The 56136-nt window shown below is 61.3% G+C and carries 55 protein-coding genes and 1 pseudogene (1 of these 56 only partly in view); 33 read left to right on the forward strand and 23 right to left on the reverse strand.

Features of this window, described 5'->3' with window-relative positions; genetic code table 11:
- Positions 1-178: pseudogene (locus NKI25_RS26960) on the reverse strand (alcohol dehydrogenase catalytic domain-containing protein); the annotation flags it as partial.
- 315 nt (positions 179-493) lie between these two features.
- Here NKI25_RS26960 and NKI25_RS26965 point away from each other — a divergent pair.
- The 5 genes from NKI25_RS26965 (at position 494) to NKI25_RS26985 (ending at position 5044) form a co-directional block, all read left to right on the forward strand.
- A complete protein-coding gene (locus tag NKI25_RS26965; protein ID WP_352999908.1) occupies positions 494-1669 on the forward strand; it encodes a lanthanide ABC transporter ABC transporter substrate-binding protein PedA1 in 1176 nt (391 codons plus the stop codon).
- Positions 1670-1729: 60 nt separating this feature from the next.
- Positions 1730-2656: a YVTN family beta-propeller repeat protein gene (locus tag NKI25_RS26970; RefSeq protein WP_352622940.1), complete on the forward strand. Its 927-nt coding sequence runs from the start codon at positions 1730-1732 to the stop codon at positions 2654-2656.
- Between the two features lie 98 nt (positions 2657-2754).
- The gene (locus NKI25_RS26975) at positions 2755-3543 is read left to right on the forward strand and encodes a lanthanide ABC transporter ATP-binding protein PedB/LutE (protein WP_031212311.1); all 789 of its coding nucleotides are present in this window, start codon (positions 2755-2757) and stop codon (positions 3541-3543) included.
- An 11-nt stretch (positions 3544-3554) separates the two neighbouring features.
- A complete protein-coding gene (locus tag NKI25_RS26980) occupies positions 3555-4415 on the forward strand; it encodes a lanthanide ABC transporter permease protein PedC (protein WP_352458846.1) in 861 nt (286 codons plus the stop codon).
- Complete coding sequence (locus NKI25_RS26985) at positions 4415-5044, forward strand: hypothetical protein (protein WP_352706515.1); 630 nt, start codon at positions 4415-4417, stop codon at positions 5042-5044. The genes NKI25_RS26980 and NKI25_RS26985 overlap by 1 nt, the downstream gene beginning before the upstream one ends.
- A gap of 27 nt (positions 5045-5071) precedes the next feature.
- Here the strand turns inward: NKI25_RS26985 and NKI25_RS26990 are convergent, their stop codons facing one another.
- The 4 genes from NKI25_RS26990 to NKI25_RS27005 form a co-directional block, all read right to left on the reverse strand.
- Positions 5072-5272, reverse strand: a complete 201-nt coding sequence (locus NKI25_RS26990) for a hypothetical protein (RefSeq protein WP_023678847.1) — start codon at positions 5270-5272, stop codon at positions 5072-5074.
- A 295-nt stretch (positions 5273-5567) separates the two neighbouring features.
- A complete protein-coding gene (locus NKI25_RS26995; RefSeq protein ID WP_352622896.1) occupies positions 5568-6383 on the reverse strand; it encodes an oxidoreductase in 816 nt (271 codons plus the stop codon).
- 66 nt (positions 6384-6449) lie between these two features.
- Entirely contained in the window at positions 6450-7754 is a 1305-nt protein-coding gene (fabF, locus tag NKI25_RS27000) for a beta-ketoacyl-ACP synthase II (protein WP_352783654.1), read from the reverse strand.
- A 37-nt stretch (positions 7755-7791) separates the two neighbouring features.
- Entirely contained in the window at positions 7792-8370 is a 579-nt protein-coding gene (locus NKI25_RS27005) for a TetR/AcrR family transcriptional regulator (protein WP_352622898.1), read from the reverse strand.
- A 79-nt stretch (positions 8371-8449) separates the two neighbouring features.
- Between NKI25_RS27005 and NKI25_RS27010 the strand changes: the two genes are divergently transcribed.
- Complete coding sequence (locus tag NKI25_RS27010) at positions 8450-8812, forward strand: hypothetical protein (protein WP_352622899.1); 363 nt, start codon at positions 8450-8452, stop codon at positions 8810-8812.
- Positions 8813-9000: 188 nt separating this feature from the next.
- Positions 9001-9381, forward strand: a complete 381-nt coding sequence (locus NKI25_RS27015) for a nuclear transport factor 2 family protein (RefSeq protein WP_352956986.1) — start codon at positions 9001-9003, stop codon at positions 9379-9381.
- Positions 9382-9616: 235 nt separating this feature from the next.
- On the opposite strand, the gene NKI25_RS27020 is transcribed toward NKI25_RS27015, so the two are convergent.
- Positions 9617-10552: a LysR family transcriptional regulator gene (locus NKI25_RS27020; protein ID WP_352956987.1), complete on the reverse strand. Its 936-nt coding sequence runs from the start codon at positions 10550-10552 to the stop codon at positions 9617-9619.
- Positions 10553-10675: 123 nt separating this feature from the next.
- Between NKI25_RS27020 and NKI25_RS27025 the strand changes: the two genes are divergently transcribed.
- The 10 genes from NKI25_RS27025 (at position 10676) to gph (ending at position 20664) form a co-directional block, all read left to right on the forward strand.
- Positions 10676-11722 carry a class 1 fructose-bisphosphatase gene (locus NKI25_RS27025; RefSeq protein WP_352622902.1) on the forward strand — a complete coding sequence of 349 codons (1047 nt, stop codon included), beginning with the start codon at positions 10676-10678 and terminating at the stop codon, positions 11720-11722.
- A 5-nt stretch (positions 11723-11727) separates the two neighbouring features.
- Positions 11728-12600, forward strand: coding sequence for a phosphoribulokinase (locus NKI25_RS27030; RefSeq protein ID WP_023678839.1), 873 nt, complete (start codon positions 11728-11730; stop codon positions 12598-12600).
- A 10-nt stretch (positions 12601-12610) separates the two neighbouring features.
- Positions 12611-14632, forward strand: a complete 2022-nt coding sequence (gene tkt / locus NKI25_RS27035; RefSeq protein ID WP_352786740.1) for a transketolase — start codon at positions 12611-12613, stop codon at positions 14630-14632.
- 10 nt (positions 14633-14642) lie between these two features.
- Entirely contained in the window at positions 14643-15722 is a 1080-nt protein-coding gene (gene fba, locus NKI25_RS27040) for a class II fructose-bisphosphate aldolase (RefSeq protein WP_352999893.1), read from the forward strand.
- Between the two features lie 22 nt (positions 15723-15744).
- Positions 15745-17238, forward strand: a complete 1494-nt coding sequence (locus NKI25_RS27045; protein ID WP_376705236.1) for a ribulose-bisphosphate carboxylase large subunit — start codon at positions 15745-15747, stop codon at positions 17236-17238.
- Positions 17239-17256: 18 nt separating this feature from the next.
- Positions 17257-17691 (forward strand): ribulose bisphosphate carboxylase small subunit, encoded by a 435-nt coding sequence (locus tag NKI25_RS27050; protein ID WP_023678835.1) that lies wholly within the window; start codon positions 17257-17259, stop codon positions 17689-17691.
- 7 nt (positions 17692-17698) lie between these two features.
- Positions 17699-18637, forward strand: coding sequence for a CbbX protein (cbbX, locus tag NKI25_RS27055; protein ID WP_352622904.1), 939 nt, complete (start codon positions 17699-17701; stop codon positions 18635-18637).
- A gap of 62 nt (positions 18638-18699) precedes the next feature.
- The gene (gene rpe / locus NKI25_RS27060; protein ID WP_352786741.1) at positions 18700-19386 is read left to right on the forward strand and encodes a ribulose-phosphate 3-epimerase; all 687 of its coding nucleotides are present in this window, start codon (positions 18700-18702) and stop codon (positions 19384-19386) included.
- A 22-nt stretch (positions 19387-19408) separates the two neighbouring features.
- Positions 19409-19966, forward strand: a complete 558-nt coding sequence (locus NKI25_RS27065; protein ID WP_352622906.1) for a thioredoxin family protein — start codon at positions 19409-19411, stop codon at positions 19964-19966.
- Complete coding sequence (gene gph, locus NKI25_RS27070) at positions 19963-20664, forward strand: phosphoglycolate phosphatase (protein ID WP_352786742.1); 702 nt, start codon at positions 19963-19965, stop codon at positions 20662-20664. The genes NKI25_RS27065 and gph overlap by 4 nt, the downstream gene beginning before the upstream one ends.
- A 60-nt stretch (positions 20665-20724) precedes the next feature.
- Here gph and NKI25_RS27075 read toward each other — a convergent pair whose 3' ends face one another.
- Entirely contained in the window at positions 20725-21105 is a 381-nt protein-coding gene (locus NKI25_RS27075) for a c-type cytochrome (protein ID WP_352450669.1), read from the reverse strand.
- Between the two features lie 364 nt (positions 21106-21469).
- On the opposite strand from NKI25_RS27075, the gene NKI25_RS27080 reads away from it, so the two are divergent.
- The 4 genes from NKI25_RS27080 to NKI25_RS27095 are packed head-to-tail and all read left to right on the forward strand — an operon-like array spanning position 21470 to position 24213.
- Complete coding sequence (locus tag NKI25_RS27080; RefSeq protein ID WP_502897015.1) at positions 21470-21727, forward strand: hypothetical protein; 258 nt, start codon at positions 21470-21472, stop codon at positions 21725-21727.
- A complete protein-coding gene (locus NKI25_RS27085) occupies positions 21724-22710 on the forward strand; it encodes an ABC transporter substrate-binding protein (RefSeq protein WP_352786743.1) in 987 nt (328 codons plus the stop codon). Before NKI25_RS27080 ends, NKI25_RS27085 begins: the two co-directional genes overlap by 4 nt.
- The gene (locus NKI25_RS27090; RefSeq protein WP_352593998.1) at positions 22707-23504 is read left to right on the forward strand and encodes an ABC transporter permease; all 798 of its coding nucleotides are present in this window, start codon (positions 22707-22709) and stop codon (positions 23502-23504) included. The genes NKI25_RS27085 and NKI25_RS27090 overlap by 4 nt, the downstream gene beginning before the upstream one ends.
- Complete coding sequence (locus NKI25_RS27095; RefSeq protein ID WP_352999910.1) at positions 23473-24213, forward strand: ABC transporter ATP-binding protein; 741 nt, start codon at positions 23473-23475, stop codon at positions 24211-24213. Before NKI25_RS27090 ends, NKI25_RS27095 begins: the two co-directional genes overlap by 32 nt.
- Before the next feature lie 101 nt (positions 24214-24314).
- On the opposite strand, the gene NKI25_RS27100 is transcribed toward NKI25_RS27095, so the two are convergent.
- Complete coding sequence (locus NKI25_RS27100) at positions 24315-24668, reverse strand: hypothetical protein (RefSeq protein WP_352593997.1); 354 nt, start codon at positions 24666-24668, stop codon at positions 24315-24317.
- A 671-nt stretch (positions 24669-25339) separates the two neighbouring features.
- On the opposite strand from NKI25_RS27100, the gene NKI25_RS27105 reads away from it, so the two are divergent.
- The 7 genes from NKI25_RS27105 to pqqE all read left to right on the forward strand — a co-directional run bounded on the left by NKI25_RS27105 (position 25340) and on the right by pqqE (position 32354).
- On the forward strand, positions 25340-27241 hold the full coding sequence (locus tag NKI25_RS27105) for a methanol/ethanol family PQQ-dependent dehydrogenase (RefSeq protein ID WP_352455603.1): 1902 nt from the start codon (positions 25340-25342) through the stop codon (positions 27239-27241).
- A 154-nt stretch (positions 27242-27395) separates the two neighbouring features.
- The gene (locus NKI25_RS27110) at positions 27396-27920 is read left to right on the forward strand and encodes a c-type cytochrome, methanol metabolism-related (protein ID WP_352455602.1); all 525 of its coding nucleotides are present in this window, start codon (positions 27396-27398) and stop codon (positions 27918-27920) included.
- A 1-nt stretch (position 27921) separates the two neighbouring features.
- Positions 27922-28785 (forward strand): substrate-binding domain-containing protein, encoded by an 864-nt coding sequence (locus tag NKI25_RS27115; RefSeq protein WP_352640989.1) that lies wholly within the window; start codon positions 27922-27924, stop codon positions 28783-28785.
- 464 nt (positions 28786-29249) lie between these two features.
- Positions 29250-30188, forward strand: a complete 939-nt coding sequence (gene pqqB, locus NKI25_RS27120) for a pyrroloquinoline quinone biosynthesis protein PqqB (protein WP_352786745.1) — start codon at positions 29250-29252, stop codon at positions 30186-30188.
- The gene (gene pqqC, locus NKI25_RS27125) at positions 30185-30943 is read left to right on the forward strand and encodes a pyrroloquinoline-quinone synthase PqqC (RefSeq protein ID WP_352786746.1); all 759 of its coding nucleotides are present in this window, start codon (positions 30185-30187) and stop codon (positions 30941-30943) included. The genes pqqB and pqqC overlap by 4 nt, the downstream gene beginning before the upstream one ends.
- Entirely contained in the window at positions 30940-31236 is a 297-nt protein-coding gene (gene pqqD / locus NKI25_RS27130; RefSeq protein ID WP_352593993.1) for a pyrroloquinoline quinone biosynthesis peptide chaperone PqqD, read from the forward strand. The genes pqqC and pqqD overlap by 4 nt, the downstream gene beginning before the upstream one ends.
- Entirely contained in the window at positions 31233-32354 is a 1122-nt protein-coding gene (gene pqqE, locus NKI25_RS27135) for a pyrroloquinoline quinone biosynthesis protein PqqE (protein ID WP_352825030.1), read from the forward strand. The genes pqqD and pqqE overlap by 4 nt, the downstream gene beginning before the upstream one ends.
- Positions 32355-32375: 21 nt before the next feature.
- On the opposite strand, the gene fghA is transcribed toward pqqE, so the two are convergent.
- The 5 genes from fghA to NKI25_RS27160 form a co-directional block, all read right to left on the reverse strand.
- A complete protein-coding gene (fghA, locus tag NKI25_RS27140) occupies positions 32376-33227 on the reverse strand; it encodes an S-formylglutathione hydrolase (RefSeq protein WP_352593991.1) in 852 nt (283 codons plus the stop codon).
- A 457-nt stretch (positions 33228-33684) separates the two neighbouring features.
- A complete protein-coding gene (locus NKI25_RS27145; RefSeq protein ID WP_352622916.1) occupies positions 33685-35139 on the reverse strand; it encodes an aldehyde dehydrogenase family protein in 1455 nt (484 codons plus the stop codon).
- Positions 35136-36410 carry an NAD(P)/FAD-dependent oxidoreductase gene (locus tag NKI25_RS27150; RefSeq protein WP_352593989.1) on the reverse strand — a complete coding sequence of 425 codons (1275 nt, stop codon included), beginning with the start codon at positions 36408-36410 and terminating at the stop codon, positions 35136-35138. Before NKI25_RS27150 ends, NKI25_RS27145 begins: the two co-directional genes overlap by 4 nt.
- 56 nt (positions 36411-36466) lie before the next feature.
- Positions 36467-37645 (reverse strand): alanine racemase, encoded by a 1179-nt coding sequence (locus NKI25_RS27155; protein WP_352622917.1) that lies wholly within the window; start codon positions 37643-37645, stop codon positions 36467-36469.
- An 11-nt stretch (positions 37646-37656) separates the two neighbouring features.
- Complete coding sequence (locus tag NKI25_RS27160) at positions 37657-38475, reverse strand: GNAT family N-acetyltransferase (RefSeq protein ID WP_352786748.1); 819 nt, start codon at positions 38473-38475, stop codon at positions 37657-37659.
- Positions 38476-38748: 273 nt separating this feature from the next.
- Between NKI25_RS27160 and NKI25_RS27165 the strand changes: the two genes are divergently transcribed.
- Entirely contained in the window at positions 38749-39687 is a 939-nt protein-coding gene (locus NKI25_RS27165; RefSeq protein WP_352786749.1) for an ornithine cyclodeaminase family protein, read from the forward strand.
- A gap of 146 nt (positions 39688-39833) precedes the next feature.
- Here the strand turns inward: NKI25_RS27165 and NKI25_RS27170 are convergent, their stop codons facing one another.
- From NKI25_RS27170 to NKI25_RS27195, 6 genes are all read right to left on the reverse strand, one after another.
- On the reverse strand, positions 39834-41165 hold the full coding sequence (locus NKI25_RS27170; RefSeq protein ID WP_502897447.1) for an NAD(P)/FAD-dependent oxidoreductase: 1332 nt from the start codon (positions 41163-41165) through the stop codon (positions 39834-39836).
- A 30-nt stretch (positions 41166-41195) separates the two neighbouring features.
- Positions 41196-42074: an ABC transporter permease gene (locus NKI25_RS27175; protein WP_352622921.1), complete on the reverse strand. Its 879-nt coding sequence runs from the start codon at positions 42072-42074 to the stop codon at positions 41196-41198.
- 32 nt (positions 42075-42106) lie between these two features.
- Positions 42107-43057 carry an ABC transporter permease gene (locus NKI25_RS27180; RefSeq protein ID WP_352786750.1) on the reverse strand — a complete coding sequence of 317 codons (951 nt, stop codon included), beginning with the start codon at positions 43055-43057 and terminating at the stop codon, positions 42107-42109.
- An 84-nt stretch (positions 43058-43141) separates the two neighbouring features.
- Complete coding sequence (locus tag NKI25_RS27185; protein WP_352956990.1) at positions 43142-44812, reverse strand: peptide ABC transporter substrate-binding protein; 1671 nt, start codon at positions 44810-44812, stop codon at positions 43142-43144.
- 23 nt (positions 44813-44835) lie between these two features.
- The gene (locus NKI25_RS27190; protein ID WP_352622922.1) at positions 44836-46500 is read right to left on the reverse strand and encodes an ABC transporter ATP-binding protein; all 1665 of its coding nucleotides are present in this window, start codon (positions 46498-46500) and stop codon (positions 44836-44838) included.
- Positions 46501-46916: 416 nt separating this feature from the next.
- Positions 46917-47120, reverse strand: a complete 204-nt coding sequence (locus NKI25_RS27195; protein WP_352622923.1) for a hypothetical protein — start codon at positions 47118-47120, stop codon at positions 46917-46919.
- 156 nt (positions 47121-47276) lie between these two features.
- Here NKI25_RS27195 and NKI25_RS27200 point away from each other — a divergent pair, with 156 nt between their 5' ends.
- The 3 genes from NKI25_RS27200 to NKI25_RS27210 all read left to right on the forward strand — a co-directional run bounded on the left by NKI25_RS27200 (position 47277) and on the right by NKI25_RS27210 (position 50247).
- A complete protein-coding gene (locus tag NKI25_RS27200; protein WP_352786751.1) occupies positions 47277-48602 on the forward strand; it encodes an NAD(P)/FAD-dependent oxidoreductase in 1326 nt (441 codons plus the stop codon).
- Between the two features lie 84 nt (positions 48603-48686).
- Positions 48687-49760, forward strand: coding sequence for a tartrate dehydrogenase (locus NKI25_RS27205; protein ID WP_352593981.1), 1074 nt, complete (start codon positions 48687-48689; stop codon positions 49758-49760).
- Positions 49761-49770: 10 nt separating this feature from the next.
- A complete protein-coding gene (locus tag NKI25_RS27210; RefSeq protein WP_023678802.1) occupies positions 49771-50247 on the forward strand; it encodes an Lrp/AsnC family transcriptional regulator in 477 nt (158 codons plus the stop codon).
- Positions 50248-50552: 305 nt separating this feature from the next.
- On the opposite strand, the gene NKI25_RS27215 is transcribed toward NKI25_RS27210, so the two are convergent.
- Positions 50553-51929: an aspartate aminotransferase family protein gene (locus NKI25_RS27215; RefSeq protein ID WP_352638017.1), complete on the reverse strand. Its 1377-nt coding sequence runs from the start codon at positions 51927-51929 to the stop codon at positions 50553-50555.
- A gap of 429 nt (positions 51930-52358) precedes the next feature.
- Between NKI25_RS27215 and NKI25_RS27220 the strand changes: the two genes are divergently transcribed.
- On the forward strand, positions 52359-53048 hold the full coding sequence (locus NKI25_RS27220; RefSeq protein WP_352593978.1) for a haloacid dehalogenase type II: 690 nt from the start codon (positions 52359-52361) through the stop codon (positions 53046-53048).
- 154 nt (positions 53049-53202) lie between these two features.
- Here the strand turns inward: NKI25_RS27220 and NKI25_RS27225 are convergent, their stop codons facing one another.
- From NKI25_RS27225 to NKI25_RS27235, 3 genes are all read right to left on the reverse strand, one after another.
- Positions 53203-54678, reverse strand: coding sequence for an NAD-dependent succinate-semialdehyde dehydrogenase (locus NKI25_RS27225; protein ID WP_352593977.1), 1476 nt, complete (start codon positions 54676-54678; stop codon positions 53203-53205).
- A gap of 18 nt (positions 54679-54696) precedes the next feature.
- On the reverse strand, positions 54697-55740 hold the full coding sequence (locus NKI25_RS27230) for a tartrate dehydrogenase (RefSeq protein ID WP_352841782.1): 1044 nt from the start codon (positions 55738-55740) through the stop codon (positions 54697-54699).
- Positions 55741-55911: 171 nt separating this feature from the next.
- Positions 55912-56136: the 3' portion of a cupin domain-containing protein gene (locus tag NKI25_RS27235; RefSeq protein WP_023678793.1), read on the reverse strand. The gene runs 132 nt beyond the window's last position; the window shows 225 of its 357 coding nt (coding positions 133-357); its start codon lies off the right edge, out of view — the gene reads right to left on this strand; the stop codon is at positions 55912-55914.

Raw genomic sequence — 56136 nt, forward strand, 5'->3', positions numbered from 1 at the left:
GGATCGCCGGAAACAGGCCTTCCGGGTCGGCGCCCGACAGCGTGAACTCGTCGGTGTGGCAGATGCCGGTTGCCTTGATCTCGACCAGCACCTCGCCATCACGCGGACCTTCGAGGTCGACCTCCATGATCTCCAGCGGCTTTCCGGCGGCAACGGCGACAGCGGCGCGCGTTTTCATCAGGCAATCCTCCCATGACGACCCATAGAGTTTCTCATTCCGCCATTGCTGCGGATGAGACCGCAACACGCTCATTCATCGCCGTATCCTCGAAAAGGCATAGGACTAAAGCAGACACGTAAGTCCACTTGCACGGCTTTGATAAATCTTGTGGCGTCCGCTAAGCTCATTGTGGGCACCTTGAATTCGCGCTGGTCCGGGAACAATCGGACTTTAGTGCAAGAATGGGCAGTTTTATCGATGACGAGCGCGGTGCCAGGCACTCTCGCGGCCTTTTTGTGCTTTTTTTTCCAGACCGCCAACGTTACAGGCGTGATGGCCCAAGAAGTGACGGGCAAGCAACCGGTCGCAGCCGACAGGCCGGAAAGAAAGATAACCGAAATCAGAATAGGTTATTTGCGGGCCTACGCGCCGCAACTGGCGCTTTCCCTGCTGGACCTGCCGCCACGCGACGAAGGTGTCGCCGGCGCCAATGTGGCGATCGGCGATAACAACACGACAGGAAAGTTCCTCAGCCAGAAATTCAGCCTCGACATAGCCGAGGTCAAGCCGGACGCCGACGCGGTTCAGGCGTTCAACGATCTGATTGCCAAAGGTGACCGCTATGTTGTCGCGGACCTCTCGGCCAGGCAATTGCTGTCGATCGCAGACATCGCCCGCGACAAGGGCGTTCTGGTCTTCAATGTCGGTGCTACCGACGACAGCCTGCGCGAGGAAGACTGCCGCATAAATATTTTCCATATCGCGCCGACGCGAAGCATGCTGGCTGACGCGCTGGCGCAGTATCTCGTGGTAAAGAAATGGCCGAATTGGGTGCTGCTCTATGGTTCGCATGAGCGGGATCATCTCTATGCGGCCGCGTTGCGCCGCGCGGCGGCCCGCTTCGGCGGTCAGATCGTCGCCGAGAAGGAGTTCAAAGACACCGGCACGGCGCGCCGCACCGACACCGGCGCCACGCAGATACAGCAGCAGATTTCCGTGTTCACGCAGGATCTGCCGGAGCATGACGTGGTGCTTGTCGCCGATGAGAGCGAGGTGTTCGGAACCTATGTGCCCTACCGCACCTGGACACCGCGGCTGGTCGCTGGCACGGCCGGTCTTGTCGCATCGTCCTGGCATCCCGCGAGCGAGCAATGGGGTGGCATTCAAATGCAAAGCCGTTTCCTGAGGACGACCGGCCGGCGAATGCTGTCCAAGGATATGTCGGCCTGGACGGCGGTGCGGGCGGTGGGCGAAGCCAGCACGCGGACCAATGGCGACGATCCGAACAAGATCAGCGACTACATCGGCTCGGACGATTTCTCGGTCGCCGCCTTCAAGGGACAGAAGCTGACCTTCCGCCAGTGGAACCATCAGCTTCGCCAGCCAATCCTGCTCGGCGACACCAAATCCGTGGTCTCGACATCGCCACAGGAGGGTTATCTCCACCAAATCTCCGAGCTCGATACGCTCGGCGTCGATCAGCCGGAAACGAAATGCGTCCTTAAGTAGAACCAATCGGGAGGAATTTTCGTGCAGAGACGAGCTTGCGCACTCGCCATTCTCGGCTTCATGGCCAATCCGGCGTGGGCTTACACCGTTTATGTCTCCAACGAGAAAGACAATACGATAACGGTCGTCGACACGGCGACGATGCAAGTGGTGAAGACCGTCGAAGTCGGCCAGAGGCCGCGCGGTATCACCATCTCGCATGACGGCAAGTTCATCTATTTGTGCGCCAGCGATGACGATACGATCGAAATCATCGATACCGCGAGGCTGCAGATCGTTGGCACGCTGCCATCAGGCCCCGATCCCGAACTGTTCGTGCTTTCGCCCGACGGCAAGACGCTCTACGTCGCCAACGAGGACGACAATCTCGTCACCGCGATCAACGTCGAGAGCAAGCAGGTCATGACCGAGATTCCCGTTGGGGTGGAGCCTGAAGGCATGGCCGTCAGTCCCGATGGCAAAACCATGGTCAACACCTCCGAAACCACCAGCATGGCGCATTTCATCGACACCGACAGCCATGAGGTGACCGACAACGTCCTGGTCGACACGCGTCCGCGCTTTGCGCAATTCAAGCCCGACGGATCACAGATCTGGGTCAGTGCCGAAATCGGCGGTACCGTCAGCGTCATCGACAGTCTCAAACGCGAGGTGGTGAAGAAGATCCAGTTCGCGATTGCGGGACTGCGGCCCGAAACCATCCAGCCGGTCGGCATCGCAATCAGCGCGGACGGCAAGAAAGCCTATGTCGCGCTCGGCCCAGCGAACCACGTCGCCGTCATCAACACCGAAACCTACGAGGTGGAAAAATACATCCTGGTCGGCCAGCGCGTCTGGCATCTCGACTTCACCCCCGATCAGAAGACGCTGATCACCACCAACGGCAATTCCAACGACATCACATTCATCGACACGGCGACGGACGAGCCGGTTCAATCGGTTACGGTGGGCCAGCAGCCTTGGGGCGTGGCCATATCGCCCCACTAGACCGCAGCAATGATCAGGGAGGCCGACGTGATGAATATTTGCCGCGGGGATGTTGCGAGTGCACTAGATAACCAGCGCGCCCCGAAGGAGCCAGCGGCATGCAGCATGTGAGGACAAGCGGAGCTGGAGAGGAGGTGGCAGCGCTCGATGTTGCCGGCATCAGCCATTCCTATGGTCCGAAGCGAGCGCTCCAGGACGTCTCATTCTCGATCGCGCCGGGAACTTTCACCGTTCTGCTCGGCCTCAATGGGGCCGGCAAGACAACTTTGTTCTCACTGATCAGCCATCTTTACGGCACCCGCCGCGGATCGATCCGCATCTTCGGCCATGACGTCAGCCGCGCTTCGGGCGAAGCGCTCAGGCGTGTCGGCATCGTATTCCAGGCACGCACGCTCGACCTCGACCTCAGCGTCCACCAGAACCTCTCCTACCACGCCTCGCTGCATGGCATTGGCGGACACCAAGCCCGGCAGCGCATTGCCGCGCTGCTCGATACAGTCAACATGCAGGGCCGTCAGCATGACAAGGCACGCAGTCTTTCCGGCGGCCAAATGCGGCGCATCGAGATCGCGCGGGCGCTGCTCCACCGCCCTTCCCTGCTGCTGCTCGACGAGGCGACGGTCGGTCTCGACATCCAGTCGCGTGCGGGCATTTTGGCCACCATCCGCAAACTCGTCGAAACCGAGGGCATCGGTGTGCTGTGGGCGACGCATCTGATCGATGAGGTCGAAGACGGCGACCACGTCGTCGTGCTGCGGCAGGGCGACCTGGTTGCCAAGGGTAAGGTGGCCGATGTCGTTGCGACGAGCGGTGCCAGTTCGATCCGCGACGCCTTTTCCAGGCTCAACCGCATCGAAACAAGCGGCATCGCGGAGATGTCACCATGAGCGCTCCCGCAATGCCCGCAAAAGTCGCCGCCCTCACGCCGGTGAAGTTCGAACAGTTTGGGCTCCACCACTACCTCGTTTGCCTCAAAGGGATCGTCGTGCGGGAGTGCCTGCGCTTCCTGCATCAGCGCGAGCGCTTTATATCCTCGCTGGTTCGGCCGCTCGTCTGGCTGTTCATTTTTGCCGCCGGATTCCGGCAGGTGCTCGGCGTATCGATCATCCCGCCCTACAAGACCTACGTGCTCTACGAGGTCTACATCACGCCGGGCCTGTGCGGCATGATTCTGCTGTTTTCGGGCATGCAGTCTTCGCTGTCGATGGTCTATGATCGCGAAATGGGCAACATGCGCACCCTGCTGGTCAGCCCCTTCCCGCGTTGGTTTTTACTGATCTCGAAGATGCTCGCCGGTGTCGCCGTGTCGATCGCGCAGGTTTACGCGTTCCTGATCGTTGCCTGGTTCTGGGGCGTCAAGGCGCCGCCGCTTGGCTATCTCACCGTGCTGCCGGCGCTGTTCCTGTCAGGCATGATGCTGTGCGCGCTCGGCATGCTTCTGTCCTCAATGATCAAGCAGCTCGAAAACTTCGCTGGCATCATGAACTTCGTCATCTTTCCCGGCTATTTCGCTTCTCCGGCACTCTATCCCTTGTGGCGTATCCAGGAGGCTAGCCCCCTGCTCTACAAAATCTGCCTCGCCAATCCATTTACTTACGCCGTCGAACTGATCCGCTTCGCCTTCTACGGCCAGGTTGACTGGCTGTCGCTGGGCGTCGTTGCCGGCTGCACGCTGCTGTTCCTTGCCGCCGCCATCATCGCCTACGACCCTTCGCGCGGCCTGATGACCCGCAAACAGGACACGGGAGGAAATGCCTGATGGCGCGAATGATCAATGTTCGCGGTCTGGCTCTGGTCGCCATGCTCGCGCCGGGCGTCAACGCCATGGCAGCCAACCCCGATCCAGACTGGCCTTGCATGCAGCGAAAGGTGCCGCAACTCTCGCTCGGCCAGATCTGGAGCGGACCGGACCTTCCTTCAGCCGCGAAGGACTGGTCGAAAGACCCCACCATCTCCGCCCTGATCGAGGAAGTGGCAGCTCGCCGGATGCCGATTGCGGAAGCTCAAAAGAAGATCAGGGATTTCGCGGCCTCCTTGCCGGCCGAGCAACTTGCACCCAAAATGGCGATGATGGTGCAAGGCATGTTCGACCACCTGGACGCCGAGCGCTCGCAGGTGATCTCCGGCATTTCCCGCTACGCCCACAAGCAGCTCGAAATGGCCGCCGCGTTGCGCAAGGAAGCGTCCGATGTCGATGCATTGCGGGCAAAGCCGGATGCAGATCCCGACGAGATCGATCGGCGAACCGAACAGCTGAAATTCGCAACGCGAATTTTCAATGAACGCGTCCAATCACTGACCTACGTCTGTGAAGTGCCGACGATAATCGAGCAGCGGCTTTATCAATTGTCCAAGGCCGTCTCGGAAACGCTCGCCGCGAAGAAATAGAACCTCATTCGATCTTCGCGGCGGATATCACGATCCACGGCCGGGCAGCACGCGCCAGCGCTGAACGAAATAACCGGGATGCGTCTCGATCCACTGGGCTACCAGCGATTGCGCCTGCATGAAGGCGGTCCCGGGATTCATCGCCAGGCCGTCCACCATCTGTTCGCGTTGTTCACAGGTCTGCGGCACATCCGTCAGGCAGACCATCATAACGAGCGTGTAGAGCATTACCCCTTGTCCCCATCGATTCCCGAACCCCATGCCCGGGAGTTTCCGTGATACCGACCAGTTTGCAGGGATCGCACATACGGATCACTTACGGGTGTGAAAGGAACGTGGCCCCCGCTCTTTCGCGCCGCAATATAACATGGCACTAATCTAACGCCAATGACCGCAGGGCTCGGTCGCGGACGCACGCGCATCGAAGATGCGCGTCCGGCTGTCCCAGTGCCAAAAAATGTGAACTCCTGGAACGCGCTCTCGCATGGGCTCGACCGAAACAGGAATATCATTGTTGTCGACCTCAGACCGGCAGTCCGTTCTGCTTTCGCAGGCTCTTGTCGAATGCGGATGCGGGGACGAAACGGCGCAGGAAACTGACCTGGCGCGCCATTTTTCCAGCCGCATAGCGCCCCTTCGGAGCGGGATCGGTCGCAGCCGCCAAAACGGTCCTGGCCACCACTTCCGGCGTATCGCCTTTTTCCATCGCTTTCCGCACAGCTGCATTCATGCCAGCGCGAGCAGAGTCATAGATGTCAAGCAACTGATCCGGCCTGGCGAGATTTTCTTCAAATGAGGTGCGGGTATAGGCGGGCTCCACCAACACGACGCGAATTCCGAAAGTACGCAGTTCGTGGTCGAGCGATTCGGAGTAGCCCTCAACGGCATGCTTGGTCGACGAATAAAGCGCGAAATAGGGAGCTGGAATAAACCCCTGCACCGAGCTCAAATTGACGATTCTGCCCTTGCCTTGGCGGCGCATTGTCGGCAACACCGCTTTGGTTACTCGCATAACGCCAAAGACGTTCACGTCAAACAACGACTTGGCCTGGGCCATCGAGGACTCCTCCGCGCCACCAAGCAGGCCAACGCCGGCATTATTGACAAGCAGGTCGATGCGCCCGGTCTCGGCCAGCACGTCCTGGACAAGTTTCGCCACGGACGTGTCATCGGTCACGTCACAGGCCAGCATGGTAACGCCATCGGATCGGTCGACGACCGCGCGACGGCTGGTTCCGAACACGCGAAAGCCCGCGTTCTGCAGGGCTTTGGCCGTTGTGTGCCCGATACCGCTTGATGCCCCCGTCACCAGGGCGACGCCTAGATTGGTCTTGTTCATGGAGGTCACTTCTTTCTTCGTTTTGGATTGGCGTGGGAGAAGCACGACAGGTCGGAGCGAAAGGCGTCAATCATGAGCGCCTCCGGTACACGCGCCGGCCAGATCATCCGTCCAGCGCCGGAACAGCGCGCTGGCATTAACGCCTCCGAAGCCGAAGCCATTGGAGATTGCATAGCCCATCGCCATCGGCCGGGCCCGGTTTGCGACGAAGTCGATCCCGTCGCCGGCCGGATCGGGAGCGCTCAGATTGAGGGTCGGCGGTGCCATCTGATCCCTGAGCGCCAGGATTGCGAAGATTGCTCCGAGCCCGCCGGCGGCTCCGAGCAGGTGTCCGGTCGCCGATTTCGTTGCACTGACAGCTATCGCGAAATCGCGCCCGAACACGCTCTTGATCGCTTCGATCTCACCCAGGTCGCCCACCGGCGTGGAGGTCGCATGGGCATTGAGATGACGAACCTCGTGGGGCGAAATCCCTGCTTGGGCGATTGCGATCTCCATGGCCCGGCGCGCACCGTCGCCGTCCTCGGGACCGGAGGTGACGTGATGAGCATCCGCCGTCGTGCCGTAGCCGACAAGCTCGGCCAGCGGTCTTGCGCCGCGCGCCAGCGCGTGGCTCAATTCCTCGATGACCAGCATGCCGGCTCCTTCGCCCATGACGAAGCCGTCCCGCGACTTGTCGAACGGTCGGGAGGCCTCATCAGGACGGTGATTAAAGGACGTCGAAAGAGAGCGTGCCGCCGCAAACCCACCGAGGCTGACAAGATTCATGCATGCTTCCGTCCCGCCGCACACGGCAATATCGGCCTCGTTGGCGCGGATTAGGCGAGCCGCATCGCCGATCGCCTGAATGCCGGCCGCGCACGCCGTTACGGGTGCACCGAGCGGACCTTTGAAGCCATAGCGGATCGAGACGTGGCCTGCCGCGAGGTTCACCAGGAAGGACGGCACCGTAAAAGGTGATAGACGGCGGACGCCGCGCCGGTCGACCGTGCGCACCGCCTCGGTTATGGCCGGGAACCCGCCGACGCCCGAGGCGATGATCGTGGCCGTGCGCAAGCGATCCGCTTCCGAGACGGGGGCCCATCTTGCTTGGGTGAGCGCCTCTTGTGCCGCGGCCAGCGCAAAGAGAATGAACCGGTCTACCTTGCGCTGATCCTTCGGCGGAAGGATGGCTTCCGGATCGAAACCAGCGTCCGGATCTTCTTCTGTGGAGGGCACCACCCCGCCGACCTTCGCCGGCAGGTCGCACACCACATCATCCGCAAGCCTCCGGATGCCCGAGCGGCCGGCCAGGAGACGCGACCAGGACGTTTCAACATCGGCAGCAAGGGGCGTAACCGCTCCCATGCCCGTAACAACAATCCGTCGCATCTATTTTCCTGTCAGTTCGGGCGCGCCGCCACGCCGTTCAAGTGCCGGCTGATTCACGAACCTGATTGGCCGCCGCATCCAGAAAGGCCTGCGCGAGGTCAGGATCGTTGATGACGCGCGATAACATCAGCGCACCGACCATTGTCGAGAGAATGGCCATGGCCCTGCCATCGAACTCCCCGCCATTGGCCTCAGCAATGAAACGGCCGAGGATCTCGAGATGCTCCTTGATCCCGGCTTCGAACGGCGCTTTCACGTCCTTGCCCTGTCTGGCGGCATCCGAGCCGAGCGCCACGATCGGGCAGCCGTCCATCTTTTCTCCGCGATGGTCCATACTGAGGTAGAACGCGATCACCGCGCCAAGCGGATCATCAGGGTTTGCCGCAGTCGCGGCCGACCATCGACGGGTGGCGCTCTCCATCGCCCGCCTGGACGCTTGCGCCGCCAGGTCGTCCTTGGATGCGAACTGCTTGTAAAATGCGCCTTGGGTCAGTCCGGCACCCTTCATCAGATCCTTAAGGCCGATACCGTCAAAGCCGCGCTCCCGAAAAAGGCGGCTTGCCACGTTGATGACAGTCTCGCGGTTTTCCGCTGCCTGAGTACGACTTACGCGCATTGTTGACCTCTTTTTTAGATTGCGTTCGTAATCTATAGCCTATATAGAGTTCGAACGCAATCTAAAAAGGAGATACGAAATGATCCGCAAAACCTTGAGCGCATCGCTCCTGGCCGCGCTGTTTCTTGCGGCCCCGGCTTTTGCCGAGGAGGCCACCATCGGACGCCCGATCGAAAGCGGCAGCCTGCACGAGGGACACCTTGACATGGTGGTCTACTACGTCCCGGTCGACGGCGACCTCCTGGAGGTCACCGCCACCTTCGCGCTGAAGACCGGGGGCGATCCGCTGCGCGTCGTCATGGGCCTCGCCGACGACGACTCCGTGGCATTTTCCATGCCGGGCCACCAGGACTCGCTCTACGCGTTCTCAAGGTCCGGGGATGAGGTGACGGTCTCGACCGAGACGAACATGCATCTGCGAGCCGACGCGACAATACGCTGAGCCGAAGTTCAGACCGCAGCCGGCGTGCTGCTGGCCGTGTGCTCTCGCGTCCGCTCGGCTCACCACACGGTGCCTCGATCACGCCATCGAATAAGTTTGGGGAGAGGTCAAATGCTATACAGTTATTTTGTCGAGAAATCGTCCGAGAGAGCTTCGACCACGTCAACAACCATCGCTGGGATGAGGCGGTGAAGGCACTCGCGCTGCATGTCCATCACCGCGTTTCCGGCGCCCACGCACTTGGTGGTGAGCGCCGCGACAAAGAAGCCATGCGCCGCTGGTTTGAGCGCCTCGGCCGCGTCCTGCCCAATCTCCATCTCACGGTCAACCACATCTGGGTGAAGGGCTGGCCGTGGCATACCACCGTGTCTGCCCAGTGGGACGGTACCGCAACGCTGCTCAAGGGCGACGCGTCGTACGTCAACCGTGGTCTCCACGTGTTCACCCTGCGGTGGGGCAGAGTCTATGCACTTGAGGAATTTTACGATTCACAAGCAGCGGCCCGCGGTCTTGCCGCCCAAGCGGCAACTGGCCTAGAAGAAGCTGTCGCCGAACCAATTGTAGGCTAGCAGACGCTCAGTCAGAGCCCACCCGTTCCGTGAACGCGGGGGCGCTACCGCGTGGGCCAGCGCTTGGAGGGCGGTCGCCTCGGCTCCGCAAATGCGTGCCACCAGCGATGCCTGCCTATCCTCGGCTCGTGGACGTCGGTCCGGAGATCACAGCCGATCAGCCGCTGATACACACCATCGTTTATCTGAAGCGTTTGCCTGGACCGCGCGCCCTAACTCGCGCGACCTCTACTGTTCAGTCCTCGTGCGGATAGAGCTTGCCGAACAGTGGCAGGTACATCGCGCCCTTGCGCATCAGAAAATCGTGGAAGGTCGCCATCGCCGGCGAGATCGCGTGATCGCTGCGCATCACCGAAAACCATTGCCGGCGGATCGGCATGCCGACGACGTCGAGGATGACCAGCCGGCCGGCTTCGGTTTCGGCAGCGATGGTGTGGGCAGAGATGAACGCGATGCCGAGCCCGGCCATCACCGCCTGCTTGATGGTCTCGTTCGAGCCCATCTCGACGCCGAGATCGTCGATGCGGCCGGGCACGTCGCTCAGGAATATTTCCAGTGAGATGCGCGTTCCGGAGCCGGGCTCGCGAATGAGGAAATGCTCCTCGGCGATCCGCTCCTTGGAAATGTCGCGTGCCGACGCCAGCGGGTGGTCGGGCGGTGCGATGATGACCAGCGGGTGATCGCCGAAGACCGAAGCACGCACCGGGACTTCCTTCGCCGGGCGTCCCATCAGCGCGATATCGATGTCGTGGTTCTTCAGATTATCGATCGTCTCGGCGCGGTTGCCGATGGCAAGCCGCATGTCGATATCGGGATGTTCCTTCATGAAGGCGGCCATCAGCCGCGGTGCGAAATATTTGGCCGTGGAAACGACGCCGAGCCGCAAGCTGCCGGCGCGCACGCCCTTGATCGCATCCATCTTGTCTTCGAGCAGACGAAGCCGCTCCTCGATGGCCTGTGCCGTCTCGACGAAGGCCAGACCTGCGGCAGTGGGACGCATGCCGTCCGACGTCCGGTCGAACAAGGCCAGCTGGAACTCTTCCTCAACTTGCCGCAACTGAATCGTCACCGCTGGAGGAGACAGGCCTAACACTTTGGCCGCACTGACGATTCTCCCGTGGGCGACGATTGCCTGAACGGTCTTGAACTGCTTGAGCGTGAGATTTCTCATACAGCATACTAAAATTTTTTAAGTGCCTGAGTAAAGTTATTGAATTTTACTTATCCAGCGTCGTTTGTTCTCCTTTCCCAATCCGGCCGACCCGAGGAGAGGCGGCTGGATCGGGAGGTTACGATGCCAGCGGCAACGCTCGACGCTTTTCTGAACTCCTATCTTGGCGAGCCGGACGAACTGCGCTCCGCCGTCGTAGCGACCATCCGTCAGCTGACGCAGGCGGCCACCACGATCCGCAACACCATCAATCAAGGGGTGCTCGGCACGGCCTTTGCGGGAACCCGCGGCGCCAATGCTGACGGCGACATCCAGAAGGATCTCGATGTCTTCGCCGATGACATCTTCCTCAACGCCATGCGCCACGCTCCGATCGCGCTTTACGCTTCCGAGGAACTGGAGCAGCCGGTGCTGCTCGACAGGCAAGCGCCTCTTGCCATCGCCATCGACCCGCTCGACGGCTCATCCAACATCGACACCAACGTGTCGATCGGAACGGTCTTCTCGCTCCTCCCTGCAATTGGTGCGCCGGATGGGAATCCGGCCGCCTCCTTTTTGCAGGCAGGCGTGAACCAGCTGGGCGCCGGTTTCTTCATCTACGGCCCGCAGCTGGCGCTGGTTCTGTCGCTCGGCAGCGGCACGCATATCTTCGTTCTCTCGACCAGGCTCGGCACCTTCGTCCAGGCCTACGAGAGCCGGATCATCCCACAGCGAACCCAGGAGTTCGCCATCAACGCCGCCAACTACCGGCATTGGGACGAGGCGGTGCGGCTCTACATCGACGACTGCCTCGAAGGTACGGAAGGCCCACGCGAGAAGGACTTCAACATGCGCTGGATCGCCTCCCTGGTCGCGGACTGCTACCGCATATTGATGCGCGGCGGCGTATTCCTGTATCCAGGCGACAAGCGCAAGACTTACCGCCAGGGGCGACTGCGCCTCGTCTATGAGGCAAACCCGATCGCCTATCTCGTCGAACAGGCGGGCGGTGCCGCCACCGATACGATCACCCGCATCCTCGAAATCGAACCAGAGAACCTGCACCAGCGCGTGCCCATGGTTTTCGGATCGGCGCGCGAAGTCGCGCGCATCACCCGCTACCACACCGAACCGAGCGCCATCGGCGAGCGCGCGCCGCTGTTCAGCCGCCGCGGCCTTTTCAGGGCCTGAAGACCATGTCGGCAAAGCACCCCATCATTACCATCACCGGGTCGTCGGGCGCAGGCACTACCTCTGTCAAGCGCATCTTCGAGCTGATCTTCCGGCGCGAGAACATCGGCGCCGCCTTCATCGAAGGCGATGCTTTCCATCGCTACGACCGCGCCACGATGAAGGCGAAGGTGGCCGAGGAGGAAAAGGCGGGCAATCCGAACTTCACCCACTTCCACGCCGAGGCCAATGAACTGGCAATCCTCGAAGAGGTATTCGAGGAATATGGCCGCCGGGGAACCGGAAAGACCCGCACATACATCCATGATGAGGATGAGGAGAAGCAGTACGGCACGCCGCCGGGACATTTCACCGAATGGCGCGAATTTCCGCCGAGCGACCTGCTCTTCTACGAGGGCCTGCATGGCTGCGTCGTCACCGACAAGATCAACCTGGCCAGGCACGCGGATCTCAAGATCGGCGTGGTGCCGGTCATAAATCTCGAATGGATCCAGAAGATCCATCGCGACCGCGCAACGCGCGGCTATTCCACCGAGGCGGTGATGGACGTGATCCTGCGCCGCATGCCGGACTATGTCCGCTACATCGTCCCGCAGTTTTCGCAGACCGCCATCAACTTCCAGCGCGTGCCGATCGTCGACACGTCCAATCCATTCATCGCGCGCTGGATACCGACGCCCGACGAATCGATGCTGGTTATCCGCTTCGCCAATCCCCGCGGCATCGATTTCCCCTACCTGCTTTCGATGATCCACGACTCGTTCATGTCGCGGCCGAATTCCATAGTGGTGCCCGGCAACAAGCTCGACCTTGCCATGCAGCTGATCCTGACGCCGCTCATCCTGCAATTGATCGAACGCAAGAACCGTGTGTCGTGAGGAGGACGCCATGAACAGCCAGGCAGCAGCACTGAAGCCCGTCGCCGCCGTCTCGGAGCGCGACATGGCCAACGCCATTCGCGCACTGGCGATGGACAGCGTCCAAAAGGCCAATTCCGGTCATCCGGGCATGCCGATGGGCATGGCCGATGTCGCAACGGTGCTGTTCAGCCGCTTCATCAATATCGATCCGTCGGCCCCCAACTGGCCCGATCGTGACCGCTTCGTGCTGTCGGCCGGGCACGGCTCGATGCTGCAGTATGCGCTGCATTACCTGCTAGGCTTTGAAGACATGCCTATCGAAGAATTGCAGCGGTTTCGCCAGCTGGGCAGCCGCACCGCCGGACATCCGGAATATGGCCATGCGCTTGGCATCGAGACGACGACCGGCCCGCTTGGACAAGGCATTTCGACCGCTGTCGGCATGGCGCTGGCGGAGCGCATGCTTGCGGCCCGCCACGGCGCCGATCTCGTCGACCATTTCACCTACGCGATCGCCGGCGACGGCTGCCTGCAGGAAGGCATCAGCCACGAGGCGATCGATCTTGCCGGTCACCTGAAGCTCTCCCGGCTGATCGTCTTTTGGGACGACAATGCGATCTCGATCGACGGGCCCACTTCCCTGTCGACATCGATGGACCAGCCGGCGCGGTTCAAAGCCGCTGGATGGCATGTCCAGTCGGTGAACGGCCACGACACCGAAACCGTTGCGGCGGCAATCGAAGCGGCGCAGCAATCGGACCAGCCGTCTCTGATCGCCTGCCGCACGGTGATCGGCAAGGGAGCGCCCAATCTGGGCGGTTCGGAAAAGACGCATGGCGCGCCGCTGGGCGATGCGGAGATCGCCGCGACGCGCGAAAACATCGGCTGGGCCTTCGCGCCGTTCGAGGTGCCGGACGATATCCTTTTCGCCTGGCGCGAGATTGCCGGCCGCGGTCAAGCGGCACGCCGCGCCTGGGAGCAGCGGCTTGCCGCCTCGCCGCGGCGCCAGGCCTTCGAGGGCGCGGTCGCCGGCGCCCTGCCCGACGCGGTCTTCGAAGCGCTCGGCGCCTTCCGCAAGGAACATGTCGGGAAGGCCACCAAGGTTGCAACGCGAAAAGCCTCGGAAATGGCACTCGCTGCGATCAATGGCGCAACCGAACTGACCGTCGGCGGCTCCGCCGATCTGACGCATTCGAACCTGACGATCACCAAGGGTATGAACCGCATCGCGCCGGGTGACTACGCCGGCCGTTACATCCACTACGGAATCCGCGAGCACGGCATGGCCGCAGCCATGAACGGCATCGCACTGCATGGCGGCTTCGTGCCTTATGGCGGCACGTTCCTGTGCTTCGCCGACTACGCGCGCGGCGCGATGCGGCTCTCGGCGCTCATGGGCCAGCGCGTCATCTATGTGATGACGCACGATTCCATTGGTCTCGGCGAGGACGGCCCGACCCACCAGCCGGTCGAGCACCTGGCGATGCTGCGGGCGACGCCAAACCTCAACGTCTTCCGTCCGGCCGACATCGTCGAAACGGCGGAGTGCTGGGAACTGGCGCTGAGAAGCGAGAAGCGGCCGAGCGTGCTGGTGCTCTCGCGCCAGAACCTGCCGATGCTGCGCCAAGCACCTAGCGGCGAGCCACACAGCGACGAGAACCGGTCGAGCCGGGGCGCCTACATCCTGCGCGAGCCAGCCGGGCACCGCGCGGTGACGCTGATCGCCACCGGCTCGGAGGTCGAAATCGCGGTTGCCGCCGCCCTACGGCTGGAGACCGAGCACGGCGTCGCCGCCGCGATTGTCTCGATGCCGTGCTGGGAGCTTTTCGAGGAGCAGGACGCCGGCACCCGCAAGGCCGTCCTCGGCTCGGCGCCCCGCATTGCCATCGAAGCCGCAGCACGGCTCGGCTGGGACCGCTGGATCGGCGACACCGGCACTTTCGTCGGCATGGCCGGTTTCGGCGCCAGCGCCCCTGCCCCAGACCTTTACCGGCATTTCGACATCACGCCCGAAGCCGTCGCGGCAGCGGCGCTGAAGCTCATCATCTAGGAGGACGACCATGGCCCGCATCACCCTTCGCCAGCTTCTCGACCATGCCGCCGAGCACGGCTACGGGGTGCCGGCATTCAACATCAACAACATGGAACAGGGCCTCGCCATCATGGAGGCCGCCAGGGCCTGCGATGCGCCGGTTATCATCCAAGCCTCGCGCGGCGCCCGTTCCTATGCCAATGACATCATGCTGGCCAAGATGATGGAGGCGTTGACCGAAATCCATCCGGCCGTTCCGCTATGCATCCATCAGGATCACGCCAATAACGAGGCCACCTGCCTGTCGGCGATCCGCCACGGCTTCACCTCGGTGATGATGGACGGATCGCTGATGGCGGATGCCAAGACACCGGCGAGCTACGATTACAACGTCGCCATCACCGAACGTGTCGCACGCATGGCACATTGGGTCGGCGCTTCGGTCGAAGGCGAGCTCGGCGTGCTCGGCTCGCTGGAAACCGGCCAGGGCGAGGCCGAGGACGGGCACGGCGCCGAAGGTGCGCTTTCCCATGACCAGCTTTTGACCGATCCCGATCAGGCGGTCGACTTCGTGACCGCCACCCGGGTCGACGCGCTGGCGATCGCCTGCGGTACCTCGCACGGCGCCTATAAATTCAGCCGCAAGCCTGACGGCGGTATCCTGGCCATGCAGGTGATCGAGGCGATTCACGAAAAGCTGCCCAACACGCATCTGGTCATGCACGGGTCTTCCTCCGTGCCGCAGGAACTGCAGGACATCATCAACAACTATGGCGGCGAGATGCCCCAGACCTTTGGCGTCCCGGTCGAGGAAATCGAGCGCGGCATCCGCTACGGCGTGCGCAAGGTCAACATCGACACCGATTGCCGAATGGCCATGGCCGGGCAGTTCCGCCGCGTTGCGACGGAGGACCCGCGCGAATTCGATCCGCGTAAATTCCTGAAACCCGCCATGGACGCCCTGCGCGACCTTTGCCGCGATCGCTTCGAACGCTTCGGCACCGCAGGCCACGCGTCGAAGATCAGGGTGATCGCCATGGATGAGATGGCGAAACGTTACGCTGCAGGAAAGCTCGACCCCCATATCGCAACCGCGAAAGCCGCCTGAGCGGCAAACAGGAGACCTGCCCATGAACAAGATCGACATGCCCTCAGCAGGCACGCTCAAGGAAGGCAAGGAACGCTACAGGTCGGGCGTCATCCCCTACAAGAAGATGGGCTACTGGGAGCCGGACTACCGGCCCAAGGAGACCGACCTGATCGCCATGTTTCGGATCACGCCGCAGCCCGGCGTCGACCACGAGGAGGCGGCCGCCGCCATCGCCGGTGAATCCTCTACCGCGACATGGACCGTGGTGTGGACCGACAGGCTGACCGCCTGCGAGCTCTACCGCGCCAAGGCATTCAAATCCGAGCCGGTGCCGAACACAGGTCCAGGCACCAGGATCGAGCAACAGTACTTCGCCTATATCGCCTACGACCTCGACCTGTTCGAGCCCGGCTCCATCGCCAACCTGACAGCATCGATCATCGGCAACGTGTTCGGCTTCAAGGCCGTCAAGGCCTTGCGGCTCGAGGACATGCGCATCCCGGTGGCTTACCTCAAGACCTTCCAGGGCCCGGCGACCGGCATCGTGGTGGAACGCGAGCGGCTCGACAAGTTCGGCCGGCCGCTGCTCGGCGCGACGACGAAGCCGAAACTTGGCCTGTCCGGCCGCAACTACGGCCGCGTCGTCTACGAGGCGCTGAAGGGTGGCCTCGACTTCGTCAAGGACGACGAGAACATCAACTCACAGCCCTTCATGCATTGGCGCGACCGTTTCCTCTACTGCATGGAGGCAGTGAACAAGGCGTCGGCCGCCACCGGCGAAGTCAAGGGCCATTATCTCAACGTCACCGCCGGCACGATGGAGGAGATGTACGAGCGCGCCGAATTTGCAAAACAGCTTGGCTCCTGCATCGTCATGATCGACCTCGTCATCGGCTACACGGCGATCCAGTCGATGGCCAAGTGGGCACGCCGCAACGACATGATCCTGCACCTCCACCGGGCCGGCAACTCGACTTATTCGCGCCAGAAGAACCACGGCATGAATTTTCGCGTCATCTGCAAATGGATGCGGATGGCCGGCGTCGATCACATCCATGCCGGCACGGTGGTCGGCAAGCTGGAAGGCGACCCGCTTATGATCAAGGGGTTTTATGACACGCTGCGCGAGGAGCGCACGCCGCAGAACCTCGAAACCGGGCTGTTCTTCGATCAGGACTGGGCCTCGCTCAACAAGGTGATGCCCGTCGCCTCCGGTGGCATCCATGCCGGCCAGATGCACCAGTTGATCCATTATCTCGGCGAGGACGTCATCCTGCAGTTCGGCGGCGGCACGATCGGCCATCCGGACGGCATCCAGGCCGGCGCGACGGCCAATCGCGTCGCGTTGGAGGCGATGATCCTCGCCCGCAACGAGGGCCGCGACTATCTGCGCGAAGGGACCAAAATCCTCGAACAGGCGGCCAGATGGTGCACGCCGCTCAAGGCGGCCCTGGAGACGTGGAAGGACGTCACCTTCAACTACGAATCGACCGACACGGCCGACTTTGTGCCAACCGCAACGCCGAGCTTCTAGACGAAAGGAACCGTCGCCATGATGACCAATCCCGGAAACAAGGTCACGCAGGGACAGTTTTCGTTCCTGCCCGAGCTAACCGATGAGCAGATTTCGGCGCAGATCAAATACGCCCTGAAAAACCACTGGGCGGTCAGCGTCGAATACACGGACGATCCGCATCCGCGAAACACCTATTGGGAAATGTACGGCAACCCGATGTTCGACCTGAGGGACCCGGCGGGCATCCTGCTTGAAGTCAACAATTGCCGGAAAGCTATGCCCAACATGTATGTCCGGGTCACCGCCTTCGATTCGACCAAGGGCTGGGAAGCACCGCGCATGTCATTCATCGTCAACCGGCCACCCAATGAACCCGGGTTCCGGCTGCTGCGCCAAGAGCGTGACGGCCGCAGTCAGGGCTATTCGATCGTGCCTTATGCGACCGATAGGCCCGAAGGCGAACGGAGCTAGGCGAACCATGCTGGACGCGATAGCAAAGAGCGCTGCCGCGCAGGGCGAATCGGTTGATCTACAGGCCGAGTTCGAGGCGTCCAACATCGACGAGGTGATGGACAAGCTCGACCGCGAACTCGTCGGCCTGAAGCCCATCAAGAACCGCATCCGCGAGATCGCTGCGCTGCTCCTGGTCGACCGGCTTCGCCGTAAGTTCGGGCTGATCTCTGGCGCACCGACGCTGCACATGAACTTTACGGGAAATCCCGGTACCGGAAAGACCACCGTGGCGCTCAGAATGGCCGAAATCCTGCATCGTCTTGGCTATGTCCGCGAAGGGCATATGGTCGCGGTGACGCGCGACGATCTCGTCGGCCAGTATGTGGGCCACACCGCGCCCAAAACCCGCGAAGTGATCAAGCGCGCCATGGGAGGGGTGCTTTTCATCGACGAGGCCTACTATCTCTACAAGCCCGAGAACGAACGCGACTACGGCCAGGAATCGATCGAAATCCTGCTGCAATGCATGGAAAACAACCGTGACGATCTGGTTGTGATTCTTGCCGGCTACAAGGACAAGATGGACCGCTTCTTCGACAGCAATCCCGGCATGCGCTCGCGCATCGCCCACCACCTCGACTTTCCCGACTACGGCGTCAGCGAACTCAAATCGATCGCCGAGATCATGCTGGCGGAACAGAATTACCGGCTCAGCGAGGCGGCGGCCAAGGCGCTCGAAGAGTATCTCCCGATCCGCATGCGGCTGCCGCATTTCTCCAACGCCCGCTCGGTCCGCAATGGGCTCGACCGGGCGCGGCTTCGCCAGGCCAGCCGGCTTTTCGCGTCGCGCGACCGGGCGTTGACGAAAACTGACCTTATCACCATTGAGGAATCCGATATTCGCGGCAGCCGCGTGTTCGCGGAAGGCAAGCTCGAAGGCGAACCGGACACGAAGGCGCGCTGACAAAATGACGCCGGTTGGTGTGCAGCGACCGGAAACGGACGACAGAATGGGAGCCGACGATCATGGATACCAAGACAATCATCGCGCCCTCGGTGCTTTCCGCGGACTTCTCGCGGCTCGGCCACGAGGTCGAAGCGGTCGTCCGGGCGGGTGCCGATTGGATCCATCTCGATGTGATGGATGGCCATTTCGTGCCCAACATCACCTTCGGTCCGCCGGTGGTCAAGGCGATCCGTAATCGAACGGACAAGGTCTTCGACTGCCACCTGATGATCGCGCCGGCCGACGCCTATCTCGGCGCCTTCGCCGATGCCGGCTGCGACATCATTACGGTGCATGCCGAGGCCGGACCGCATCTCGACCGTTCGCTGCAGGCAATCAGAAATCTCGGCAAGAAGGCCGGCGTGTCGCTGAACCCGTCGACGCCGGAAAGCGTCATCGAATATGTGCTCGACCGGCTCGATCTTGTGCTTCTGATGACCGTCAATCCGGGCTTCGGCGGCCAAGCCTTCATTTCGGCTGTCGTCGACAAGGTCAGGCGGGTCAAGGCGCTGATCGGCAACCGCCCGATCGACATCGAAATCGACGGCGGCGTCACCCCCGAGAGCGCTCCGCTGGTCACCGCGGCCGGCGCCAATGTGCTGGTCGCCGGCTCGGCCATCTTCAAGGGTGGCACCGAGGCTGCCTATCGTGCCAATATCGACGCCATCAGGCAGGCGGCCGACGGGGCGATCCGGAAAGCCGCGTAAACCGTCACATCGGAGTGCAAATATGGCGGCAATCCCACCTGTCTGCGATTTCGGCTGGCAAGCCACTGATGCCGTTATGCCCGGCGTCGACGGCACATCGCATTCGATTTTCAGCCACGCCGGCCCGAACGGGCTGGTGGTGGCCTTCATCTGCAACCACTGCCCCTATGTGAAGGCGGTGATTTCACGGATGGTGCGCGACGCCAATGACCTCAAGGCCGAAGGCATCGGCTTCGTCGCGATCAACTCCAACGATAGCGACGCCTATCCAGATGATTCCTTCGACAACATGAAGCTCTTTGCCAGGACGAACGGCTTCACTTTCCCCTATCTCCATGACGAGCACCAGACGGTGGCGCGTGCCTATGGAGCCGTTTGCACCCCGGATTTCTTCGGGCTCAACAGCGAGTTGACGCTGCAATATCGCGGCCGGCTGGACGCGTCGCGACGCGACGCCGAATTGCCCGGGCTGAGGCGCGACCTGTTCGAGGCGATGAAGCAGGTTGCCCGAACCGGCGACGGACCGCTTGACCAGATCGCTTCGATCGGCTGTTCGATCAAGTGGAAGGATGCTGCATGAACGTCGGCGCAGGCAGGCCGTTTCGCTCGCGCAAGGCGATCCTGTTCGATCTTGACGGCACACTGGTCGATTCGGCGCCTGATATTGCGGCCGCCGTCAACGAATTGCTGGCCGGACGCGATCTGCCGCCGCTGCGCCTGGATCAGGTCAAGGCCATGATCGGCGGCGGCATCAGGAAACTGGTCGAAAGGGCCTTCGCGGCTTCCGGCACGCCGCTCCTCGGCATCGCGCTCGATGAGGCCAACCGCGTCATGGCGGCGATCTATCGCAGGCATCTGACCGGCCGCACGAGGCTGATGCCTGGCGTCAGGGAGGTTCTCACGCACTTGCATTTGAGCGGAATAGCCATGGCCGTGGTGACCAACAAGCCGCAGCTGGCGGCTCGCGAAATCCTGCTGCATTTTCGGCTGACGGACTATCTCGGCGCGATCATCGGCGGAGACGCGGTGACATACTTGAAACCGGCGCCAGACGCGCTGTTGCTGGCGCTCGACCTGCTTCAGGTCGAACCTCGTGACACGCTGATGGTCGGAGACAGCAGCGCCGACGTGGCCGCCGCCCGCGCCGCCGGCATGGCAGTCATTCTGCTGCGTGGCGGATACAGCCAAATTCCCGTTGAAGAGCTTTGCGCCGACCTCGTTTGCGACAGCCTGTTCGATCTGCCGTCAGCGATGCGAAGGCTGCAAGACGCTGCGTGACCCATGCGCAAAGCCGAGCCAACGCCGGCCGAGCGCAATCCAACGGCCGGCGGTACCGCGTTATTTTGAGAATTGCTTCAGATAAGCAATGACGTTGGCGATGTCCTCGTCTTTCTTGAGGCCGACAAACGCCATCTTGGTTCCTTTGACCATCGCCTTGGGATCGCGAAGGTAGGTCGTCAGCGTCGCCTCATCCCATTTGACGCCGGACTTGCCGGCCTCGGTCATGGCCTTGGAATAGCTGAACCCCGGGTGCGTCCCGGCCGTTCGGCCGATAACGCCGTTCAAGGACGGACCGACCTTGTTCTGGTCCTTGTCTGCGACGTGGCAGACCTTGCATTTGGCGAAGACCTTCTCACCCGCCGCGGCATCCTGTGCCTGAGACTGGGTAGTGACAAAGGTGGCGACGGACACGGCGGCGAAAAATGCGACTGCGCGCATGGCATTTCCTCATTGATCGTGTGAGTGCCCGGGACACTTTACGCGTGTCGATGCCTTGATCGCCGGCATTCGTTTTAAAGCGGGAGAGCGAACTATTCGTCCTTCCTCCCCGGACTGGCAGCACCTGCACGCCTCGAAAAGCTAGACTGCCGATGAAGGAAGTCAATCGTACAAAGGTCCTGTTTCGTTTCCCGACTGCGCGAAGGGAAGTGTGTAGCGACACGCGGTCCATATCATTGACGCCTGTTGGCCGAACGCGTAGCCTCCCTCCAACCGGTTTGCTGTTTGGGCACCTTCAGGAATCCGCGCAACTCCAAAGCACGAACTCTGGAGAGTTCGCCGCGCAGGCGACGATAAGTGCCAAATGGACATGGTCGATCTCATATTAACGGTGTGCCTTAGCGCCAATCCGGGCAATTGCCGAGATGAACATCTCTATTTCGAGAGCCGCGGCTCTCTGTTCCAATGCATGTTCCTATCGCCCGCCGAGATCGCAAAATGGTCTCAAGGAACATCCGAGTCTCAAGGTCGTGCGCTGGAAATGTGCCGTTCCGAGCAAGGAACGATCGATTTGATCGACATTCCTGGTTCGTCGACGACCCTAAAAGAGGAGACGCCATGATGATTTCGCGGCGCACGACGCTGCGATTGGCGGCTCTGGGTGCCATCCTCGCCTCAAAGCCGGTTGCCGTCTTTGCGAAAGCTAAGGTCCGAATTGGTGTCCTGAAGTTCGGCACCGTGAGCTGGGAACTCGATACGTTGAAACGCCACAAGCTCGACGAGGCCAACAGGATCGATCTGGAAATCGTCTACTTCGCCGGGGAGGATGCGACCAACGTCGCGCTGCTGGCCGGCGCGATCGACATGATCGTGACCGACTGGCTGTGGGTCTCGCGCCAGCGCTCCGAGGGCGGCGACCTTACATTGGCCCCTTATTCGACCGCCGTAGGGGCAATCATGGTGAGGGAGGAATCGCCGATCCGGACGCTCGCCGACCTCAAGGAAAAGAAAATCGGTGTCGCCGACGGCCCGCTCGACAAGAGCTGGCTACTGGTCCAGGCGCTGGCCAGACGCGATCACGGCCTCGACCTGCCGACAGCCTGTGACGTCGTCTTTGGCGCGCCGCCGCTGATTTCTGAAAAGGCGATGCAAGGCGAACTCGATGCCGTGCTCAATTTCTGGCATTTCTGCGCCCGGCTCGAGGCCAACGGCTTTCGTCGGTTGATCGGCGCGGATGATGCGGCGAAAGCGCTTGGTGCCTCGGGCCCCGTATCGGCGCTCGGCTACGTCTTCCACGACCAATGGGCGAACGACAATCCGGATGCCGCCCGAGGCTTCGTCAAGGCCTCCAAGCAGGCCAAGGAGTTGCTGGCCAGATCCGATGAAGAATGGCTGCGCCTGGCGCCGCTCATTCGCGCAGAAGGCAAGGAGCTGGAAAAACTGCGCGACCGCTATCGCCAGGGCATCCCAAGACGGCCGGTCGCCGAAGAAGCGGCCGATGCGGGCAAACTCTATCACGTGCTGGCCGCGATAGGCGGCGAGAAGCTGGTTGGCAGGGCGCCCGAGATGGCGCCCGGCACGTTCTGGCCGGAACTCGCGAAATGACCGCAACGGAAGACAAGTCGGGTCGATCCGGCTTTGCGACGCCGCTGACACCAGCGCTGACGGTAACGGTTTCCCTGATTGGACTTTGCCTGCTGTGGGGCCTCGCGGCTCATCTGTGGCAAAGCCGTGCTTTCCCCCCACCAGGGCAGGTCTGGCAGGTACTGCTCAGGGAAGCGGCGAGCGGTGACCTTTTTTATCATCTTGGCGCCACGCTCGGACGGGTTGCTGCGGCGTACGTCGCCGCAATGATTATCGGCTCGGTCATCGGCGTCATCCTCGGAAGCTACCGCGGTGCGGACCGGTTCTTCAGTCCGTGGGTGGTCCTGTTTCTCAACATTCCCGCGCTGGTGGTCATCGTGCTCGCCTATATCTGGTTCGGCCTCAACGAGGCGGCGGCGATTGGCGCAGTTGCCGTGAACAAGATCCCCAATGTCGTGGTGACGATGCGCGAAGGCGCCAGGGCGTTTGATCCGCGTTATGCCGAAATGGCCGCCGTCTACCGCTTCGCCCCACTCGAGCGCATCCGCCATGTCCTGCTGCCGCAACTGCAGCCCTATTTTGCCGCGGCCTCGCGGTCCGGCATCGCCCTCATATGGAAGATCGTCCTGGTGGTCGAACTGCTCGGCCGCTCCAATGGCGTCGGTTTCCAGATCTATCTCTATTTCCAGCTCTTCGACGTCGCCGCCATTCTCGCGTACACGCTGGCTTTCGTGGCGGTGATGCTTGTCATCGAACTTCTCCTGGTGCAGCCCATTGAACGACATGCAACCCGTTGGCGCCGCCGTCCCGCTTAGGGTCGACATCGCCGAAAAGACCTTCAGGTCCGCGCAAGGTGTGTCGATCACGGCGCTTCAGGGTCTGTCCTTCGAGGTCCGGCCGGGCGAATTCGCTTGCCTGTTTGGGCCGTCGGGCTGCGGCAAGACCACGACGTTGCGCATCCTGCTTGGACTGGACAAAGACTTTTCCGGCTCTTTCCAACTGCCGCAAGGGGGCTCGAACCGCATCGCCGCCGTGTTCCAGGAGCCTACTTTGCTGCCATGGCGGACGGTGGAGCAGAATGTCAGGCTGGCGCTGCCGAAAAGCCTAAGAGCGAAGAGTCTCGACGAGCTGTTTGACACTCTCGGCCTCGCCGGCATGCGCTCGCTCTATCCGGCGGAGCTTTCGCTCGGCCTTGCGCGCAGGGCAGCGCTTGCCAGGGCCTTCGCCACCGAACCGGCGGTACTTTTCCTGGACGAACCCTTTGCCTCCATCGACGAACAGACCGCCGAGCGGCTTCGGCAATTGCTTTTGACCGTCTGGTCAGCGCGGCCTACGACCGCCTTGATGGTAACCCACAATCTGCGCGAGGCACTGATGCTGTCGGACCGCATCATCGTGCTTGCGCAGCGCCCTGCCCATGTGCTCGGCATGTTCGACGTAGGCTTGCCGCGGCACCATCGCAACCCACAGGTGATGAGCGACCTTTTGCTGTCGTTCCAGCAAAAATTTCCGGGCGTGGCCTGATCGCCTTACGGCTCGAATGCGGATTGCAAGGTATTTCGCAGCCAATGGCCAATAAAACGGCGAGACTGTGAGGCACCGCCACGCGCGCCTGTTTCGCCTGATTAAAAGCAACGTACGTCGGCTTCAGCCTGCGCGCGTTTCAGTTCCGTGCGCGCCGCCTTCGCTGGCGCGCTTTCGCGAAACAACCCTGCGGCCTCCCCTGTCGTCAGCGACATGCTTTTGAAGGTCTCCGCCCTCTCATAGTGATCGTAAGGAAGGATCGAGGCGATAACATCGATCGAGCAGGAACAGCTTTCAAGCGCCTGACGTGTCTGGCCATTTGTTTGCATGCAGCCGAGCACGTAGTCGGCAATCGTTGCCGTCGGGTAGTCTCCCGCGGCGCTGGCCAAGTTCGCAAAGGCCAGCGTCGCCGCAAAGGCCACCGGCAAGGTGAGAGATCCAACAGACCTTATCATGAGGAACCTCCAGTTGGCCTGGACACCATGCATCCAGACGGGATCATCGCTCCAATTGGCGACGTGCCGCAAAGCCAGTCAAGCTCCCATGGCCTGCGTATACGACCAAAGGAGGAATGCCCTATCGACCGACAAGAGCCAGCTTCATGACCCCCTGCGCACCCTCTTTCACGCGTTCATTTCATGCGTCGCTCACTATCGGCAGCCAGCGAGATGCACGCATACTTACTCCGAGGTGCCTCGTAGAATATATCGAAATAAAGTCAAATGTGTATCACCTTGAGAATACGGGAACAATATGGCTGCTATATATGTCGCAGCTGGCGGCCATCCTCTTATTAGTTTTTTACCCGATGCTTATTTTACTTGTTTCTAAATATTGCATCGCACCATAATCGATATTGCAGCGCAACGACGCATTGTAGGTTTTTGCTTGCCTGGTCTTTTACGATGACATAGCTTTTCCCTGTTTCCGGCTTCAAGAGCGCCACCGTCATCAGGGAGCGGCGGCAGTCTTTCGAAGACCAAGGGGGGCGGGCGGTAACGGTGCCCTCTGCTTCGGGGTAGGTCGTGACAGCTGCCGGAAAATAACTTCCCAACATGAATTGCTTGGGCAGGCCCCTGTGGGGCTTGACGGTCGATTCTTCACTGTGAACCCGGGAGGATTTTGGATGCGTGTACTTGCGAAAACTACCTACATACTGACGACCGCGGCGTTTTTATCGCTCGGCGCTGCCTATACGGCTTCGGCCAATGAAGACCTTGCAAAGCTCGCATCGGATGCGAAGAACTGGGCGATGCAGACGGGTGACTACGCCAACACCCGCTATTCCAAACTCAACCAGATCACTGCGGACAATGTGAAGAACCTGCAGGTCAAATGGAGCTTTTCCACCGGCGTGCTGCGTGGTCACGAAGGCGGGCCGCTGATCATCGGCGACGTGATGTATGTCCATACGCCTTTCCCAAACAACGTCTTTGCTCTCGACCTCAAGAATGACGGCAAGATCCTGTGGAAATACGAGCCCAAGCAGGACTCGAACGTCATTCCGATCATGTGCTGCGACACGGTCAATCGCGGTGTCGCCTATGGCGACGGCAAGATCATTCTCAACCAGGCCGACACCACCGTCGTCGCGCTCGATGCCAAGACCGGCAAGGTCGTCTGGTCTGTCAAGAACGGCGACCAGACCGACGGCGGAAAAGGCGAATCCGGCACGTCGGCACCCGTAGTCATCAAGGACAAGGTGCTCGTGGGCGTCTCCGGTGCTGAATTCGGTGTTCGCGGCTGGCTGGCCGCCTACAATCTGAAAGACGGCAAGCTCGCCTGGAAAGCCTATTCGGAAGGTCCTGATGCAGACACCCTTCTCGATCCCGAGAAGACGACTCATCTCGGCAAGCCTGTCGGAAAGGATTCCGGCACGAACACCTGGGAAGGCGAACAGTGGAAGACGGGCGGCGGCACGACATGGGGATGGTATTCCTATGATCCCAAGCTGAACCTGGTCTATTACGGCACTGGCAATCCCTCGACGTGGAATCCGGTCCAGCGCCCAGGCGATAATCGCTGGTCCATGACAATCATGGCTCGCGATGCGGATACCGGTGTTGCCAAATGGCTCTACCAGATGACCCCGCATGATGAGTGGGACTATGACGGCATCAACGAGATGATTCTCGTCGATGGCATGGAAGTCAACGGCGCCAAGCACGACGTGCTGGTGCATTTCGACCGCAACGGCTTTGCCTACACAATGGATCGCGCCACCGGCGAACTTCTCGTCGCCAAAAAATACGATCCGGCAGTGAACTGGGCGACGGAAGTCAACATGGATCCCAAGAGCGACCAGTATGGCCGCCCGCAGGTCGTCGCCAAGTATTCGACCCAGCAGAACGGCGAAGACACCAACTCGACCGGTATCTGCCCGGCCGCGCTTGGAACCAAGGACCAGCAGCCGGCCGCCTACTCGCCGAAGACCGGGTTGTTCTACGTGCCGACCAACCATGTCTGCATGGACTATGAGCCTTACAAAGTGAGCTACACCGCCGGTCAGCCCTATGTGGGCGCCACCGTGTCGATGTATGCGGCGCCCGGCGGTGACGGCAACATGGGCAACTTCATTGCCTGGGATGCAGCCAAGGGTGAGATCGTCTGGTCGAAGCCCGAGCAGTTCTCGGTGTGGTCGGGCGCATTGGCGACAGATGGCGACGTCGTCTTCTACGGTACCCTCGAAGGCTACATCAAGGCGGTCGATAAGGACGGCAAGGAACTTTACAAGTTCAAGACCCCGTCCGGCATCATCGGCAACATCACGACCTATGAGCATGACGGCAAGCAGTACGTCGCCGTTCTGTCCGGCGTCGGTGGATGGGCCGGTATCGGTCTGGCAGGTGGCCTGCTTTCGCCCGATAACGCCGCTGCCTGGCATGGCGCCGTCGATCAGGGCCGTGCGCAGGGCGACGAGACCGCGGTCGTTGGAACCGCTGGTCTGGGTGCCGTCGGCGGTTACGCGGCACTTGCCGACTATACGACGCTGGGTGGTCAGCTCACCGTCTTCGGCCTCCCGGACTGATAACCGGGAAGAGCCTTACGACTAGCTTCGAAAACGAGAGCCCGGGTCACCCGAAGCCGGGAACTGGGCTCTCGATTACGCGCGCACCCAAACACCGATCAATGCCGCTGCACGACGGCAGCCAGTGTCCCTGGCAAATGAAGGAAGAGTCTGAATGATCGTCCGCATTGCAGTTTCCGCTCTCGCCCTGGTCCTGCTGCCTCTGGCCAGCTCAAGTCTGGCACGGGCCGAAGACAGCATGGAAAAAGCCAAGGCGGTGAAGCAAGAAGGAGGCAAATATGTAGATGCGGACGGAAATCCGACCTACAAGATCGAAAACGGAACCGTCGATTGGTACACGTTCAGCGGGTACCGCCGGTATCACTCCGATTGCCATGTCTGTCACGGACAGGACGCAACAGGTTCGAGCTATGCGCCTGCCCTGGTCAATAGTCTAAAAACCATGGATTACGCCACGTTCCTGTCGATCGTCGCCGAGGGCCGCAAGAATGTCGGCGGCGGCAAGGAAAACGTCATGCCTGCCTTTGGCGACAACAAGAACGTCTATTGTTACCTGGACGATCTCTACGTCTATCTGCGCGCGCGCGCCGATGGCGCGGCACCCCGCGGCAGGCCGCCCAAGCACGAAAACAAGGCTCAGGCAGCCAAGGATGCCGAAGCATCCTGCATGGGTGGATGATATGATCGGCTGCACTGCATCGAAGCTGCGCGTCGTTCTGCCGATCCTCGGCGCCCTCGCCTTGCTGCCGTCGAACGTTCTGGCGCAAAATGCCGGGCTTGGCGCTGCGGGCGAACTGGTCGATCCCGACATTCTGCGCGTCTGCGCCGATCCCTCGAATATGCCCTTTACCGACAAGAACGGCCAAGGCTTCGAAAACAAGCTGGCTGAACTGGTTGCCAAGAAGACGGGGCGGAAATCAGTCGCTTACACGTGGTTTCCCACTGTCACCGGCTTTGTGCGAAACACGCTGGGGGCCAACCGATGCGACATCATCATGGGCTACGCCCAAGGCGATGAACTGGTGCAGAACACCAATGCCTACTACCGCTCCGCCTATGTGCTCGTATACCCCAAAGGCAACGGCATGGAAGGCATCGAGACGATCGAAGACCCGAAACTTTCCGGCAAGAGAATCGGCGTCGTCGAAAGCACGCCGCCAACCGCCAACATGGCCGCCAACAAGCTTCTGCGGACCGCCAAGATCTATCCACTCGCGGTGGATACGCGCATCACTCCGTCCATGGGGGAGGTCATGATCAAGGACATGCTCGCCGGCAAGATCGACGCGGCGGTCCTGTGGGGGCCGATGGCAGGTTACTATGCCAAGGAACTCGGAGCCGATGTCACCATTGTTCCGCTGTTGAAGGAAAAAACCGGCTCGCGCATGTCCTACCGCATCACCATGGGCGTACGTCCGTCCGACCAGGAATGGAAACGAACGCTCAACCGGGTGATCAGGGAAAACCAGCCGGAGATGACCAAGCTCCTGCTGGGTTACAATGTGCCGCTGATCGACGAGCACGACAATCCGATCACGCAATAGTTGGGATGGGTCAGGAGGAGGAAAAACCCAGGCGATGAACAATTGAAGAGAAAACTACAGCTACTTTCGATAGTTTTGTTTTTCGGGCCTTTCAAAACCTTGTGTTTCATTTGTCCATTTGAGAACGTGATGGACGAGCCATTGCTTCGGTGCCCTGCAATGGTTGGCTAACCACCGGATCGGCCCCTTCGGGCTGGTAGAAGAGGAGAAATGTTATGAAGAAGAGCTGGACAAAACCGACCATGTGTCAGGTTGCTGCGGGCTTTGAAATTTCGCGGTATCTGCCTGCTGAAATTACTCCCAAGAAGTAGGCCGCAGAGGTGCGTGTCCCTGGCAACAGGGGCACGCATCCCCTTGCCGCATGGGATTTTCGTGAAAGATTTTGAGGCACGCAAAGCGGGCGGGCCGTTTTTTGCGGCTGCAAATTGGCTGCTGGTCAGAGAAGCCGCGGGGCGGGCGTTTTCATGCGCTTGAGAATCATTGGATCGGCGGCCGGCGGCGGCTTTCCGCAATGGAACTGCAATTATCGTCTGAGCCGTGCGGCTCGCACCGGGGTAGCTGGCGTGCATTCACGAACCCAATCGAGTGTCGCCGCGTCAGCGGATGGGCTCGGCTGGGTTCTGTTCAACGCGTCACCCGACATTCGCCAGCAGATCGCGGCAACGCCTGAATTGCAGCCCGCGCACGATGCGCCGCTGCGCTCGACGCCTATTCGCGCGGTGGTGCTGACCAATGCCGATGTCGATCATGTCGCCGGCCTGCTCAGCCTGCGTGAGCGGCAGCCTTTCGCTATCTATGCAACGACACAGGTTCTGGCGACGCTGGAGGCGAATTCGATTTTCAATGTCCTCGATCCGGCGCTCGTGCCGCGACGCATCTTGCCACCGGCGCAAGGACTGGCGATCTGCGACGCAGACGGCCACGACACCGGGGTGGCTGTCGAGAGCTTTCCCGTGCCCGGGAAGATAGCCCTCTATCTCGAACAAAGAGGTCAGCCGGATGCCAATTTCAGCTCCGATGCCGGCGACACGATCGGCGTCCGTATCGCCGGTGCCGGCAGTCGCGGCTCCGTCTTCTACATCCCCGGCTGCGCCCGCATCGATGCGACCCTGCGCACACGTCTAGCCGATGCCGCATGCCTTCTGTTCGACGGCACGGTCTTCACCGACGACGAGATGATTGCTGCCGGCGTCGGCCAAAAGACCGGTGCGCGCATGGGGCATCTGGCAATGTCGGGAGACGCGGGGTCGATCGCCGGCTTGGCCGATGTGAGGATCGGCCGTCGTGTCTTCGTCCACATCAACAACACCAATCCTGTTCTGGACGAGAATTCTGCCGAGCATGCAGCAGTCGAAGCGGCTGGCTGGGAAGTGGCCTGCGACGGGATGGAGATGGAACTTTGAGTGATTTCCACCACGCAGCCAGCAACGGCCTGTCCTCCAGAGAGCTCGAAGCCGTGCTGCGGCAGGTCGGTGCCGAGCGCTATCACAACCACCATCCTTTCCATCACAGGATGACCAGCGGTGCGCTGTCGCGGACCGAGATGCAGGCCTGGGCGCTGAACCGCTATTGCTATCAGGCGGTCATTCCGCGCAAGGACGCCATGATCCTCGCTCATGCCGAGGATCCGGCGTTTCGTGCCGCCTGGCGCAAACGCATCGAGGATCATGACGGCGAGGACGGCTGGAGCGGCGGTATTGCGCGCTGGTTGCACCTGGCGACCTCGCTCGGTCTCGATGCCGACGCGGTGAAGAGCGAAAGGCTGGCCCTGCCGGCGACCCGTTTTGCGGTTGGCGCTTACCTCTCCTTTTGCACGAACCGGACCCTGCTGGAGGCGGTCGCGTCGTCGCTGACCGAGATGTTCTCGCCGCTCATCATCGGCGAGCGGGTACCCGCGATGCTGGCCAGATACGATTATATCACCGAGGACACGCTGGCCTATTTCAGCCGACGGCCCGAACAGGCCTCGCGCGACGCCGACTTTGCCCTTGCCTATGTGCTCGAACATGCTGACACGGCGGAGCGCCAGCAGCAGGCGATCGATGCACTGGTGTTCAAATGCGATATACTCTGGGCCATGCTCGACGCGCTTCAACACGCCTATGGCGAGCCGGGCAGTATCCCGCCCGGCGCCTTCCGTCCGGAGGCAGCCCAATGATGGCACTGCGCGAAAGAGCCATGGTGTCGCCGCAGTCGGTTCCATCGCTGCCGAAGCACGTGCGCATACAGTATGACTCCGTGCGCCAGGCGTTCGCGGTGCTTTCGCCGGAAAAGGTGTTCTGGCCGAACCACATCAGCCTCGACATATTGCGCCGCTGCGATGGGCGGTCCACGGTCGGCCACATCATTGCCGGCCTTGCCGCGGATTATGATGCCGAACAGGAGGCCGTGGCGGCCGACGTCATCGCCTTCCTGCAGGAATGGTCGGACAAGCTGCTGGTGAAGCTATGAGCGAGCCCATTCTCCCTCCGATCGGCATGCTGGCGGAACTGACGCATCGCTGCCCGCTGCAATGCCCCTATTGCTCCAATCCACTCGAATTGCTGAAGGCCAATCGCGAACTCGAGACGCAGAGCTGGCTCGACCTGTTCTCGCAGGCGGCCGACCTTGGCGTTCTCCAGGTGCATCTGTCCGGCGGCGAACCGACGCTGCGCCGCGACCTCGAGCAATTGATCGCCGGGCTTTCGGCACGCGGCGTCTACACCAACCTGATCACCGCCGGTGTCGGCATTGCGGATGGCCGCATCGAGGCATTTGCCGAAGCCGGGCTCGACCATCTGCAACTGAGCTTTCAAGGTGCACGGCCGGCGACCACCGAGCGCATCGGCAATCACAGGGGCAGCCACGAAAAGAAGCTGCAAACGGCACGCCGCGCTCGCGCGGCCGGCTTGCCGCTTACCATCAACGCGCCGATCCATCGCCACAATATCGAGGAGGTACCGGAATTCATCGATCTGGCCCTTTCGCTGGGTGCGGAGCGTCTCGAGATCGCCAACGTGCAGTACGCCGGCTGGGCGCTGACCAATCGCGATCAACTGATGCCCGAGCGTGCTGCCGTCGACCGCCAGGCGGAGATCGTCGCGGCGGCGCGCGAACGGCTCACCGGCATCATGAACATCGATTTCGTCACGCCGGATTATTTCGCCATCTATCCCAAGCCGTGCATGGGCGGCTGGGCGCGCGACGCCTTCATGGTGACGCCGGACGGCACCGTACTGCCATGCCATGCCGCCCAGACCATCCCGTCGCTCGGATTCGAGCGTTTTGGATCACGCAGCCTGGCCGCGATCTGGACCGATTCCCCGGCATTTAATGCCTTTCGAGGCACGGACTGGATGCAGGAGCCCTGCCGCAACTGTGAGCGGCGCGAGATTGACTGGGGCGGCTGCCGCTGCCAGGCGATGGCAATCGCCGGCGATGCCGCCGCAACGGACCCGGCTTGCGCGAAATCGCCGATCCATGCGCGCATGGCAATGCTGATCGACGAGGCCCAGCGCGCTGCGACGGTTCCTTCGAAGGACGAACCATTCGTCTACCGGCGCATCGGCGTCGTCACCGAGCCCGCCTGACTGCCGACCTATTCCTACGGCCTACCCTCGTGAAAGCCGTTCGGCATGCCACGTCATATGGTCATGCATGAATGTCGAAATGAAAAAATAGGAGTGATCGTATTCGTCCTGCATCCGCAATTTCAACGGAATGCCTGCCTTGGAGCAGGCGTCTTCGAGCAGCCAGGGCCTGAGGCCCTCCTGGAGGAAACCGTCTGACGTTCCCTGATCGACCAGGAATTCCGGGAAACGGTGTCCATCTTCGATGAGCGAAGTGGCATCGTAGCGCCGCCACGAGGCCTTATCCAGGCCGAGATATTTTTCGAAAGCCGGCTTCGACCAGCCGGCTGTGCTTGGCTGCACGATCGGCGCAAAGGCCGAGCAACTTCTGAAACGCGCGGGATTGTTCAGTGCGATCGTCAGCGCGCCATGCCCGCCCATCGAATGGCCGAAGATCGACTGGCGCGCCATATCGGCGGGAAATTCGCGCCCGATCACGGCTGGCAGCTCCTCGACGATATAGGAATACATGCGATAGTTCTTGGCATACGGCTCTTGCGTCGCGTCGAGGTAGAAACCGGCGCCGCTGCCGAACTGCCAATTGTCCTTTTCATCCGGAATGTCGGCACCACGCGGGCTGGTGTCGGGACAGACAACGATCAAGCCAAGTTCGGCGGCAATACGTCTGTATTCGCCTTTTTCCATTACATTCGCATGGGTGCAGCTGAGCCCGGAGAGGTACCACACCACGGGGCAACGGCTTTCCCGTGCCTGCGGAGGCACGAAAATGGCAAACGTCATTTCGCACGAGCAGCTCGTCGAAAGATGAGAGTAAACATGCTGGGCGCCGCCATGCGACTTGGCAGTCGAGACGAGTTTCGGGTGCTCTGGCATATATTCTTCTCCACCAATTACCGCCGACCGTAGGCTCTACGACATCAAGGGTGATCGCGGCAACCTTGGTGGGCCGGGTGGCGCGCGGGGCTCTTGATCGGAGCCGGGATGGCCTGCCTTCGCCGACCGTCTTGGCGCAGCAAGGCGCGAGAGGCCACTCGCTGGCGCAGCGTTGCCCAGCAAGCCATACGGGCCAGGCTGGGCGATTGTTGGCGATGCTGGCTATAACAAGGACGCACTCACTGCGCAGGCATCGGCGATGCTTCCGGGACGCCGAACTCTGCGCAAATGCACTTGCCCTGGCTTTCAGTGGCGACAGCCGCTTCGACGCGGCTATGGCGGACGAGCACGCACGCGTCATCGCGTGGGCTCACAGCAAGCGCGACAGGGTACCGAGCAAGAACTTGTGAGCCGACGGCTATTCCCGACCGTCGAAAGCCACGGACAGGCCTAGGGCCTAGAAATAGCCGAGTATGGATTTTACCTCGAGATACTCCAACATGCCCTCGATCCCATATTCGCGTCCGTTTCCGGACTGCTTGAAACCGCCAAACGGGGCGTGCGGATCCCAGGCCGGGTAGTTGAGATGCACCTGACCGGAGCGGATCCGCGAGGCCACGTCCCTGACGGCGTCCACATCCTGGCCCTGCACATGGGCCCCCAGACCGTAGACCGTGTCGTTGGCGATGGTGACGGCCTCCTCGATTGTGTCGTAGGGGATGATGCAGAGAACTGGCCCGAAGACCTCTTCCTGGGCAATACGCATGGTCGTGCGCACGTCGGAAAAGATGGTCGGCCTCACATAGAACCCGACGTTCAGATCGTGCGCACGGCCCGGTCCGCCGGTGAGGAGCCTGGCGCCCTCAGAAATGCCGACGCCGATCATGGTTTGGATGCGGTCGAATTGGGCACGGTTTGCGATTGCACCGTGAGTTGTGGCTTCGCAAAGCGGATCGCCAATGACGATCTGGGCTGCGGCCCTTTTGGCGATTGCCTCGATCTCGGAGAGCAGCGCGCGTGGCACGATCATGCGCGTCGGGGCGCTGCATGACTGGCCGAGATTGCGGAAGGCGGCGGCTACGCCCAGAGAAACGGCGCGATCGAGATCTGCGTCCGGCAGGATCACGTTCGGCGACTTGCCGCCCAGCTCCTGCGCGACACGCTTGACCGTGGTCGCTCCCGCCTGGGCCACCGCAATGCCCGCGCGGGTGGACCCGGTAATGGAGATCATGTCGACATCCGGATGGGAGGCGAGACCCATACCCACGCCTGGACCATCACCTTGCAGGAGGTTGAAAACCCCGGCAGGGAAGCCGGCTTCCTCGATTGCCTCGGCGAACAGCAGGGCGTCCAAGGGAGAAAGCTCACTCGGCTTCAGCACGATCGTGCAGCCTGCAGCGAGCGCCGGCGAAACCTTGGCGGTGATCTGGTAAAGTGGCCAGTTCCACGGAGTGATCAAGGCGCAGACACCGATCGGTTCGTGGGTGACGGCGGTTTGCCCCCGTTGCTTGACGAAGCGAAAGTCTGTCAGCACATCGCGAGCGACCTTAACATGCGTGATCGCCAGCGGCACCTGGGCGCTGCGCGCATAGCCGATCGCCGCGCCCATTTCGAGGCTCAGGCATTGAGCCAGCAGTTCGCCGCGCGCCTCGAGCAGCGCTTGCAGGCGATCGAGCAGACCCGCGCGGTCTTCTGGCGTGGTCCGACTCCAGGAGGCGAATGCCCGGCGAGCCGCTGCAACGGCCGCGTCAACGTCCTCGCCATTTCCAAGCGGAAACTGGCTCACAACCTCTTCTGTGGCGGGATTGACGACGACGCCCGTCGCGGTGCCGCTCGGCTCAACCCATTGACCGTCGATGAAGAACTTGTCCAGGTGGCCGTTGCGGGCCAGGTGTTCGAGGGGTGTCATCACCCTACAAGGTCCTTCATGCGGTAATAGGCGCCGAGAATCGGCAGGAACCAGGGGCGCCCGAAATAACCGGGGATCGCTGGCCAGTCGAAATCCTTCCAGGGATTGAGCTCGGGGCGCCCGTCCATGACGTCGGCCATGATGGTGCCCATCAACGTCGACATCTGGGTCCCGTGTCCGCTATAGCCCATCGAGTAATAGATGCCATCGCGCTCTCCGGCGCGCGGCAGGCGATCGCGGGTCATATCGACCATGCCGCCCCAGCAGTAGTCGATGCGGGTGCCGGCCAGTTCCGGAAAGACCTCGACCATCGCCGCCTTGAGTATCCGGCCGCTTTTTTCGTCGGATTGAGGGTTGGACACGGCAAAGCGCGCCCTCCCGCCGAACAGAAGGCGATTGTCCGGCGTGAGCCGCCAGTAGACAACGAGATTGCGCGTGTCGACGACCATGCGCCCAGTCGGCATGAGACGCCTAAGGTGGTCGGGCGACAGCGGCTCGGTCACGATCAGAAATGCGCCGACCGGGATCATGCGCCGGCGGATCCAGCCGAGCGGGCCAACCTGGGAAATGCCGCTTGCCAACAGGACCTGCCGCGCGACGATCTTGCCCTTTGGCGTCGTTACCTCATGCCCGCCTGAAACCTTGCGCATCGCAATGACGGGCGAGCGTTCATGGACCTCTGCGCCACGCCGGGCAGCAGCGGTCGCGAGGCCCCGGACGAACCGGCCGACATGCATGCCCGCGCTCTTGGGAAAGAGCAGCCCGCCATGGTAGCGGCTGGTGCCGACTTCGGTTCGCAGGTCCTCGCGCGCGATCATCCTGGTGTCGGGATCGACATTGGCAGCCAGTAGTTCCTGGCTGCGCGCCAGCATGTCGTAGTGCTCGGGCTTGGCGGCAAGCTTGAGCTTGCCGACGCGGGAGAAGCTGCAGTCGATCTTCTCTTCCTGCACCAACCGCTCGACCATATCGACGCCGGCGTCAAAAGCCTTGTAGAGCGCATTTGCGGCCGGCTTGCCGTGCTTGGCAGCCATGATTGCATAGTTCTGGGCAAAGCCGTTGTTGCACATGCCGCCATTGCGGCCGGACGCGGCATTGCCGATCGTTTCGGCATCCAACAGGGCAACCCGGGCGCCCTTTTTGGCAAGGGCCAGCGCGGCGGAGGAGCCGGTCAAGCCGCCGCCCACAATCGCCACGTCGTAGTGGCCTTCGAGCGGTTTGGGCGACCCTTCATTGAACGGCTGAGACGTATCCAGCCAGTAAGAGGTAAACTTCATTTTCTTGACCACCAGTGTTGATTTGAGTGGGGCGACATCCGAGCGTAGTCGCGCGCCTACCAGCCGCGCATCCGCTCCCAACGCGCTTCAATCTTGGGGCTGTCCCCGTTGACAACGCTGTAGAAATCATGCTGGGCGGCCATCGCACACGCATGGTTGGGCACAATCCGGACCCGAGTCCCGAGCGGCAGCTCGGGCATGGACTTTCCAGAGCCGGCACGAATGGCGAGGATACCGTGTTCCTGGCTGGCCTGGGCCACGATCACATCTTCAAGCACCCTCCCCTTTTCGTCGCAGACCACGCCGTAACCCTGGTCGATCTGCTGGTTTGCGGTTCCCCGGTCGCGCGAAAGCGCCATCCATCCAGCGTCAACCAGCACCCATCCCTTTTCCGGCTTGGACCCGATCACCGTGGCCAATACGGAAATCGCGATATCGTCGAGTTCGCACACCCCAACGCCGTGCTGGACCAGGTCGAAGAACATGTAGACCCCGGCGCGCAGCTCCGTGACCCCCTCAAGATTGCTGGCGAAATGCGCTGTCGGCGTCGAGCCGACGCTGACGATCGGGCAGGCATGGCCATGGGCGCGCAGGATTTCAGCGGCGCGCACCGTGGCTGAACGCTCGTTCTCGCCTGCCTTGACCAGCGCATCGGGCGTGTTCAAGCCATAGGATTCGCCTGCATGGGCGAGAACGCCGACGAGTTTGGCACTGGCCGCGACGACACTGCCGGCCACGTCGAGCAACTTCGGGTCGTCCGGCCTCAAGCCACCGCGATGGTCATCGCAGTCCAGTTCAATGAAAACAGATGGGGTCATACCGGTGGCTTCGCGGACGCTGGCCAGGGCATCGGCCTGCCCGACCGAATCGAGCAACAGCTTCACATCAGCGCCGGTGCGGCGACAAAGCTCCATGGCCCGCTTGGCCGAGGCCGGCGAGATGCCGACCGCGTAGGTGATGTCTCGAAAGCCATGGCCCGCGAAATACTCCGCCTCGGCGATGGTCGAGACCGTGATCGGACCGCGTTCGCGATGGAACGCGTATCGGGCGACATCGATGCTCTTGGCCGTCTTCATATGCGGGCGCAGCACCACGCCAAGCTTCCTGGCGCGCTCAGCCAGACCCTTGATGTTGTGCTCGAGCCGGCCACGGTCGAGAAGCAGCGTCGGGGTGACCAAGGCGTCGATCGTCCTAGCCGTCTCGCTCACCGCCAGGCTTGCCGCCATCTTATTCATAGACTCGTTTCCTAAGTGAACGACTGGTTTGCCAACGCATACATATGGGCTGGCCCCTCGGCGACGGGTCGTTGTCCTTTGACCATGGCGGTCGCACTGCCGGACCGCTGCAGGCCAAGGCTCGCAAGCCAATCGCCCAATCCATCCTCGGCATAGACGTCGATGCGAACGAATTGATTGTGAAGCTTCGAAAGCTGGGCCAGGATCAGAAGCCGCGCGTCGTGGTCGCTCTCGGCTGCACAAGGGCCGACGACATAGCCGCGGCCAAACCTCCTCGCGACAGCGTAGCCTGCAATCCGTCCCCTGCGCTCAATGACCAATGCGTTGCCCACATCGGCGAGCGCAGCCACCATCGGCAGCCGGGGCATGCCCGTGGCCCGTTTGTCGAAGGCCTGGATTGCCGCGAGGTCAGAGGCTGTCGCTCGACGGATGTCGTCGCGGGTACTCCGCGTCACGGCGAAAGCCAGCGAGCCCTGGTGCTGAAGCACCGTGCCCCATGCAGTGAAGCCGCGTCGCTTGTAGAGCGCCAGCCCCTCTTCGGTTGAGTTGAGTAGCAGGTTGCGACCGTGTGTCGCCTCAAGCAATCCATCAAAGAGCCGGGCGCCGTTGCCACCGCCTTGCGCGGAGCCAGTAACTATGATCATCCCGACCGAGGCATAGGACTGTCCGTAATTCCAGGACATGGCCGTGCCAATCACCTGTCCTGCCCGCTCAAGGACCAGGCCATTGCCGACCATCAGGGCAAATTCCCAATCCTCCTGACGGTAGGGCCAGGCCATCTCCTGCGACAGCTTCAGTGCGCCCGGCAAATGGCGGGTTTCCAATTTCATCAGCTCGATCGGGGCGCTGACGATATCTCTGTCATGCTCAAAGGCCATAAGGTGCAACGCTGTCAAGTTGATCCAGAGTCGGATTGAAGTCGGATCTTAGAGTCGCGCCCGGCGGACAGATTTCGCTGCTGTTTTGCCCCTTCAAATCAGCGGTATTATTCGTTTTATGCAGTTCCTCGGCATGCCAAATCGTGCAAATCGGGCGAGGAATACCTGGCACCTTGAATCGCCGCTTCGTGTTGCCCGATCGGCGATGCCCAGGAGGAATTTTGGATGATCTACATCAGCGAAGAGGAGTCAGCCGCCCTCGTCACGCATGAACTTGCTTTCGAGGCGGCGCGCGAGGCTCTCGTGGCGGCAGCATCGCGGCAGAGCTGGGTCTTTCCGGCTGTTCTCGGGCGCACACAGGAGGTGACCAATACCTTCTCAATCAAATCCGGTTCGTCGGGCGAGCTGAACGGCGTGAAAATTGGCTCCTTCTGGTCGGGCAACCCGGCACGTGGCCTTCCCCGCCACAACTCGACCATCGTGCTGCTCGATCAGCATACAGGTCGGCTCGGCGCCGTAGTCGAGGCCGGGAAGGTCAACGCCTACAGGACGGCCGCCGCCGACGCGGTTGCGGCCGATCTTCTTGCGCGCAAGCAAGCCAAGGTTCTGGCGATCTTCGGGGCCGGCAACCAGGCGAGCTTCGAAGTGATGGCGCTGGCACGCATCCGCCCAATCGAAACCGTGCTGGTCGTGGCCCGGCCTTCGCCGCGGCGCGACGCTTTTGTCGATCAGATCGGCGAAAGGGGACTGAAGGCGCGCGCTGCCTTGCAGGAAGAAGCCGTGCGCACGGCCGACATCGTGGTGACGGCGACACCCGCACGCGAACCGCTGTTCAATGCCGCTTGGGTGGGACCCGGAACCCATATCGTCAGCATCGGGTCGGATGCTCCGGGTAAACGCGAATTGCCGAGCGAATTATTTCCCAAGGCACGTCTGTTTTGTGATCTGCTTTCCCAGTCCGTCCAGATCGGCGAGTTCCAATACGTGCGGGACGAAATCGACGCCGGCGTGCTTGCGGTAACACCAATCGGCGACGTTATTGAAAGGCGTGCGCTCGGACGCCGCTTCGACAATGAGGTCACGGTCTTCGACAGTTCCGGCATCTCCCTGCAGGACCTCTACATGGCCGACGCGCTGATCCGCGCAAAGGCGTCCCACCGCTGATCAGTTTCGCACCAGGCCCCAGTCCCGACGGATTTTTCGGCACTCTCCGGCAACAAGGTGACCCCGCGCGATCCTGCAGTCGTGTCAGCGGCGGGCGCGCCAAAGGGTTGCCCGCATGAACCACGGATCGCCCCCGATGTCGGCGACTAGCGTCTGGCGCGCCAGAAGGCGAGACGGTCCTGCAACCGATAGCCCTGGATAATCGCCGGCATGAACCACGGATTGCCACGATAGAGCGGGACGGCCGAAGGCGGTCGAAAGTCGAACGCAGTGCGCGACTGCTCGCCATGCCCCATCAACTTGTGGGCCGCACGCATGCCAATCCATGGCGCCCAGACCACGCCCGAACCGCAGAAGCCAGTTGCATAGACCACGCCGTCCTTCTCGAAGATGCGGGGCAGCATGTCTCGGTTCATCGCCACATTGCCGAACCAGCAATGCGAAAGGCGCACGTTCTCCAACTCCGGGAAAAGGTTCACCAGGCCCTTGCGAAGGAGAAGTTTCGGCGCCGCCGGATCGCCGACGCGGGAACTGTCACGGCCCCCCAGCAGGATACGTTTTCCGTCGGGCGAGGGACGATAATAGAAACCGAGTTGCCGGTTCTCGGTGATCGTCATCAGCTTCGGCATCAGCCGCGCCATGATATCGGGCGCAAGTTCTTCGGTCACGATGATCCGGCTGCGAACCGGAACCAGGCGGCGGCGCAGGAAGGGAGCGGCGCCGTCGGTATAGCCGTTGGTACAGACCAGAACCTGCCGTGCATCCACCGTCCCTGCCGAAGTCGCGACGCGGAACCCCGAACCGTTCCTCTCGATCGACTTGACCACTGTATGCGAATGGACCGTCAACCCGGATGCGAGCGCCACCCGCAGGAGCTCAGCATGGAATTTTGCGGGGTGCAGCCCGCCAATGTCCATCCGAACAGTCCCGCCGCGGTAGAAGTCGGTGCCGATATAATTTCGCTGCTCGGCATGCGGAACCGCGTAGGACTCGATCCCCAGTTTCTTCGCCAGCGTCTCGGCGCCCCGCGCCATCTTCTCATACTGTTCATATCCGAAAGCGCCTTTGAACTGGCCAACCAGTCGGAAGTCGCAGTCGAGCCCTTCGGTCTTGATGAAGTCGTAGAGGAATTCGCGTGCGACCTTGCCCTCGGCCTCGATCGCCATGGCCTTCTCTTCCCCGAAGCGCCGGGTGATCGTGGCATAGTCCGGCCGGATGGTCCCGCTCGTAATCCCGCCGTTGCGGGTGGAAGCACCCTCGCCCGGATTCATCGCATCAAAGGCTGCGACCGAGCGCCCTTCGCGCGCCAGCGCAAGCCCGGCCGAAAGCCCGGCATAACCGGCGCCGACAATTGCCACGTCAAGGTTCTTTGCGACCGGCTGTCGCGGCCGCGGCATGACGGGCGCTGCTTCCCACCAGTAGGGTGTGTTCTTGTCGGCGATATGAGGCTCTTGCACGTGGCTGACTTCTCGCTGCATTGCAGGGGTAATCTACGGTCGGTGAAACTTTCAGATGTGGTCGTCTCGGACGTCGAGCGCATCACGCAGCCCGTCACCGATGAAATTGAAACTGGTTACCGCGATGGTGATTGCAGCTCCGGGAATGATTGCCAGCCAAGGTGCGCTGCCCAGATATTGCTGGGCGCCATTGAGCATGTTGCCCCAGCTGGGCAGTGGCGGCTGGATCCCGTAGCCGAGGAAACTGATGTAGGCTTCCATGAGAATGGCGCGCGCGACCGTCAAGGTGGAAGCGACGATAATCGGCCCCATGGCGTTGGGCAGTATCTCGCGGAACATGATGTGGGTGCCGCTCAATCCCAGCATTCGCCCGGCTAGGACGAACTCGCGTTCGCGTAACGAGCGGACTTCCGCTTCGACTATGCGGGCAACCTCCATCCAACTGGTGAGGGAGATAATGAGGGTGATCATCACAGGACTGGGCTTCAGTGCGGCAGCCAGCGCCAGCAGCAGAAAGATCGATGGGAATGACAGGAATCCATCGACCGTGCGCATCAGCGTGGCCCCGACCCAGCCGCCGCGATAGCCGGCAATTACGCCGACCAGGGTGCCGATGAGTGTCGACAAAACCATGGCAAAGAAACCCACCAGCAGCGAGATTCGTCCCGCCATCAAAAGCCTTGCCGCCACGTCGCGGCCAAGCGGATCGGTACCTAGAAAGTGGTAGCCCGTCAGCGGAGGGGCAAAGCGGGCCCGCAGATCGATATACAGTGAGTCATAAGGCAGGAGATGGGGGCCGAGGACGCAAGCGAGGCTCAGGAAGATGATCATCGCCAGCCCGAGCAGCGCCAAGCGATGACGCATGAAACGACGTGCCGCGCGGTTGTTTCTCCATCGGCTTGGAGCTGCATTTGCGGTGAAAGCGGTCATATCGGCTGTCTCCTGTCGGGGAAGTTGCGCGCTCAAGCCAGACGAATGCGCGGATCGACAACAGCGACGACAATGTCGGCGATCAGGTTTCCAAGCAGAACGAGGATGGCGGAGAACATCAGCAGCCCCATCACAACCGGATAGTCGCTGTAACCAAGGCTATCGAGGAACAACCGTCCCATTCCTGGCCAGGTAAAGACGGTTTCGGTCACGAGCGCGCCAGTGAGGACACTGGGAAGCTGCATCCCGGCCAGGGTAATCATCGGCAAAAGTGCGTTGCCGACGACATGCTTCATCAGAATCCGGCGTTCACTCAACCCCTTGGCCCGAGCCGTCTTGACGAAGTCCTGGCTAATGGCATCGAGAGTGGCCGTCCGCATGTAGCGGCTCCAGATCGCGACATGGACCAGCGACAGCACGATACTTGGCAGGATCAGATGGTGGAGGTAGCCCAGGATTGAGGCGTCGCCGATCTCGGACATATTACCCGCAGGCAGCCAACCCAACTTCAGGGAAAAGACGTAGATGCCGACGAGTCCGAACCAGAAGGTGGGGACCGACAACGCAACCATGGCCCCGACAGTTGCAAGATAATCGAACAGCGAGTAGCGGCGCGTGGCGCCTCGGATACCAATCCAGGCGCCAATGGAGATCGCAATTGCGGTTGAGGACCCCATCAGCAGCAGCGTGGCAAAGAGATGGCTGCCGATCACCTCCAATACCGGCGCTCCGTCGCGGAAGGAGTGACCCCAGTCGCCCCGCACCAGCCGCCATGCCCAGTCCAGATATTGGATCCATATGGGTCGATCGAGGCCCAGCAGCCCCTTGAGACGCTCGATATCCTGCTGGGTCATTCCGGGATCGAGCCCGAATTGCGCCAGCGGGCCGCCGGGAAGGAGGTTCAGAATGCCGAAGCCGATGATCGAAACGATCACAAGCAGCACCAGGCTCTGCGAGAGGCGATTTAGCAGGAAGCCGCGCATTCGAGTCCCTCCATTGTGGGTTGATGATTTTAGTCTGTTGCCGCCGCCGCGGCGGAATCGGCGGGGCGGCGGCAACTGCGTGGATTAGGCCTTCCACTGCCAGGCTGCGGCATCCCACGACGCGGTGCGGGTGTTGGCGTTGGGCTCGAAGCCGTCCAACCCCTTCTTGCGCCCGAGGACGATTGTGTACGCGAACAGCGGCAGGAAGGGCAGATCATGGCGCACCACTTCCTGCACGCGATTATAGATCCCGCGTCGTTCTTCCGGATCGAAGCTGCGAGCGCCCTTTTCGAGCAGGGCATCGACCTCAGGGTTGGAATATTGCCCGGTGTTCGAACCGTGTCCGCCTTGAGCGGCGATTGCCTTCGTATGGAGCCGGTTTGTGGCGTCGGGGTCCGCGGCAATCAGATAGGTGACGCCCACCATGGCGGTGTCGAATTGCGACTTCAGCCAGAACTCGCCCCACATAACTGCAGCCGGCAAATTCGAGATCGTCATCTCGACGCCGATCTCGGCAAACGTCTGCTGCAGGAACTGCTGCGTCTGCTCGCGGAGGTTGTTGCCGGAAGTTGTCGAGTTGGAGAAGGACAGTCGCACCCCATCCTTGGCGCGGATTCCATCCGGCCCCGGCGCCCAGCCGGCCTCATCAAGGATTTGGCGCGCCCGGTCCAGATTGAACTCCTGAACCGGCAGGTTCGGGTCGTAGTAGTAGGACTCCTTCGGCATGAAGGTCTCGGTGAGAGTGCCCACGCCGTAATAGATCGTGTCGACGATCGCTTTCCTATCCAAGGCGGCGTAGAGCGCCTGGCGCACTGCCAACTCCTTGAACTGCGGGCGGCCCAAATTGAGGTAGATCGACTCCAGGGATGACCCGGTCTCAAGTGTCACCACGCGGTCTGCTAGTTCGCGGGCTTCAGTATAATGGTCGGCGGTGATGTACGACTGATCGACCAGGTCCACGTCGCCGCTCTTGAATTGCGTGTAGAGCACCGTCATGTCGGGGATGTATTTGAAGATGAGCTGCTCGACATTCGGGCCTTCGCCCGCGTACTCAGGATTGGCGACGAGCTCGATGTGATCACCTGCGACGCGCTGGCTCCATTTGAATGCGCCGGTGCCGACCGGCGCCTGGTTGAAGGCGGCTGTATTCGGATCGGCCTCTTTCTCCAGAATGTGCTTGGGCACGATGAACGTTTCGGCCAAGAACGAAAGATAGGGCGCAAAAGCCTCCTTCATCCGCCATGTGATCTCGGTGGGCGAAACCACTGTGATGTCCTGCACGAGCGAATGGCCGCTCGTGCGCCAAGCGCGAAACTTCGGGTTCGTGATGAGTTCAAGGGTGAATTTCACGTCCTCGGCCGTGAAGGGCTCACCATCGTGCCAGCGGGCATTGTCACGCAACCGGATGCGCCAGTTGAGACCGTCCTCCGAAATGCCGCCGTTCTTTTGGCTTGGCACCTCGGCTGCGAGGTTTGGATGTAGACCACCTTGGGGATCCATGCGGACCAGCGCGTCGAAAACCGAGAAATGGACCGCGTCATCGACTTCGATATGCGCCATCAGCGGATTGAACACGGTCGGCTCTTGGGAGAGGCCGACGATGACGCGACCGGCCGGGCCTGCAGGAGGGGTCTTGGCGAAGGCGGGCTTGCCCAACAGATTGGGCGCGATGAGGCCTGCAGCCCCACCTATCGCCATCAGTCGCAGCGCTTCGCGCCTCGAGTAGTTGGACGTAGTCGATGAATTTTTCGTCATGGTAGTTCCTCTCTTGTTATTTCTTATGCGTTTGCTGCTACTGGACGGGCATTGCCCGGCCGCTCTCCTGGAATTGCCGCTACCAGTTGGCGCGTGTAGGCTGCTTGCGGGTTCAGGAATATTTGCGAGGGCGGTCCGCGCTCGACGATCCGGCCCTTCTGCATCACCGCGATTTCGTCGCAGATCTGGCTGGCGACGCGCAGGTCGTGCGTGATGAAGACCATCGACACGCCCGTCTCGCGCTGGATCTGGTCCAGAAGCTGCAGGATCTGCGCCTGGATCGACACGTCGAGTGCGGAGACCGCCTCGTCGGCAATCAACAGCTTCGGCTTGAACATCAGCGCACGAGCGATGCCGATGCGCTGGCGTTGCCCACCCGAGAACTCGTGCGGGTAGCGGCCAAAAGCGCCGGCATCGAGACCGACATGTGCCAGAAGCGCACGCGCTTCATCGCGCGCTTGGACATAAGGCATCCCGTGCGCCATCGGGCCCACCGTCATGATGTGACCGACCGTCGAGCGTGGGTTCAGAGAAGCGAAGGGATCCTGGAAGATCATCTGGATCCGCGGTCGAAGCGGGCGGAACTTCGCTTCGGAAAGCTTGGCTATGTCACAGCCCTCGAACAAGATCCCGCCGCCGTCATTGTCCAGCAGCTTGATCAGCAGCCGGCCCAGCGACGATTTCCCCGAACCGCTCTCGCCTACGACCCCAAGCGTGCGGCCGGGCGCCAGTTCGAACGAAACCTCGTTGACCGCTGTCACAACTCGTTGCGCGCCGAACAGCGCGCTGCCGCCGCGATAGGTCTTCACCAGACCCTCAACCTTCAGGATCGGCTCCTTGCTGGCAGCCTCCGGACGAGGGCGATCTTCGCCGGTCAAATGCGGTACGGCTGCAATCAGGCGCTGGGTATAAGGGTGCTTGGGCGACTTCAGCACCTGTTCGGCGCTGCCCTGTTCGACGACATTGCCCTTTTCCATCACCACGACGCTGTCGGCGATCTCGGCCACCACGCCGAAATCGTGGGTGATGAACATAACGCTCATGCCCTTGCGCTGCTGAATGTCACGGATCAGTTGCAGGATCTGAGCCTGGGTGGTGACGTCGAGCGCGGTGGTTGGCTCATCCGCAATCAGCACCGTCGGCTCGAGCGCCAGGGCCATGGCGATCATGACGCGCTGCCGCTGCCCGCCCGAAAGCCGGAAAGGGTACTGGTGATACATGAGTTCGGGATCTGGCAGGCCTACTTCAGTGAGCAACTCGATAGCGCGGTTTCGACAGGTTTGTGGCGTGCCGAAGCCATGCGCGGCCATGACCTCGTCAATCTGCGCGCCCACCGTCATCAGGGGATTGAGCGCCGAGAGCGGGTCCTGAAAGATCATCGACACGACCCGTCCACGCAGGTTGCGCAGCTTGTCGGGCGACATGCCGATGATGTTCATCCCCTCCAGCTGGATTATTCCCGATGAGAGGCGGATCACCTTGGGCAGTAGCCCCATGATCGCGTTCGCCGTGACCGACTTACCCGATCCGGACTCGCCTATGATGCAGAGTATCTGGCCGCGTTTCAGATCGAAGGAAATGTCCTTGACAGCATGGGTCCGTTCCATGCCTTGCGGCAAATTCACCGTGAGGTCGCGCACCGAAAGCGCCACATCGTGGGGGGCTACAGCCTGGATGCTTGCGACCATCGAGATCACCTCCCCTTTCAACCGAGCGCGTCCACCCTGTTGCGGACCGCTTCATCGCCCTTTGAGCAGAAGCGCCTCACCGTAGCGGCCGCAGTCTGGCCTTCTCGGCGCTTCGCGCGCTGAGTCTGCGAGAGACGGGTTCTGCTCATCCTGGCGGTTCCCTTATGAAATCCGGTCCGTGTACCGGACTCTGTTCCCTTTTTTCTTGGAGAACTCTCCGAAGGGGCAAGCCCTGCCTGTCGGATGTCCTCTGGAGCCTGCCTACCATAAGGAAGGGTTGCTCCGTTCTTCCCGCCAGTTTGACTGTTCTGTTTCCGCAGAGTCTTCGAAACTTGGCCCTCGCGCGGCAGGAACTTCTGAAAAGAACATCCAGTTCGGCATTTCACTCTGTTCCCGTTTCGGCGCGGAAACCGGGATCAGGCAACCATATCCTTCATCCGGCAATACGCGCCCAAGAGGGATAGGACCAAGGCTTTCCGGTGTACATCGGCACATGTGCAGGTCATGCCGCCGAGCGGATTGGTGACCGTGCGGCCCATCACAATGTCGGCCAAGGCGCTGCCGATCAAGGTCGACAACTGCGCCGTGTGCCGCCCATACCGCAGATGACGCGACTGCATGAAGTGTACTCCTGCTTGGCTCGCAGCGAGCTTTTCGCACAATAATTGCCTGTCCTGGAGGCTGCTAAACGCAGGAAATTCCGTCCAGGCACAAACTCCGCAGCCTGCATTTGCGGGCGGCAGGTTAGGATGCTTCAAATTACCGGAGTCCCATCCATGCCCGCGCCGCTCATGCACATCGACTGCAGCCCTTCCCTCCCTCGCGAGGCGGAAGTCGTCGTCATCGGCGGCGGCGTGGTGGGCGTGTTCAGCGCATATTATCTGGCGCGCCGCGGCCTCAAGGTCGCCCTGGTCGAGAAGGGGCGTATCGCCGCCGAGCAGTCCAGCCGAAACTGGGGCTGGTGCCGCCAGCAGAACCGCGATGCGCGCGAGTTGCCAATGGCAACCAAGAGCCTCGATCTCTGGGAGAAGGTGGCACAGGAGACTGGTGAGGATACTGGATTTCGCCGCTGCGGGCTCCTCTATCTCTCACAAGACGAAAATGAGCTGGCAGGCTGGGCGAAGTGGCGCGATTTTGCGAGAACGGTCGGGATCACCACGCACATGCTGAGCGCGGAAGAAGCCACCGAACGGGGCAAAGCGACGGGCCGCAAATGGAAAGGTGGCGTGTTCTCGCCAACTGACGGAACGGCGGATCCTTCCAAGGCAGTGCCGGTTGCGGCGCGCGGCATCATGGCGGCGGGCGGCACCGTACATCAGCATTGCGCGGCGCGCGGGCTGGAATTGAGCGCCGGCCGGGTGAGCGCTGTGGTGACCGAAGCGGGCACCATCCATACAAAGACTGTTGTCATGGCCGGGGGCGCGTGGGCTTCTTCCTTCTGCAACCAGCTCGGTGTTCGTTTCCCGCAAGCTGCCGTGCGTTCGTCCATTCTGGCCGTGGCACCCGGCGCAAACAGCCTGACGGATGCCCTGCATACCACGCGCGTCTCTCTGACGCGGCGCAGCAACGGTGGATACGCGCTGGCGATCAGCGGGCGGGCGCGTGTCGATCCAACGCCGCAGCAGTTCAGGTTCAGCCGCGAGTTTGTACCTATGTTCGCCCGCCGCTGGCGCAATATCGCCCCGGGCGCCTTAGAGGGCTGGCGTCAAGGCCATGAAAGCCTGCGCAAATGGGCCCTCGACGAGATCACGCCAATGGAACGGAACCGCATTCTCGACCCGAAGCCCGACATGGGACAGATTCGGCTGACATATCGAAGAGCCTGCGAATTGATCCCCGAACTCCAACGCGTCGCGATCTCCGATGTGTGGGCGGGTTATATCGACAGTACACCCGATGGCATTCCCGCAGTCGGCGAAGTGGAGGGGATTCCGGGCTTCATCCTGGCGGCGGGATTCAGCGGTCACGGCTTCGGGATCGGCCCAGGCGCGGGGCATATGATCACCGACATCATTACAGGCAGCGAGCCTATCGTCGATCCGCGTCCTTATAGGCCCGAGCGCCTGAAGACTGCTGCGTGGGGCAAGGTCGCTGAATTCTGAGAAGACCGTCTTGCCAACATACAATCGATCGCACACGAGATTGAGGTCACCAGGCGGCCAGCACCAAAAAACAGGGAAGTGACGATGCGCGAATATGAGATTGCCGCCATTCCGGCCGACGGGATCGGCCCAGAGGTGATTGCCGCAGGTCTCCAGGCGCTTGAGGCGCTGCAGCAGCGCTGCGGCGACTTCAAGCTGCGCCTCCAGCACTTCGACTGGGGCTCAGACTATTACAAGGTCCATGGTCGGATGATGCCCGAAGATGGGGTGGCGCAACTGAAGCGCTTCGACGCCATCTTCTTTGGCGCGGTGGGCGCCCCCGATCTGCCTGACGACATCACGCTCTGGGGCCTCCGGCTGCCGATCTGCCAAGGCTTTGATCAGTACGCCAACGTGCGGCCGACCAGGATATTGCCCGGGATTGTTTCGCCGCTGGCGGGCGTTGGCCCTGGCGATCTGGATTGGGTGATCGTACGGGAGAATTCCGAGGGCGAGTATTCGGGCCACGGCGGCCGCGCCCATCGCGGACTCCCCGAGGAAGTCGGAACCGAGGTCGCGATCTTCACGCGCGTCGGCGTCACCCGCATCATGCGATATGCATTCCGGCTGGCGCAGTCACGGCCGCGAAAGCTCCTGACAGTTGTTACGAAATCCAACGCGCAGCGCCACGGCATGGTAATGTGGGACGAAATCGCAGCCGAGGTGGCGCAGGAATTCCCGGACGTCGCGTGGGACAAGATGCTAGTCGATGCTATGACAGTGCGTATGACGTTGAAACCTCGGAGCCTCGATACGATCGTCGCCACCAATCTTCACGCCGACATATTGTCGGACCTTGCAGGCGCGCTCGCGGGCAGTCTCGGCGTTGCACCGACCGCCAACATTGATCCCGAGCGGCGCTATCCCTCGATGTTCGAGCCAATTCACGGCTCGGCATTCGACATCGCCGGCAAAGGTATTGCCAACCCGGTCGCCACCTTCTGGACCGCTGCCCAGATGCTCGAACATCTGGGCGAGAGCGCAGCGGCGGTGCGGTTGATGAGCGCTGTGGAAGCGGTGACGAGTGAAGGCGTGCTGACGCCGGACGTAGGAGGGACAGCGACCACGCAGGAGGTGACGGACGCCGTCTGTCGGGCGATCCGCGGTTCGAACCTGTGACAGGTTTCCAATGAAGCTCGACAGGATCGACATCAAGATCTTATCCCAACTGCAAAAGAACGGGCGGGTCACGAATGTCGAGCTTGCCGACCTGGTCAACCTTTCGCCGAGCCCTTGCCTGATGCGGGTGAAGAAGCTTCAGGCGGAAGGCTTCATCACCGGCTATTCCGCCCAGATCGATGTGTCCAAGCTCGGACAGACTCTAACGATCTTCACCGAAGTCACGCTCAAGCACCATCAACAGAACGACTTCGCGAGATTTCTCACCGCTATTCAGAAAGTCGATTCTGTCATCGAATGCCATCTGGTTTCAGGCGGCTACGACTATCTTGTGAAGTTTGTCACAGCGGGCATCAGCGAGTACCAGACAATCATGGAGCGGATGATCGAATTGGATATCGGAATCGACAAATATTTCAGCTTCGTCGTGCTGAAGTCACCGATCGTGAAATCCCATTTGCCTCTCGACATCATTTTCGACAAATGAAGCTGCTCCGCAGTCTTGGACCTGGAGAGCCGCGCGCCAGCATTCCCTCTTGCTGTTTTCGCTGCGCTTGTGCAACGGCATGCGATTCCACATACCGGCAAATGCTTGGCACTTGGCAGACGGCGGCATCACCTGAGGATTTGTTTCGGGGCCGCTAAAGCGCGTCGCGTTCGACCGGCCTCATGCGACGCGCTTTAGGTTCTTGTTTTGATGCATGTCGTTATCGCAAAACCGCTGCACACTTTTTCGCGACATGCATTAGGCGTCTACCGCATTGACCGAGGTCGCTTCGGCGATGCCAATGATCATCCCTGCATCGCTGACCGCACGTCCTTGTCTTCGAGCGTTTGATCCAGCGTCATTCGGGTACGTTCGAGGATTCCATCAATATCGTCCTCGGTGCAGCAGAGCGGCGGCGCAAAGCCGAGGATGCCGCTGTTGAAGGCGCGGATGACAAGGCCGTTCGCCCACGCGCGCTCGAAGATGCGGCGCCCCGGATCGGCCGCCGCCGGCAGCGGCGTTTTGCGCTCCTTGTCGGTGACCAACTCGATTGCTGCCAGCATACCGCGACCGCGGATGTCGCCAACCAGCGGGTGGTCGGCGAGCGAGCGAAGGCCTTGCATCAGGCGCTTCCCGGCCTTGCGCCCATTCTCGAGCAAGCCATCTTCATAGAGACGCAGGCATTCGAGCCCAACTGCCGCGCTCACGGGATGGGCCGAATAAGTATAGCCATGGCCGACGGCCGCTTTGCCGGCTCCGTCCGCGATCGTATTGTACACGTGGTCCGACATGAAGACGGCGCCCATCGGCACGTAGCCCGAGGTCAGTCCCTTCGCTGTGGTTATGAAATCCGGCACGACGTCGTCTTCCTCACACGCGAAGAGCGGGCCGGTACGGCCAAAGGCAGTGATAACTTCGTCGGCAACGAACAGAATGTCGTGTTCCTTGCACACGGCGTGCAGAGCCTTCAGCCAACCTGTCGGTGGAACGAGGACACCGCCCGAACCCTGGATGGGTTCGGCGTAGAAAGCTGCAACCCGGCCGGCGCCGAGTTCCGCGATTTTGGCCCGCAGGGCCGCGACCGATGCATCGATGATCGACTGCGGGTCAGAACCGACCGGATTGCGATAGGCGTAGTGCGAGGGAATCTTGTGCTGCCAGTCGTATGGCACACCGAAACCAGCATGGAAAGCCGCGATCGCTGTCAGACCTGACCCTGCCGTCGAGGATCCATGGTAGCCATACTCAACCGAGATGAACTGGTCTTTTTGCGGCGTACCCTTGGCATGGTAGTAATAGCGAATAAAGCGGATCGTACTGTCGACTGCGTCGGAGCCGCCAAGCGTGAAATAGACATGGTTCAAATCGCCGGGCGCCAGTTCGGCAAGCCTGGCGGCAAGGCGAATGGCAGGCTCGGATCCCAGCCCGAAATATCCCGTCGCATAGGGAAGCTCTCTTAGCTGCTTTGCGGCTGCTTCAACGACGCTTTCCTGGCCGTATCCGATGTTGACACACCATAGACCGGCGAATCCGTCCAGCAGGGTTTTCCCGCTTGCATCGGTCACGGTTGCGCCTTTGGCGGATTTGAGCACCCGCACGCCCGTGTCCTCGTGGCCCCGATAGCATGAAAACGGGTGAACCAGATGTGCGCGATCGAGTTCGATCAGTGAGTTTGCCAGCATTTCTTCCTCCGATTCAGCGCAGTGCCTGACTTACGAGAGCATTAAGTCCGGTGTGGTGTGGTTTCGTCCTTCAGCTCGTTTTCCAGCGTGATCTGCTGCGCGGTCATGGTTCATTCCGGGCCTGAATTCTCTAGGCCCAAGATAGGCTGCTGCGGACAGCAGTTCTTCCCGACCAGAACCTGAGCGATAGGCGTTTTGACTTTGCTTTGCCGCCGGCGCCGCATTTTATGCCGACGCACGGCTGAAGGATCGCGCTCCCGCCGAAGCCCGAAACGAACTCAGGCGCAACTCTCTGCCAAAGCTCTCACCCAATACAAAACAATCTGCTTCAGGGCGCATCGAATGCGGCGACTAGCCTTCTCCGGTCCTCATTATGATCCTTGCTGTAAAAGGCACGCAGTGCCGACAGGATCGGAAGGATCGACGCCCATGACCCAGTTCAGACCGAAATACATCACCTTCGACTGCTATGGCACGCTGACCAACTTCGACATGGCCGGCGCGGCGAGACGCATATACGGCGCGCAGCTCTCCCCAGCTGGGATGGCGCAGTTCATCAAGGATTTCTCGGCCTGTCGCCTCGATGAGGTCCTTGGCGCCTGGAAGCCCTATGTCGAGGTCGTGCACAGTGCCGTGGAACGGACCTGCAAGCGCAACGGCGTCGCATTCCGGCCCGAGGATGCCCAGCGCATCTATGCGGAAGTGCCGACATGGGGTCCGCACCCGGATGTCCCGGTGGGCCTGGCCAAGGTGGCCAAGGAGATTCCGCTGGTGATCCTGTCGAACTCCATGAAGAGCCTGATCATGTCGAACGTGGAGAAACTCGGCGCGCCCTTTCACATGGTCATCACGGCCGAAGAGACGGGCGCCTACAAGCCGCAGATGAAGGGCTTCGAATATATGTTCGACAAACTAGGCTGCGGCCCGGAGGACATTACGCACGTGTCGTCCTCATTTCGCTACGATCTCATGACCGCCTATGATCTCGGTATCAAGAGCAAGGTCTGGGTGAACCGCGGCCACGAGCCTGCGAACCCCTTCTACGAATATACCGAAATCAAGGATATCGGCGGTCTGGCCGGCGCCGTCGGACTGGAGCCCGTTCGGGAATTCGCCTGAACGTCTGTTTGCTGGCGCAGTCACACCAGACTGAGGCGCTCCCAAAACGTTAATGCTCACTGGTCGCAATAGAGAAAGGGGCGGTTTTCACCGCCCCTTTCTTGTGGTTCCAACGCTTTAGGGCTGCAAGTGTTTCCACCTGCGTGCAAGATAACTAGTTAAGCCCGCCAACATGAAGCGCCTTGACCTCGAGATATTCCTCGATGCCGAGCTGCGATCCTTCGCGCCCCACTCCCGACTGCTTGACACCGCCGAAAGGCGCAACCTCGGTCGAGATCATGCCTGTGTTGAGCCCGACCATACCGAACTCCAGCGCCTCGGCAACACGCCATGAGCGCTTGAGGTTGTCGGTGTAGAAGTAGGCGGCAAGGCCGAACGGCGTACCGTTCGCAATGGCGATGGCCTCTTCCTCCGTCTCGAAGCGAAAAAGCGGCGCCACCGGACCGAACGTCTCTTCCGATGCCAGGAGCATCCCCGTAGTAGCTTCTCCCAGCACGACGGGCCGTGCATATTGCTTACCCTCCGGCATCGTCTCGCTTTGGGCGATGATCTGCGCACCTTTCGCCCGTGCATCCGCGATGTGACGCTCGATCTTGTCGATCGCGGCCGCGTTGATCATCGGGCCGATCTCAGTGCCCTCGTCGGTCCCTGCGCCAACCTTCATCCGCGTGACGCGCTGGCTCAGCTTTTCGGCGAAAGCATCGTAAACGCCTTCCTGCACGAGAATCCGGTTCGCGCAGACGCAGGTTTGACCGCCATTGCGGAACTTGGATGCGATCACCCCTTCAACTGCCTTATCCAGATCGGCGTCGTCAAAGACGATAAAGGGTGCGTTGCCGCCAAGCTCCAGGCTCAGCCGCTTGATGCTATCGGCCGCGCCACGCATGAGTAGCGCACCGACGCGGGTCGAACCGGTGAACGAGATCTTGCGCACCGTCTCGTTGGCCATCAGTTCGTTGCCGATTTCGATGGGCATGCCGGTTACAATATTGATCACGCCGGCAGGGATACCTGCCCGTTCCGCCAGAACGCCGAGCGCCAGCGCCGAGAATGGCGTAAATTCCGACGGCTTGATGACAACCGTACAACCTGCGGCCAGCGCCGGTGCCACTTTGCGTGCGATCATCGCGTTGGGAAAATTCCACGGCGTGATGATGGCGCAGACGCCGACAGGTTCTTTCAGCACCAGAATGCGGCGATCGGCCGTGGGTGACGGAATGGTCGAGCCACCGATCCGGCGCGCCTCCTCCGCAAACCATTTCACAAAAGATGCGCCGTAGCGGATTTCATCCACCGCCTCGGCAAGCGGCTTGCCCTGTTCCAGCGTAAGCAGGAGCGCGAGATCCTGTTCGTGCTGACGAATGAGGTCGTGCCAGCGCTCCAGAAGTCCTGCACGCTCGGCATGGGTCTTCTTCTTCCAGCTTTTGAAGGCCTCAGCCGCGGCGCCGATTGCGGCTCTCGTCTCGTTCTCCCCCATTGCGGGAACGGTGCCGAGAACACTTTGGCTGGCAGGGTCAATGACATCGACCACGCCCTTCGTTTCGCCATCCCGCCAGACACCGCCAATCAGCGCCTGCTGGCGGAAAAGGTCGGAATCGTTGAACATGCCAATCTTCGTCATCGCATTCATGGTCTTTCCTCTGCTTTTTCAGATCAATCCTGCCAGCACGGCCTGCGTGATTGTTTCAGTCCTGTCCTTGCCTGCGATCGTGCCAATCCCTCGCGCGGTTGCGGACTCGATTGCCGACATCACTTCGGCCGCAGTCTGCCCCTCACCCAGATGCTCGAGCATCATCGCACCGGACCAGATCGCGGCGATCGGATTGGCGACACCGAGATGCGCGATGTCGGGCGCCGAACCATGGACCGGCTCGAACATGGAAGGCGCGCTGCGATCGGGATTGATATTGGCGGAGGCGGCGTAACCCAGCCCGCCCTGAATGGCCGCTCCAATATCCGTGAGGATGTCGCCGAAAAGGTTCGATGCGACGATTACGTCGAGGCTTTCCGGCGCCAGGACCATACGGGCGGCAATGGCGTCGATGTGGTAGTGCGAGACCTCCACATCGGCATAGTCTTTCGCCACCTCGCGCGTGACCTCATCCCAGAAAACCATGGAGTGTTTTTGCGCGTTGGATTTGGTGACAGATGCGAGCTTCCTGCGACGCGCCCGCGCCTGTTCGAAACCGAAACGGATGATCCGTTCGACACCCGTACGCGTGAAAATCGCGGTCTCTACCGCGACCTCATCGGCCGTGCCGGAATGAACGCGCCCACCGGCGCCGGAATATTCGCCTTCCGTATTCTCGCGGATGCACAGGATATCGAAACCATCGGAGCGGAGGGGCCCCTGAACGCCCGGCAACAGCCGGTGCGGTCGTATGTTGGCGTACTGCGTGAACCCTTTCCGGATCGGCAGGAGCAGTCCGTGAAGCGATACTGAGTCGGGCACTTCCGCGGACCAGCCCACAGCGCCGAGATAGATCGCATCGAATTTTCGAAGTGTCTCGATGCCGTCTGACGGCATCATTGCACCCGTCTCCAGGTAGTAGGCGCACGACCACGGGAATCTTGTGTCATCAAGGGCGAAACCGCCCTGCTTAGCCGCCGCCTGCAGCACCTGCCATGCCGCCTGCGTCACGTCCTTGCCGATGCCGTCGCCGGGGATCAGCGCTATCTTGTAGGTCTTCATTGATGGAGGTCCTCATTCGCACTGGCGTCACCGGAACAGTAGTCGACCGCCCGCCGCATTTTCCGTCGAGGTTGAGCTCTCCGACGGCGTCGAATCGCGTCAGGCGGAACCTGGAAAGCCGATTGTTCTGGAACCGCCGCGCGCTATTCGGCCGGACCTTGAGCACTGAACTCAGTCATAAACGCAGACGTAGATTTTGCGCACGGTCTCGATAGTGCGCCAGACGCCGACGAAACCAGGCTTCATCACGAAACTGTCGCCGGCGCGGTAGGTCTTGGTCTCACCCCCCTTCTCCTCGATTTCGACGAGACCCGAAACGATGTGGCAGAACTCGTAGATCGTGCCCTTGATCGAATGCGTCTCGCCGGGCGTCGCCTCCCAGACACCGGTGAGCAC

Source organism: Mesorhizobium sp. M0808 (genome assembly GCF_040320025.1).
In the GTDB taxonomy this organism is placed as follows: Bacteria; Pseudomonadota; Alphaproteobacteria; order Rhizobiales; family Rhizobiaceae; genus Mesorhizobium.

Excerpts from the sequence above, each read along its gene's own strand:
- NKI25_RS27010 (WP_352622899.1), top strand. The coding sequence starts at position 8,450 with ATGATCCGCAAAACCTTGAGCGCATCGCTCCTGGCCGCGCTGTTTCTT.
- NKI25_RS27190 (WP_352622922.1), bottom strand. The coding sequence starts at position 46,500 with ATGGTCGCAAGCATCCAGGCTGTAGCCCCCCACGATGTGGCGCTTTCG.
- NKI25_RS27180 (WP_352786750.1), bottom strand. The coding sequence starts at position 43,057 with ATGCGCGGCTTCCTGCTAAATCGCCTCTCGCAGAGCCTGGTGCTGCTT.
- NKI25_RS27075 (WP_352450669.1), bottom strand. The coding sequence starts at position 21,105 with ATGCGCGCAGTCGCATTTTTCGCCGCCGTGTCCGTCGCCACCTTTGTC.
- NKI25_RS27020 (WP_352956987.1), bottom strand. The coding sequence starts at position 10,552 with ATGAGAAATCTCACGCTCAAGCAGTTCAAGACCGTTCAGGCAATCGTC.
- NKI25_RS27195 (WP_352622923.1), bottom strand. The coding sequence starts at position 47,120 with ATGCAGTCGCGTCATCTGCGGTATGGGCGGCACACGGCGCAGTTGTCG.
- cbbX (WP_352622904.1), top strand. The coding sequence starts at position 17,699 with ATGCTGGACGCGATAGCAAAGAGCGCTGCCGCGCAGGGCGAATCGGTT.
- NKI25_RS27205 (WP_352593981.1), top strand. The coding sequence starts at position 48,687 with ATGCGCGAATATGAGATTGCCGCCATTCCGGCCGACGGGATCGGCCCA.
- pqqD (WP_352593993.1), top strand. The coding sequence starts at position 30,940 with ATGATGGCACTGCGCGAAAGAGCCATGGTGTCGCCGCAGTCGGTTCCA.
- fba (WP_352999893.1), top strand. The coding sequence starts at position 14,643 with ATGGCCCGCATCACCCTTCGCCAGCTTCTCGACCATGCCGCCGAGCAC.
- NKI25_RS27215 (WP_352638017.1), bottom strand. The coding sequence starts at position 51,929 with ATGCTGGCAAACTCACTGATCGAACTCGATCGCGCACATCTGGTTCAC.
- NKI25_RS27160 (WP_352786748.1), bottom strand. The coding sequence starts at position 38,475 with ATGAAATTGGAAACCCGCCATTTGCCGGGCGCACTGAAGCTGTCGCAG.
- NKI25_RS26980 (WP_352458846.1), top strand. The coding sequence starts at position 3,555 with ATGCCCGCAAAAGTCGCCGCCCTCACGCCGGTGAAGTTCGAACAGTTT.
- pqqE (WP_352825030.1), top strand. The coding sequence starts at position 31,233 with ATGAGCGAGCCCATTCTCCCTCCGATCGGCATGCTGGCGGAACTGACG.
- tkt (WP_352786740.1), top strand. The coding sequence starts at position 12,611 with ATGAACAGCCAGGCAGCAGCACTGAAGCCCGTCGCCGCCGTCTCGGAG.
- NKI25_RS27110 (WP_352455602.1), top strand. The coding sequence starts at position 27,396 with ATGATCGTCCGCATTGCAGTTTCCGCTCTCGCCCTGGTCCTGCTGCCT.
- NKI25_RS27115 (WP_352640989.1), top strand. The coding sequence starts at position 27,922 with ATGATCGGCTGCACTGCATCGAAGCTGCGCGTCGTTCTGCCGATCCTC.
- rpe (WP_352786741.1), top strand. The coding sequence starts at position 18,700 with ATGGATACCAAGACAATCATCGCGCCCTCGGTGCTTTCCGCGGACTTC.
- NKI25_RS26990 (WP_023678847.1), bottom strand. The coding sequence starts at position 5,272 with ATGCTCTACACGCTCGTTATGATGGTCTGCCTGACGGATGTGCCGCAG.
- NKI25_RS27155 (WP_352622917.1), bottom strand. The coding sequence starts at position 37,645 with ATGAATAAGATGGCGGCAAGCCTGGCGGTGAGCGAGACGGCTAGGACG.
- NKI25_RS27030 (WP_023678839.1), top strand. The coding sequence starts at position 11,728 with ATGTCGGCAAAGCACCCCATCATTACCATCACCGGGTCGTCGGGCGCA.
- NKI25_RS27050 (WP_023678835.1), top strand. The coding sequence starts at position 17,257 with ATGATGACCAATCCCGGAAACAAGGTCACGCAGGGACAGTTTTCGTTC.
- NKI25_RS27225 (WP_352593977.1), bottom strand. The coding sequence starts at position 54,678 with ATGAATGCGATGACGAAGATTGGCATGTTCAACGATTCCGACCTTTTC.
- gph (WP_352786742.1), top strand. The coding sequence starts at position 19,963 with ATGAACGTCGGCGCAGGCAGGCCGTTTCGCTCGCGCAAGGCGATCCTG.
- pqqB (WP_352786745.1), top strand. The coding sequence starts at position 29,250 with ATGCGCTTGAGAATCATTGGATCGGCGGCCGGCGGCGGCTTTCCGCAA.
- NKI25_RS27085 (WP_352786743.1), top strand. The coding sequence starts at position 21,724 with ATGATGATTTCGCGGCGCACGACGCTGCGATTGGCGGCTCTGGGTGCC.
- NKI25_RS27170 (WP_502897447.1), bottom strand. The coding sequence starts at position 41,165 with ATGCAGCGAGAAGTCAGCCACGTGCAAGAGCCTCATATCGCCGACAAG.
- NKI25_RS27080 (WP_502897015.1), top strand. The coding sequence starts at position 21,470 with ATGGACATGGTCGATCTCATATTAACGGTGTGCCTTAGCGCCAATCCG.
- NKI25_RS27045 (WP_376705236.1), top strand. The coding sequence starts at position 15,745 with ATGAACAAGATCGACATGCCCTCAGCAGGCACGCTCAAGGAAGGCAAG.
- NKI25_RS27150 (WP_352593989.1), bottom strand. The coding sequence starts at position 36,410 with ATGAAGTTTACCTCTTACTGGCTGGATACGTCTCAGCCGTTCAATGAA.
- NKI25_RS27185 (WP_352956990.1), bottom strand. The coding sequence starts at position 44,812 with ATGACGAAAAATTCATCGACTACGTCCAACTACTCGAGGCGCGAAGCG.
- NKI25_RS26970 (WP_352622940.1), top strand. The coding sequence starts at position 1,730 with ATGGCCAATCCGGCGTGGGCTTACACCGTTTATGTCTCCAACGAGAAA.
- NKI25_RS27095 (WP_352999910.1), top strand. The coding sequence starts at position 23,473 with ATGCAACCCGTTGGCGCCGCCGTCCCGCTTAGGGTCGACATCGCCGAA.
- fabF (WP_352783654.1), bottom strand. The coding sequence starts at position 7,754 with ATGCGACGGATTGTTGTTACGGGCATGGGAGCGGTTACGCCCCTTGCT.
- NKI25_RS27100 (WP_352593997.1), bottom strand. The coding sequence starts at position 24,668 with ATGATAAGGTCTGTTGGATCTCTCACCTTGCCGGTGGCCTTTGCGGCG.
- NKI25_RS26995 (WP_352622896.1), bottom strand. The coding sequence starts at position 6,383 with ATGAACAAGACCAATCTAGGCGTCGCCCTGGTGACGGGGGCATCAAGC.
- NKI25_RS27105 (WP_352455603.1), top strand. The coding sequence starts at position 25,340 with ATGCGTGTACTTGCGAAAACTACCTACATACTGACGACCGCGGCGTTT.
- NKI25_RS27065 (WP_352622906.1), top strand. The coding sequence starts at position 19,409 with ATGGCGGCAATCCCACCTGTCTGCGATTTCGGCTGGCAAGCCACTGAT.
- NKI25_RS27200 (WP_352786751.1), top strand. The coding sequence starts at position 47,277 with ATGCCCGCGCCGCTCATGCACATCGACTGCAGCCCTTCCCTCCCTCGC.
- NKI25_RS27005 (WP_352622898.1), bottom strand. The coding sequence starts at position 8,370 with ATGCGCGTAAGTCGTACTCAGGCAGCGGAAAACCGCGAGACTGTCATC.
- NKI25_RS26975 (WP_031212311.1), top strand. The coding sequence starts at position 2,755 with ATGCAGCATGTGAGGACAAGCGGAGCTGGAGAGGAGGTGGCAGCGCTC.
- NKI25_RS27165 (WP_352786749.1), top strand. The coding sequence starts at position 38,749 with ATGATCTACATCAGCGAAGAGGAGTCAGCCGCCCTCGTCACGCATGAA.
- NKI25_RS27230 (WP_352841782.1), bottom strand. The coding sequence starts at position 55,740 with ATGAAGACCTACAAGATAGCGCTGATCCCCGGCGACGGCATCGGCAAG.
- NKI25_RS27090 (WP_352593998.1), top strand. The coding sequence starts at position 22,707 with ATGACCGCAACGGAAGACAAGTCGGGTCGATCCGGCTTTGCGACGCCG.
- NKI25_RS26985 (WP_352706515.1), top strand. The coding sequence starts at position 4,415 with ATGGCGCGAATGATCAATGTTCGCGGTCTGGCTCTGGTCGCCATGCTC.
- NKI25_RS27210 (WP_023678802.1), top strand. The coding sequence starts at position 49,771 with ATGAAGCTCGACAGGATCGACATCAAGATCTTATCCCAACTGCAAAAG.
- NKI25_RS27025 (WP_352622902.1), top strand. The coding sequence starts at position 10,676 with ATGCCAGCGGCAACGCTCGACGCTTTTCTGAACTCCTATCTTGGCGAG.
- NKI25_RS27175 (WP_352622921.1), bottom strand. The coding sequence starts at position 42,074 with ATGACCGCTTTCACCGCAAATGCAGCTCCAAGCCGATGGAGAAACAAC.
- fghA (WP_352593991.1), bottom strand. The coding sequence starts at position 33,227 with ATGCCAGAGCACCCGAAACTCGTCTCGACTGCCAAGTCGCATGGCGGC.
- NKI25_RS27220 (WP_352593978.1), top strand. The coding sequence starts at position 52,359 with ATGACCCAGTTCAGACCGAAATACATCACCTTCGACTGCTATGGCACG.
- NKI25_RS26965 (WP_352999908.1), top strand. The coding sequence starts at position 494 with ATGGCCCAAGAAGTGACGGGCAAGCAACCGGTCGCAGCCGACAGGCCG.